Here is a 56,264-nt window from a genome sequence, read left to right on the forward strand (position 1 = left end):
CGGGCTTCATCCAGCAGCGACTGGCAGGCCAGTGCCGCCAGCTGGCTGGCCAGTTGCCCGGCCGGATCGGGTGCGAGGGCGCGCCGCATTACCAGCTCCGGAAGCGGGCCGGCGGCTGGTACAGCCCGTCCGACCAGCTCACCAGTTCGGCCATGCTCTTGGCGGCCAGCAGCGAACGGCTGGCCTCGCTGCGGCGGATGCCCAGGTCTTCTGGCAGGGCCACCAGTCCGGCCTGGCGCAGGGCGGCGGTGCTGGCCGGGTCGTGGCGCAGGCCGATGGGGGTGATGCCGGCCACGGCGGCGATCATCTGCCGGCGCTGTTCCAGTGATTCGGCCTTGTACAGATAGGCAATGCCTTCTTCGGTCAGCACATGGCTGACGTCGTCGCCGTAAATCATCACCGGGGCCAGCGGCATGCCGCTGTTGCGCGCCACTTCCACCGCGTCCAGGCTTTCCACGATGGTGGGCTGGCCGTTGCCCTGGAAGGTTTCCACCATTTGCACCACCAGCTTGCGGCCACGGGCCAGCAGGCTGTCGGTCTGGATCAGGTCCAGCCAGGCCGGGCTGGCATGGCGCCGGCCATGCGGGTCGTGGCCCATATTGGGTGCGCCGCCAAAGCCGGACAGCCGGCCATGGGTGACGGTGGAGGAGTGGCCGTCGCCATCCATTTGCAGGGTGGAGCCGATGAACATGTCCACCGCGTACTGTCCGGCCATCTGGCAGAAGGCGCGGTTGGAGCGCAGCGAGCCGTCCCGGCCGGTGAAGAACACATCGGAGCGGGCCGCCACATAGGCTTCCATGCCCAGTTCGCCGCCAAAGCAGTGCACGCTGTCCACCCAGCCGCTTTCGATGGCCGGGATCAGCGTCGGATGCGGGTTCAGCGTCCAGTGGCGGCAGATCTTGCCTTTCAGTCCCAGTTGCTCGCCGTAGGTGGGCAGCAGCAGTTCGATGGCGGCAGTATTGAAGCCCAGGCCGTGGTTGAGCGATTGCACCTGGTGCCGCTCGTAGATGCCGCGAATGGCCATCATGGCCATCAGCACGTGTACCGGCTTGATCAGGCGCGGGTCGCGCGTGAACAGCGGTTCGATAAAGAAGGGGCGGTCGGCCAGTACCACGAAATCCACCCAGTCGGCTGGAATGTCCACGCGGGTGAGTTCGGCCGGGTCGTCGACAATTTCATTGACCTGGGCAATGACGATGCCGTCGCGAAAGGCGGTGGCTTCCACCAGCGCCGGGGTGTCCTCGGTGCTGGGGCCGGTGTAGAGATTGCCGTGGCGGTCGGCCTGATAGGCGGCCACCAGCGCGACATTGGGGGTGAGGTCGACAAACAGCCGCGCATACAGCTCGACATAAGTATGGATGGCACCGATTTCCAGGCAGCCATCCTGTAGCAGCTGGCCGATACGCAGGCTTTGCGGGCCGGAGAAGGAAAAGTCCAGCTTGCGGGCAATGCCGCTTTCGAAAATGTCCAGATGCTCGGGCCGGCCCACACTGGGGATGATCATGTGCAGATCGTGCAGGCGGGCCGGATTGGTGCGGGCCAGGCTGCGCGACAGGAAGTCGGCCTGTTTCTGGTTATTGCCTTCCAGCACCACGCGGTCGCCGGGGGCGATCAGGATTTCCAGCGCAGCCGTCAGCTGGTCGGTGGGCAGGATGCGGCCGCTGGCCAGGTGGCTGGCCAGCTCGATGCGGCGGCGCTTTTCATTACGGCGGCGATTCCAGACCGGGGAGGGGGGTGAGGCTGCCAGCATGGGTGCTCCATATCGCAGATGAGAATGTCTGCAAGGTAGGCGCTGGCAGGCTGGCCATCAATCAAGCTGGCTGTCGAATTGTTAGCCTGAGGCTAATGGTTTGGCGGCAAGGCCACTGGCCGATATCTGCTGTCCCAGCATGCGCGCTTCGGCCAGCAAGGCCAGCAGGTTGGGGTCGCGCTCGCGGCATTCCTGCAGCAACAGGCCGATATGCTGGGTGCAGCGCCACTCCGGGGTCAGCGGGGTGAAGCGGATGCGCCCGGCAAACAGCGAGCTGACCCGGCCGGGCAGCAGGCTGAGGCCCACGCCGGCGGCCACCAGGTTCATCAGCGAGAAAATGTCATCCACCCGCATCACCACATCCGGCTGGTAACCGGCTTGCTCGAACAGGCGCTGGAAGTCGCGGCTGGTGGCGAAACCGTCGCTGAGGGCGACGAATTTTTCATGGCGGCAGGCGGCCAGATCGGCCATGGCGGCTGCCGGTGCCGGGCCGGCCAGCGAGGAGGCAAGAAACAGCTGGTCTTCGAACAGCGGTACCGCCAGCAAGCCCGGCAGGTTGCCATCGGCCGGCAGCGACATCAGCAAGGCGTCCACATCCTGGGCTTGCAGCTTGTCCAGCAACTGGGCGTTGGAGCCCAGCTGCAATTCGATGGCCAGCTCCGGCCGGCGCAGCTTGACCCCCATCACCAGCCGCGGAATCAGTTCCACCGTCAGCGAGTACATGGCGCCGATTTTCAGCTGGGCCGCGCCAAAACCGGCTTTTTCCCGCGCTTTGCGGATGCCGGCTTCCAGGGTCCGTCCGGCGTCCTCGGCTGCCTCGGCCAGTGCCAGCGCCGCGGGCAAGGCAATCAGCCGGCGGCCTTCGTTGCGGAACAGGGGGCAGCGCATGGCGTCTTCCAGCGAATGCAGGGCGCGGTGCACGCTGACGGTACTCATCTGCATGCGTTCGGCAGTGCGTGCCAGGCTGCCACTGGCCACAAAGGCGGCCAGGATCTGCAGTTTGCGCAGGGTGATTTCTTCACTGATCATCGCTTGACCTTGCCACTCAGGGGTGATGAGCGCCAGCTGCCACGGTGGCCGGTCTGGCGTTCAAGCTGGTTTTTGAAAAAAACAGCATAAATATCATGATGGCTGGAAAGCTGGAGGAATAGGCAAAAATCAGCATTTTCAGTTGTTTTCTTTAAATAAATCGAAATGGCTGAAATTTTTCAAAACATATGGAATGAACCGAGGTCACTGTTTATGCTGGCGGCAAAGCTGGAAAATCAAACGTTCCATCGATTTTCCACCACGCTCATGAAGGAGCCGACATGACTGATGCATTCCACAAAGACTGCCAGATTTTTACCGAAGCTGGTCACACATCGCAACTGACCGCCTACTACGAAAGCAGCCGCCGCATTGTCTGGCTGATGATGCATACCCACCCGCGCCCCAGTTTCAACCCGGCCTTGCTGGACGATGTGGAGGCGGTGTTCCGCGCGGTGCGCGACAGCAAGCTGCCGATTGATTTTTTCATTTCCGGCTCAACCGTGCCGCACATGTATAACACCGGCGGTGATCTGAGCCTGTTTTCCCAGGCAATACGCCAGCGCCAGCGCGCTGTGCTGTCCAGCTATGCCACCCGTTGCATTGATATCCTGTGCCATCTGGACGGCGGCTTTGGCCGCAATGTCATCACCCTGGCGCTGGTGGAGGGCAGTGCCCTGGGCGGTGGTTTCGAGGCGGCGCTGGCCCATCATTTCCTGCTGGCGCAGCGGGATGCCAAAATGGGATTTCCCGAGATTTCCTTCAATCTTTTCCCCGGCATGGGGGCTTATTCCTTTGTCGGGCGCAAGGCGGGGCAAAGGGTGGCCGAGCAGCTGATTGCCTCGGGCGAGGCGCCGCGAGCGCCCTGGCACCATGAAGTGGGGCTGGCCGACCAGCTGTTCGAGCCGGGCGAGGGGGTGATGGCTGCCAGAACCTTCATCGACACCCTGCAGCCCAGGCTGAACGGCATCCGTGCCATGCTGCGCGCCCGTCACCGGGTGTTTCCCATCCACCGCGAAGAGTTGATGGACATCACCCAGGACTGGGTGGATACCGCGCTGTCAGTGGAGGACAAGGATATTGCCTATATGGAAAGACTGGTTCAGCTGCAGAACAAGCGCGCTCGCGCCTGAGTAGCGGCAGCTGAGCCAGTGGCATGGCAGGCCCGCTTCAGGGTTTGCCATGCTGCTGCAGCCATTGCTCCAGCTGGTCGGCAGGCATGGGGCGGGCAAAATGATAGCCCTGGGCCAGGTCGACGCCTATCTCACTGATGAAGTCCAGCTGGCTGTCGGTTTCCACCCCCTCGGCCACGATCTGGAAATCGAGCTGCTGCGCCACCGCCACCATGGAGCGCAGCAGTGCCATGGAACGGGCATCAGCCGGAATGGCCCGGATAAAGCTTTGATCCATCTTGATGACTTGCAAGGGCAGCCGTGTCAGCTGCGACAGCGAGGAATAGCCGGTGCCGAAGTCGTCCAGGTGGATGTTGACACCCAGCGCACGCAGCGCGCTCATGATCTCGATGGTACGCCCCTCGTCCGAGGCGATGCAGGATTCGGTCAGCTCGATATCCAGCGGCGAGCGCTTAAAACCGTGCTGCTGCATGGCGGCCATGAAGTCGGACAGCAGCTCGGGGTCGCCCAGCTGGCGGGCCGACAGATTGACCGAAATGCGCAGCGGCTGCGGCAGGCTGCTCCAGCGCCTGGCCTGGGCCATGGCTTCGCGGATCACCCAGCGGCCAATCGGCTTGATCAGGCCGGAATCTTCGGCATAGCGGATGAAGCTCAGCGGCGGCACCATGCCGCGCTCGCTCGATTGCCAGCGGATCAGCGCCTCCACCGAGGTGGCGCGCCGGCTGCGCAGGCAGACCTGCGGCTGGTAGTGCAGGCTGAACTGGCCTTCCTGCAGCGCCTGGCGCAAGCCGCCATCCAGCCACATGCTTTCCTGCAGGTGGTTGTTCATCTCCCGCGAAAAATGCATCACGCCGCCCTTGTTGGCGGCCTTGGCGGCATACATGGCGGTATCGGCGTTGCGCACCAGCTCGCTCAGGCTCTCGCCGTCGGCCGGAAAGCTGGCCACGCCGATGGAGCAGCCGGAATACACCTGGATGTGTTGCAGGGTAAACGGCGTTTCCATCAGCGTGCGGATCTGGCGGCATACGCTGGCGGTTTTTTCCGGGGTGGCATCGTAGAGCAGCAGCAAGAATTCATCGCCGCCAAAACGTGCCAGCACGTCGCCAGGGCCGATCTGCTCGCGCAGCGCCTGGCCGACCCGGGCAATCAGCAGGTCACCGATGGCATGGCCATAGTGGTCGTTGATGTTCTTGAAGTTGTCCAGGTCGAGGAACAGCAGGTCGAAGGGTTTGACCGGCCTGGTGGCAACGGCCAGATTGATGATGCTCTGGATGGCATGGCGATTGGGCAGGCCGGTGGTGCTGTCGGTGCTGGCCTGTTCCTCCAGCCGTGCCTGTGCACGGCGCTGCTCGGTGATGTCGGTGCCGGAGCAGACCAGAAACCACTGGTCCACCGTGGCATTGCGCACCAGCCGGTTGCGCCACCAGATCAGGCGCGGACCGTCCTTGGTCAGGATGTGGCGCTCGGTTTCCCAGCTGTGCATGCTGCGGAAAAAGGTGGTGAGATTGGCGCGGATCTTTTCCGACTCTTCCGCCGAGAAAAACAGTTCCAGCGCGTTCTTGCCCATGACTTCGGCCTCGGTCTTGCCGGACAGCCGTTCGCATTCGCGGTTGAAGCGCTTGATATTGCCCTGGTCGTCCACGATCACGATCAGCGAGCTGACTTCGGAAATGACCTGTTCGGAGAAATTCAGCCCGCGCTCCATCTCGCGTCGCACGGCGGCGGTGTCATTGCACCAGGTGGCCACGCCGCGCCATTCGTCATGGTCGGTGCGGCGGCCAATCAGGATCAGGCCCAGCGGTATGCCTTCCAGCTGGGTTTCGATGGCCACGGTGGCGGTGGAGCCTTCCAGTTTGCGCACGTCTTCGGCCTGGGCATTGCTCAGGGCGATGGCGACGATCATCCGGTCGTCGGCATCGGAAAGATAAAGCGCGTTGGAGTCCGGCGGCAGTCTCCAGCGCGGGCTGTCCGTGCCAAAGCGCTGCGTCAACCAGGAGGAGGGCGTAAGGTCAATCACGTTGTTTCTTTCTGCATATGACGTCGTTTTAAATTAAAGCTATAAAAAGTGACATCAATTAAGCTGTTTTATGCAGTATATCGAGTCGTTGTTATTGCATAAATAAGCTTCTGTTCAAAAATTGCCGCAGTGCCGCGCTGCCCATCACCACCCACCAGCCCGCCGCACAGGCGCATGGTGGTCATGTCTTGGCAGATTACTCCAAATTTGTTTAAAGCTGTTATCAAGATGGTTTGTATGCGGGCAAGGCGGATTGCTGGCAGGGAGGCGTCAGCAGCTGTCTGACAGGACAGGTCGCGGGCATGCCGCCGCTGCGCGGAGGGGGCGGGCTGCTGTGGCAGCGAGTCAGGGCGGCGGGGGAATAAAAATCGCCCACCCGGCAAGGGGTGGGCGCAAGTTCCATAAGGATGGAGGAGGATTAACGCTGCCTAGTATCTGGTGGGCATTTCTTGCGGTCCAGTGCAACTTTCCCCTGGTTTGTGCCATATCAATACCGGCTGGTCGCCAGCGGCTTATCTGTGTGGCGAATAGCGATATCAGCAATGGGCATTTATCAATCCGCTGCTGTCGGGCTAGAGTGATGCCTGCAGTGCGCAAGTGCCTGTTGGCCTGCTATCGCGTGCGGGTGGCCGTTGCTGGCAGGAGCCAGGGCGGCGTTCTCTTTCATCTTTCATCCGGTATTGCCTGCAGATGGTCGGGCTTGTCATGAATGCATTGCTCACCCGTTTTTTACACACTGTCCATGCCGATTACTTCATGGAATTTCCGCTATGGAGCACGGCGGATGGGCAGGTGGTGGGTGAATTCATCAAGGTGCGCCTGTCCAGCCAGTTTGAGCCGGCCTGCGATGGCGCCGGCCAGTCGCTGGGTATGCTGGCGCGGCTGCAGGCTGTTGCGCCGGGTGGCGAGATCATGGCGGACGAGGCGCTGACACGGTTGACCCGCGTCAGTGAAACGCCGGTAGTGCTGGACCGCTTTATCCGCAGCCTGCATTTGCTCAACTACCTGCAAGCCGGCTATGGCGGGCAGGGGCTGATCCTGCCGGTATCCGCCTTGTTGCTGGAGGCGGTCAGCCAGGAGCATGGCCGGGTGTTTCGCCAGATTGTCGACCGGCTGGCCGGGCCGGCGCCGCGCATCGGCTTTCTGTTGCCGGCCACCTATGCGGCACAGCCAGCACGGCTGGCCGCGCTACGCGCCAATTACGCCCGCCATGGTTTTGCCACTTTCCTGCCCACCGGGCAGGGGGCTGCCGTATTGCAGCGGCTGGATGACGGCTGCTAGGCAGGCCCCGCGTTCAGCCCGCAAGCCGGCGGATCTTCCCGTGCCAGGGCTTATCCAGACAGAATGGGATGTGCAATGCAGTTGAATCGTTTGCTTGGCTATTTCCATCAATGGCCACCTGCCGTGGCCAGACAGCGGCCTACACTCAAGTTTTCCGATCACGGCACCTTTGCCCTGTATGGCGGGTTGCGGCTGGACAGTGTGTTCCAGCCCATCATGCAGCGCCAGGGCGGCGGCCTGCGGCCGGTGGCGCATGAAGCCTTGCTGCGGGTAAGCGACAAGACCGGCCAGCCGCTGGCGGTGGAGCATTTTTTTGCCCAGGCCAGTTGCGCCGAAGAGTTTGTCTATCTCGACCGCTTGAGCCGGGTGATCCATGCGCTGAATTTTGCCGCCCAGGCCGAGCCGGGCGAGTTGCTGTTTCTCAATGTGCATGGCCAGCATCTGCTGAGCATTGCCAGTGGCCGGCACGGTTCCACTTTCGAAACCCTGCTGGGCTATTGCGGCTTGCAAGCGCAACAGGTGGTGCTGGAAATCGTCGAATCGGAAATCGCCGATCTGCAACTGCTGGATGCGGCCATCCACAGTTACAAACGCAAAGGGTTTCGCATTGCCATCGACGATTTCGGTGCCGGACATTCCAATTTTGACCGGCTGTGGCAATTGACGCCCGATCTGGTCAAGCTGGATCGCAGCCTGCTGACGCAGTCGGCACTGAATGAGCGGGCGCGCATGGTGTTTCCCAAGCTGATCGACATCATTCACGACCTGGGCGGCCAGGTGGTGTGCGAAGGCATCGAGACCGAGGCCCAGCACCGCATGGCATGGCAGGGCGGGGCTGATCTGCTGCAGGGTTTTTACTACGCCCGACCCGCAGCCAGCCTGCATCACGCCGGGCTGACGCGCTGCGCGGCATGAGTCGCTTCACCCTCATTCGGCGGTTTGGCCCAGACAGGGTATAATGGCCGGCTGCATTCGCGTCATTTCGACATGGCAAGCTTAGGTAACGGGAAGTGAAGATGACTGAAGATCAAATCAAATGTTGCTGGTGCGACAAGGTATCCAGCCGGGCACAGCTGACAGGCCCCGCGGCCAATCTGTGCCCGCACTGCGAAGAACCGGTACTGCCATCGACGTTTGGTGAGCTGGAACTGGGACAGGATTTTGCCTGTAGCCTGGGTGGTTCCTGGAAGAAGATTTCCGACAGCAAGGCTGAAATGCATGATGCGGCACCGTCCGACAAGCCTTGCGAATTCAAGCCGGCAGAAGTGGTTTACCCCTTCTGAACGCACATCCGGCTTGTTGGTACAGCCAGCCTGACATGAAACTGCCGCCAGAGTATTCTGGCGGCAGTTTTTTTATACGGCGCAGTCCAGGTCGCTTTACAAGTGTTGCAGCAATTCCAGCGGATGATTGATGCTGATGTCGGCACCCCATTGCTCCGGCTGGTCCTGTTCCGAGATATAGCCCCAGTTGGCCAGCACGGTTTTCATGCCCACCACGCGGCCGGCCTGGATATCGCGCTCGGCATCGCCCACATACAGGCAATGTGCCGGGTCGATGCCAATCTGGCTGGCTGCATGCAGCATGGGCGCCGGGTCCGGCTTGGGCACGCCGACAGTGTCGCCACTGACGGTGACCGCCGGGCGGCTGCTGAAGGGCAGGGCCGGCACCAGCCGGTCGGTAAAACGCATCGGCTTGTTGGTGATGATGCCCCAGGTGAGACCCTTGGCGGTGATGCCGTCCAGCATGTGGTTGATGCCGTCAAACAGCACGGTTTCGTCGGCAAAGCTGTGCTCGTAGTGATCGAGAAAGCGCAGGCGGTATTCTTCGAAACGCGGATGTTGGCGATCAATGCCAAAACCCAGGCTCACCAGCCCGCGTGCGCCATGGCTGGCCAGTGGCCGGATGGCGGCATAGGGTTGTGGCGGCAGGCCTTCCTCGGCCAGCAAGCGGTTGAGGGCGGCGCCCAGGTCGCGCGCGGTATCGGCCAGGGTGCCGTCGAGGTCAAACAGTACTGCCTTGATCATGTGGGTTGCCTGTACGGGAAGTTCTGCGGCCAGCCGTGCTGGCTGGCCGGCAGAGTTTAGCGGATGGTCTTGCCCAGGAACAGCTTGTAGGCCGGATTATCCGTCTCTTCCACATAGGGATAGGCCAGGCCATCCAGAAAGTGCTGGAACTCGGCATTGTCGCTGGCGGGAACCTGGATGCCAACCAGCACGCGGCCATAATCGGCACCGTGGTTGCGGTAGTGGAACAGGCTGATGTTCCAGTGGGTACGCATGCCCTCCAGGAAGCGCATCAGCGCACCCGGACGTTCCGGGAATTCAAAGCGCAGCACGCGCTCGTCCTTCAGTTGCGGGGCGTGGCCGCCCACCAGGTGGCGGATGTGCAGCTTGGCCAGTTCGTTGTCGGTCAGGTCCAGACCGTCCAGATTATTGGCTTTCAGTTCGGCAATGATGCGTTCCGAATCCTGCTTGCCGCTGATCTGCACCCCGACAAACACATGGGCGGTGCCGGGGTCGGCAAAGCGGTAGTTGAATTCGGTGATGTTGCGGTTACCGATTACCGCACAGAACTGCTTGAAGCTGCCCGGTTTTTCCGGAATGGTGACGGCGATGATGGCTTCGCGGCGCTCGCCCAGTTCGGAGCGTTCCGAAACATGGCGCAGGCGGTCGAAGTTCATGTTGGCGCCGCAGTTGATGGCCACCAGGGTCTGGCCAGTACAGCCTTCGCGCTCGATATAGACCTTGGCGGCCGCCACGGCCAGTGCCCCGGCCGGCTCCACGATGGAGCGGGTGTCTTCGAAGATGTCCTTGATGGCGGCGCACATGGCGTCCGAATCCACCAGCATGATTTCGTCCAGCAGCTCGCGGCAGAGGCGGAAGGTTTCCTCGCCCACCAGCTTCACCGCCACGCCATCGGCAAACAGGCCCACGTCTTTCAGCTCGACACGCTCGCCTTTTTCGATGGACTGCTTCATCGCGTCCGAATCCACCGGCTGCACGCCGATGATCTTGATTTCCGGTTTCAGGCGCTTGATGAAGCTGGCCACGCCAGCTGCCAGACCGCCACCACCAATCGCCACGAACACGGCATCGATATGGCCGGGGTGCTGGCGCAGGATTTCCATGCCGATGGTGCCCTGGCCGGCGATCACGTCCGGGTCGTCAAACGGCGGGATATAGGTTTTGCCGGTTTCGGCCACCAGCTGCATGGCGTGCTGATAGGCGTCGCTGAACGATTCGCCATGCAGGACTACCTTGCCGCCACGGCTGGTCACGCCGTCAATCTTCACCTGCGGGGTGGTGACCGGCATCACGATAATGGCTTCACAGCCGATTTTCTTGGCCGACAGCGCCACGCCCTGGGCGTGGTTGCCGGCGCTGGCGGTAATCACGCCGTTGGCCAGCTGCGCGGGGGTCAGCTTGGCCATCTTGTTGTAAGCGCCGCGCAGCTTGAAGGAGAACACCGGCTGCAGGTCTTCGCGTTTCAGCAGAATGGTGTTGCCGGTGCGGCGGCTGAGATTGTTCGCCGTTTCCAGCGGGGTTTCCACCGCGACGTCATAGACGCGCGAAGTGAGGATGCGCTCCAGATAGTCTTGCTTGTCTTGCATGGTGATGCCGATGTCCTTGTCGTTCTTTCTTATTGAACTGTCAGAGTAGCAGGAACTCCAAGCCGGCGGGAAGCCGTGTCGCCATTTTCATGCTGCATTGCCGCAACCACATTGGCGACAGGCCATGCACTGCTGCAAAAACCGGCCATTTACGGTCAACGCAGCAGCGTGGGCGTGTATAATCAACGGCTATTGTTTGTAGCCCTCACCCAGTTGTCGATCTCAATGAAAACCACCATCTCCCGAATTCTGCTTGCTGCCACGCTTGCCTTGCCTGTTGCTGCCTCTGCCACTGCTGCCTTTGTACCGCCGGTGCCGGAAATTGCCGGCAAGGCCTATTATCTGGTCGATTTCAATAGCGGCCAGGTGCTGGCTGCTCAGGGCCCGGACGCACGTGTCGAGCCGGCCTCGCTGACCAAGCTGATGACCGCCTATCTCACTTTCAAGGCAGTCAAGGAAAAGCGCCTGACGCTGGACCAGATGCTGACCGTGTCCAGCCGTGGCTGGAAAACCGACGGTTCGCGCATGTTCCTCGACCCGAAAGTACCGGTGAAGGTGGATGACCTGATCAAGGGCATGATCGTGCAGTCCGGCAACGATGCCTGCGTCACCCTGGCTGAAGCCATTGCCGGCGGCGAAGACGTGTTCGCCCAGCTGATGACCCAGCAGGCGCAGAAACTGGGCATGAAGAACACCCAGTTCCGCAATGCCACCGGCCTGCCGCATGCCGATCACTACACCACGGTGCATGATCTGGCCATCCTGTCCGCCGCGCTGATTCGTGATTTCCCGGAGTTCTATCCCACGTACTCCATCAAGTCTTTCACCTATAACAACATCACCCAGCCCAACCGTAACCTGCTGCTGTACCGCGACCCCAACGTCGACGGCATGAAAACCGGCTACACCGATACCGCAGGCTACAATATGATCACCTCCAGCCATCGCGACGGCCGGCGGGTGATTTCGGTGGTGGTGGGGACCGCCAGCCCGGAAGCGCGTGCGGTGGAAAGCTCGAAGTTGCTTAACTACGGCTTGCAGTTTTTCGATACGCCCAAACTTTACTCGGCAGCCAAGCCGGTTTCCGATGTTCCGGTGTACAAGGGTGCGGCCAAGTCGGTGCCGGTTGGCTTCAGTCAGGATGTTTACGCCACCGTGGTCAAGGGCCAGGCCGCTCAGTTGAAGGCCGACCTGTCCACCATGCAGCCCTTGATCGCGCCGATCAAGGCCGGCCAGACCGTAGGCAAGCTGGTGGTGAGCCTGGATGGCAAGCCGCTGCTGGAGCGTCCGGTCGTTGCCTTGCAAACCGTGGAAGAGGGTGGCTTCTTCAGCCGCCTGTGGGACAGCATCAAGCTGATGCTGGGCTGGAAGTAATCCGGCTTTTGATTGACCGCCCCGTGTGACGGGGCCGGGCAATGGCCTGCATCGGGTGATGCGGGCCTTTTGCCTTTGCAGAATCGAGTTGAACATGGCTGAAAACAGCACTGAAAAGCAGGAAATCATTGAATTTCCCTGTCGCTTTCCCCTGAAGGTGATGGGCGAGCGTCACGATGAATTTGTCCTCACCATGACCGAAGTGGTGCGGGTGCATGCGCCGGATCTGGCCGAGCACGATGTCACGCTGCGGGAAAGCTCGGGTGGACGTTTCTATGCGCTGACCATTACCGTGAACGCCACCTCGCGCCAGCAGCTGGACAATATCTATCTGTCGCTCACTGGCCACCCCATGGTCAAGATGGTGCTTTAAACCCAACAGGAGCCTCGCGCGTGCAGCGTCTGATCAAGCATTTGGGTCTGGTGGATTACGAACCGACCTGGCGCACCATGCAGTCCTTTACCGATAGCCGTAGCGCCGAAACGCCGGACGAGCTGTGGGTGGTGGAGCACCATCCGGTGTATACCCAGGGCCTGGCCGGCAAGCCGGAGCATTTGCTGCGGCTGACTGATATTCCGGTGGTGAAGACCGATCGCGGTGGCCAGGTTACCTATCATGGCCCCGGCCAGCTGGTGGTGTATCTGCTGATCGATTTCAAGCGCATGCATATTGGCGTGCGCGAACTGGTGCGACGCATCGAGCAGTCGGTCATCGACATGCTGGCCGAACAGGGCATTAGCGCCAATGGCGATGTCAACGCCCCCGGCGTGTATGTGGATGGTGCCAAGATTGCCTCGCTGGGCTTGCGCATCAAGAACGGAGCGGTGTATCACGGCCTGTCACTGAATGTGGACATGGACCTGACCCCGTTCAGCTGGATCAATCCCTGCGGCTATGAAGGCCTGCGGGTGACGCAAATGAAGGATTTGGGGGTGGATAAAACCCTGGCGCAAGTAGCCGAGCTGCTGCTGCCCCAGCTGGAAAAACACCTGACCGTGGTGAAGGAGACAGCATGAAGTTGGACAACGAGGCAGGGGTCAAGCATAAAGGCGCCGCCAAAACCGCACGCATTCCCATCAAGATCGTGCCGCTGGATGAAAAGCTGAAAAAGCCGGAATGGATTCGCGCCAAGCTGCCCACCGGCCAGCGTTTTCACGAAATCAAACAGATTCTGCGTGATCAGAAGCTGCATACCGTGTGCGAAGAAGCCACCTGCCCGAATATCGGCGAGTGCTTCAGCAAGGGTACCGCCACCTTCATGATCATGGGTGACATCTGCACCCGTCGCTGCCCCTTCTGCGACGTGGGGCATGGCCGTCCCAATCCGCTGGACGAAAACGAGCCCAAGCACCTGGCCGAGAGCGTGGCCGCCATGCGCCTGAAGTACGTGGTGGTGACCTCGGTGGACCGTGACGACCTGCGCGACGGCGGTGCCCAGCATTTTGCCGACTGCATCAGTGCAGTGCGTGCGGCTTCGCCGGATACCCAGATCGAAACCCTGGTGCCGGACTTCCGCGGCCGGCTGGATATCGCGGTGGATATTCTCACCACCACGCCGCCGGATGTGATGAACCACAATCTGGAAACCGTGCCGCGCCTGTACAAGCAGGCCCGTCCCGGTGCCGATTACGCGCATTCCTTGCAGTTGCTCAAGGACTACAAGGCCAAGAACCCGCAAGTGCGTACCAAGTCCGGCCTGATGGTGGGTCTGGGCGAGACCGACGAGGAAATCCTCGAAGTGATGCGCGACCTGCGCGCCCACAATGTGGACATGCTGACCATCGGCCAGTATCTGCAGCCGTCCGATGGCCATCTGCCGGTCTTGCGTTACGTCCACCCCGACACCTTCAAGATGTTCGAGGAAAAAGCCTACGAAATGGGCTTTGCCCACGCCGCAGTCGGTGCCATGGTGCGCTCTAGCTATCACGCTGATGTGCAGGCGCACGAGGCAGGCGTCTGATTCTGCAGCACTGAGCGCGGCCAGTGCCGCAAAAGGCTGTAACGGGAAGTGTGGCTCACGCCGCCCGTTGCAGCCTTTTTTACGTGTGCATCAGTCTGATGGCAGTAGTGGCAGGGCCAGCAGGCGTGGCGGATGACCGGTCAGCTGCAAAAAGCGCAGCAGATCGTCCCTGTCCACGGCCAGTGTGCTGCTGTTGTGCAGCGGGTGGCATAGTATGGCCGGCTGTTGCAGCAGTATCGGGTCGATGATCACATCCACCATGCCGGCCTGGTCGTTAATGACGGCCAGCAGGCTGACCGCGCCCGGTGTCAGTCCCAGTGCCTGCTGTAGCCGCGCGGGCGAGGCAAAGCCCAGTCCCTTGATCTGCAGTTGCTCGGCACAGGCTTTGAGGTCGAGCCGCTGCGCGGCCGGCAGGCAGATCAGCAGATAGCGCCCGCTCTTGCCGGCCTTGAGAAACAGGTTCTTGGTTTCCGCACCCGGCAGGTCGGGGATGATGGCGCTGGCTTCGGCGCAGTTGAAGACCGGCGCATGGTCGAAGCGCTGGTAGTGAATGTGCTGTGCCGCCAGAAAGGCATACAGTGCTTGAGGCATGCGGCAGCCTAACATGGCCGCCCCCACTCGAAAAGCCAGTTGCCATGATGGTATTGTTGGGGTTTCGGGTGGCAGTTTGATGATGGCGGCTGTCGTGGCCGACCAGTGGGAGGCGGATGGGGCGAACAAGCAGGTGGTGCGGTGGGCTGCTGATGGTCATGGCGATGCTGCCCTTGCCAGCGCGGGCGGCTGTGGTGGCTTGTGGTGGCGACAATCAGTGGCCGCCTTCGTCCTATCGCCAGCCCGGCAGCGACGCAGTACAGGGCTATTCGCCGGATGTGCTGCGTGCAGCCCTGGCCGACCGGGTTGGGGTGGAGGTCAGATTGATGCCCTTTGCCCGCTGTCTTGCCGCTGCCGAGCAGGGGCGGCAGGTGCAGCTGGTGATGGCGGCCAGCTATTCGCCAGAGCGCGCGCAGCGGTTTTTGTTCACGCGTTCGTATTTGCAACTGCAGCCGGTGCAGCTGACCTTGCAGACCCCGCTGGCTGCTGCGGCCGGGCTGCCCTGGTGTGGCCTGAACGGTTTCAATTATCGTGCTTTTGGTTTGAGTCCGGCGCAGGTAGATGCCGGGTCGGCCAATTATCCCGATCTGCTACGCAAGCTGCAGGCTGGGCATTGTCGTGGCTTTGTCGAGTACCGCGAGGTGTGGCAGGGTTTGCAAAAGCTGGGGGTGGCTGCGGGTGCTGCACCGCTGGCGATGCGGCCGCTGCCTGGTGGCAGCCCGGTACGGGTGCATTTCATGATTTCCCGGCAAATGGCCGGTGCGGAAAGGCTGCGTGAGCAGCTGGATCGGGCGTTGCTCAGGCTGGAGGCCGGCGGTCAGTTGCAGGCCATGCTGGCGCGCCATCTGCATTGATGCTTTGCCGGCAGGGGCTAGTCCTTGCCGCCTTTCAGCTGGCGGTAGTCAGCCAGTACGCCGTCGATCTGCTGCAGTACGGCCAGCAGGGCGGGGCCATCCTGCAGGGCGCTGAAGCTGAGGGTGGCATCCAGCTGCTGCAGGCAGCGGCGGGTGGCGGTGCTGACTTCCACTGCGGCATTGAAGTCGGCCGCGCCCAGTACCTTGCCATTGCGGATCTTGCGATAGTGAATCCCCGCCATCACCGCGTATTTGCCGGCCAGTTCGTTGTCGGCAAAGCGCTCGCCTCGTTGCATGGCAAACAGCTGGTCCATGGCGTGGCGGCAGGCTTCCTCGGCGCGCAGCCATCTTTTTTGCTCGGGCGTGCGTGCCGCTGCCTTGCTGCGCGGTTTGTCGTGCTTGCTGTTTTTGCTGGCCATGGCTGCTTTTCCGGTGGTGTGAGCGCGGCTGGTGCGGACCCATGACAAAAGGCCCGAACACGGTGTCGGGCCTTTTGCATGAAAACTGGTGGAGGGAGAAGGATTCGAACCTTCGAAGGCTGAGCCGCCGGATTTACAGTCCGGACCCGTTGACCGCTGGGGTAACCCCTCCAAAAGAGAGCGGCATGATAGCCAAGGCGGATTTTTTCGTCAAGCCCCCGCCTTGCCGTTTTTGCGCTGCGCTGTTCAGGCAAAGTCGTAGGGGCCGCCCTGGCGCAGCGCGGCCTGATAGGCCGGACGGGCATGGATGGCCGACAGGAAAGCCTGGATATGCGGGTGACGGGCGCTCAGGATGCCGCTGTGGCTGGCGGCTTCCAGCGGAAAGCTCATCTGGATGTCGGCCGCGGAGAAGTCCTTGCCGGCAAACCAGCTGTTTTGCGCCAGCTGCTGTTCGATATGGTCGAAATGCAGCTGCAGCTGCGGATTCAGGTAATTGCTGCGCACCCCCCTGGCAATCAGCCGCGCCAGTGGGCGCAGCAGGGCGGGCATGGGGGGCTGGTCCAGCCGCGAAAACACCAGGTTCATCAGCAGCGGCGGCATGGCCGAGCCTTCGGCATAGTGCAGCCAGTAGCGATAGTCCAGCAGTGCCTTGCTGTCGGCCGCCGGTTTCAGACGGCCGACGCCATATTTTTCCACCAGGTACTCAATGATGGCGCCAGATTCGGCCACCACGATGTCGTCGTCGCTGATCACCGGCGATTTGCCCAGCGGGTGCACGGCCTTCAGGGCGGCCGGGGCCAGCATGCTGCGCGGGTCGCGCTGGTAGTGCTTGATCTGGTAGGGCAGCTGCAATTCTTCCAGCAGCCAGATGATGCGTTGCGAGCGGGAATTGTTGAGGTGGTGCAGGGTAATCATGATGGCGGCCATGCAGAAAGGATGGACGGATGATAGAGATCCGTCCGGCAAAACAAAAGCGCTTTTACGACAAGTTGCTCACCCGTGCCGCGACATCAGCAGCGCGGTGAGCAGCAGCATCAGCGCAAACAGTTGTTTCAGCCGGCTTTCCGGCAGCCGGTGCGCCCATGCCACGCCGTGCGACACCGTGCAGACGCCACCCAGGGCCATGGGCAGGCCGAGCTGCCAGTCGATATGGCCGGCCCGGCCGTAAGTCCACAGCGCCACCACCGCACCTGGCACCACCAGCGCCAGTGCCAGCCCCTGGGCGACGGCCTGCTTTTTGCCAAAGCCCTTGACCAGGATCGGTGCGGCGACGATGCCGGCGCCCACGCTGAACAGGCCGGCAAACAGCCCGCCGATCACGCCTACCAGCGGTAATAGCGCTTCAGGCCAGGCGGGGCGTCCGGCAGCCTGGCGCAAGCGGCTGTCGAGCAGGAAGTAAACCGCCAGCAAGAGCAAGAATCCCGCAAAGCACTGCTTGAGCAGGCCGCTGTCCATGCCGACGGCAAGCCGGGCCGCCGGATAGGTGCTGATCACCGCGCACAGGCCGATCAGTAGTGCGGTATGCAGGGGAAAGGGATTGCGCTGGCGGTAGCGCCAGAAGCCGATCAGCACATTGGGCGTCATCATCACCAGTGCCGTACCCTGCGCCAGAGCCTGGTTCATGCCATACAGCATGACCAGGACCGGTATGGCGAGGATGCCGCCGCCGATGCCCAGCAGGCCGCCGATGCCGCCAAGCAGGCCGCCAAGGGCCAGTGCTTCCAGTATTTGCCCCAGCATCACATGCTCCATCTTTGATTGTCGGTGTCACAGTTTACTAGGTGAATTGGCGGCTATAATTCAGTTTCAACTAAACCATTATTAAGCTGAGTGCAATAATGAATGCGGTGTCTGATCTGGAATTCTTCCTGCAGCTGAACCAGTGCGGCAGCATGGTGGCGACTGCCCGGCAGCTGGGTGTCACGCCGCCGGTGATCAGCCGCCGTCTGCAAGAGCTGGAGGCGCGTCTGGGTATCGTGCTGCTGCGGCGGACCACCCGCTCACTGCAATTGACCGAGGCCGGGCAGCTGTATCTGGCCGAGGCACGTCGCCTGCTGGCTGAAATTGCCGAGCTGGAAGGGCGGGTGCGCGGCGACCCCAATCAGCCGCATGGCCTGCTGCGCGTCAATGCCAGTTTCGGCTTTGGCCGCCGCCATATCGCGCCCTTGCTGGCCGACTTTGCCCGCCAATACCCGCGGCTGGAAGTCGAGCTGCAGCTGAGCGACAGTCCGCCGCGGCGACAGGAAGGCTTTGATGTGGCCATCCGCTTTGGCCAGCCGCCGGATGCGCGCCTGCATGCCAGCCTGCTGCTGCGTAACCGCCGGGTATTGTGTGCGGCGCCGGCTTATCTGGCCGGGCGTCCGCCGATCACCCAGCCGCGTGACTTGCTGCGGCATGATTGCATCGTGATCCGCGAAAATCACGACACGCACGGCAGCTGGGTGCTGCAGCAGGGGGAGCGGGAAGAAACGGTCAAGGTGCGCGGCCCCTTGTCCAGTAATGATGGCGAAACAGCAGTGCAGTGGGCCATGCAGGGGCTGGGCCTGGTATTGCGCTCGTGGTGGGATGTGGGCGAGCTGTTGCGCAGCGGGCAGTTGCAGCGCGTGCTGCCGGACTGGCAGTCGGAACCGGCCGACATTTATGCGCTGTATCCGCCGGCACAGCCGCAGCAGGCCAAGCTGCGGGCCTGGCTGGAATTCCTGCGGGCGGCATTGCAGTCGCAGCAGGCGCTGGCTGTGCGCTGTTGATCCGCACTGCCGCCTTGTTCATGAGCAATGCTTGTGCGGCTTGTTTGCCCATGCGGTTTTTATTCGGCACATCAATATTTTTGTCATGAATATGAATATGCCATGAGTCGGATAAAAATTATTTTGCTGATTTGACAGATATTGTTTGACCGCATGGAACAAGGTGCGTATAACGGTCCTGCAAGATTTCAAGTTTTGTGCCTATTTCGTTACAGTGTGCGTCCCTCCAAAAGAGTTGCCTAATTGTTCAAATGTCGATTGCTTGAATTTCTTGTTTCCGGGCTTTTGCCCAGTTTAAATTTTATTTTGTTAGGGATGTATTATGGAAACCGGCACCGTTAAATTCTTCAATGACGCTAAAGGCTTTGGTTTCATCACTCCGGACGCCGGCGGTGATGACCTGTTCGCTCACTTCTCCGAAATCAAGGTAGACGGCTTCAAGTCGCTGCATGATGGCCAGAAAGTTAGCTACACCAAGGCAATGGGTCAAAAAGGCCCGGCTGCCACCAACATTCAGCCGCTGTAATTGCTGATTGTCATGTCTGTAGCAGCGGCTTGTAAAAGCTGCTGACCGCCAGACAGGCAGACAACAACCCACCCGACTCAGGTCCGGTGGGTTGTTTGCATTTTACCGCCAGGCAAATACAGGCAGTGGGCGTCCTGCTATGCTGATGCATTATTTTTTTGCCAAATAGCCATGTCTGCCACCACCTTGCCGCCACTTCCCGCCAATACCGTATTGCTGCTGATCGACATGCAGCAGGCGGTGGACCACCCCAGCTGGGGCGAGCGCAATAATCCGCAAGCCGAAACCGTGGCCGCGCAGTTGCTGGCGCACTGGCGCAGCCAGCGACGCCCGCTCTGCCATGTCCGCCACGATTCACTGGCAGCTGATTCGACTTACCGCCCCGGTCAGCCCGGCCATGCCTTCAAGCCGGAAGTAGCCCCCTTGCCGGGTGAGTGGGTGCTGGCCAAACAGACCAATTCCGCCTTTATCGGCACGGACTTGCAAGCGCAACTGGCTGCCATGGGCTGTATCAGCCTGGTGGTAGTGGGCGTGGCCACCAGCAATTCGGTGGAAGCGACGGTGCGCATGGCCGGCAATCTGGGTTTTACCGTCTATCTGGTAGAGGATGCCTGCTTCACGTTTGGCCGTGCCGACTGGTCGGGCCGCTGGCGCACGGCGGGCGAGGTGCATGAGATGAGCCTGGCCAATCAGCATGGCGAGTACTGCCAGGTCGCTGATGCGGCGGCGATTCTGGCGGCCACGGCCGCCTAGCCGCCAGGACGGCGCATGCGTTCACCGGGCGCCGGGCTACTCAGCGCGCGTGGCATCGGGCAGTGCTGCTGCTTCCTGCCATAGTCTTTGCCATTGCTGCTCGTAGCGTGCCGCCAGCTCCGGCGCATTCCACACAACCAGTACGTTTTCGGCATTCTTGCTGGCTGCCGCGGCAGAGTAGTTGAAACTGCCGGTCTGTACATGGGTGGCGTCGATGATCATGAATTTATTGTGGAAGATGGCATAGCGCGCATTCAGCCGTACTGCCACGCCCTGATCGGCCAGAAATCGGGTGGCGCTGTAACGACCAGTGTTTTCCTTGCTGTCAGCCACCACCGCCACTTCGATGCCGGCACGCTGAGCCGCGAGCAGCGCCTGTGCCAGCGGCTTGCTGGTAAAGACATAGGCGGCCACATGAATCGAGTGGCGGGCGCTCTGCACTGCTTTCAACACCAGCTCCAGCGCAGCCGGGTCCGGTGCAAAGGCGGCTTCGGTCTGGCTGGCGACGGGCGTGGTGGCGGCCTGTGCCGGCAGGCAGGACAGCTGGACGGCGAGCAGGCTCGCCAGCAGATAGCGTGGCAGTGGTTTCATCCTGCCCATTTTACGCACTATCGCGCGGTTTGCCGCCCAGCCCGGACAGGCAGGGCTGCGCCGGGCTTGCTAGAATGCGCGCTACTTCTCTTGACGAGTGATGGCATGCGCATTCTTCATACTTCGGACTGGCATCTGGGCCAGCATTTCATGGGCCGTAGCCGGCAGGCGGAACATCAGGCCCTGATCGACTGGCTGCTATTGCAGGTGACGCAGCAGGCCATCGATGCGGTGCTGCTGGCCGGTGACATCTTCGATACCGGCGCACCACCCAGCTATGCGCGGGAACTGTACAACCAGCTGGTGGTGCGCCTGCACGAGGCAGGCTGCCAGCTGGTATTGCTGGGCGGCAATCACGACTCGGTGGCCACGCTGGAAGAAAGCCGGCCGCTGCTGGCCTACCTGGGCTGCACCGTGGTGCCGGCGGTGGCGGATGATATCTCGCGGCAGTTGCTGACATTGTGTGATCAGGACGGCCAGCCCGCAGCCTTGCTGTGTGCCGTACCCTTCATCCGCGCCCGCGATGTGCTGCAAAGCCAGGCCGGCCAGAGTGCCGAGGAAAAACAGCAGGACCTGCAGCAGGCCATTGCCGCGCATTATCAGGCGCTGTATCAGCTGGCCGTGCAAGAGCGCAGCCGCCTCGGTTTGCCACTGCCCATTCTCGCCACAGGCCACCTCACCACGGTGGGGGCCAGCAGCAGCGAATCGGTGCGCGAGATCTATGTCGGAGCGCTGGACGCCTTCCCCACCAATGCCTTTCCGCCGTTCGACTATATCGCGCTGGGCCATATTCACCGCCCGCAAATGGTGGCCGGCCAGGCGCATGTCCGCTATAGCGGCTCACCGCTGGCGCTGAGTTTTGATGAGCTGGGGCAAAGCAAGCAGATGCTGCTGCTGGAGCTGGCCGGCGCCGCCATTACCGGCATCAACCCGCTGGCCGTGCCGTGTTTTCAACCGCTGTGCAGCCTGCGTGGCACGCTGGCCCAGCTGCAGCGCAGCATTCCCGCCGCCATCGCGGCCATCGACCAGGGACAGGTGCTGTGGCTGGAAGTGGTGGTGGAAGGCGATGATTATCTGTCCGATCTGCAAACCCGCATCCAGGGCATGCTGGACGGGCAGCCGGCCGAGCTGCTGCGCCTGCGCCGCGCCCGCAGCCAGCAATCCGCCACGCTGCAGGCCGAACGCAGCACACTGGACGAACTGAGCCCGCAAGAGGTGTTCGAGCGCCGGCTGGAACTGGAAGAAATGGATGATGCACTGGCCGCGCAGCTGCGCCAGCGCTATCAGCAGGTGCTGATGGCCCTGCAGGAGGAGCAGGCATGAAAATCCTTACCCTGCGCCTGAAAAACCTCAATTCGCTCAAGGGCGAATGGAAGATCGACTTTACCCGGCCGCCGTTTCGCGACAACGGCCTGTTTGCCATTACCGGCCCTACCGGCGCCGGCAAATCCACGCTGCTGGACGCCATCTGTCTGGCGCTCTACCACGAAACCCCACGGCTGAAGACCATTTCCGCCAGCAGCAACGACATCATGACCCGCCACACTGCCGACTGCCTGGCCGAGGTGGAGTTCGAGGTCAAGGGCAAGGCTTATCGCGCCTTCTGGAGCCAGCGCCGCGCGCGCGACAAGGCGGACGGCACCCTGCAAGCGGCGCGGGTGGAGCTGGCCGAGGCCGATGGCACCATCATCACGACCCACAGCAGCGAGAAGCTGAAGCGCATTGCCGCCATCACCGGGCTGGATTTCGCCCGTTTTACCAAGTCCATGCTGCTGGCGCAGGGGGGCTTTGCGGCATTTCTCAATGCCAGCCCCAATGAACGCGCCGAACTGCTGGAAGAACTGACCGGCACCGAGCTGTACGGCCAGATTTCCCAGCGGGTGTTCGAGCAGGCGCGTGACAGCCGCCAGGCGCTGCAGCAATTGCAGGCACAGGCCGGTGGGGTGGAACTGCTGGACGAGGCGCAGCGCAGCGCCATGCAGCAAGAGCTGACCGCGCTGCAGCAACAACAGCACAGGCTGGCCGGTCAGCAGCAACAGCTTGGCCAGGCCCTGCAATGGCGGCAGCAACTGGCGCAGGCACAGCAGCAACAGCAGGCGGCCAGCCAGCAACTGGAACAGGCGCAAGCCGCCCTTGCCCAGGCTGCGCCGCAATTGCAGCAACTGGCCGCCAGCGAGCCGGCCCAGCGCATCGCGCCCATGCATCAGCACTGGCAAAACCAGCAGCAGCGGCTGGCTGCCGGTGAGGCCGCCTTGCAGGCATTGAATGCGCGCTATCAACACAGCTGGCAGCAATGGCAGCAGCTCAACGGGCAGGGGCTGGCGCTGGCCCGTCAGCAGCTGGCGGCACTGCTTGCGCAACAGCAGCAGATACGCCAGCAAGGGCAGCAGTGGCAGGCACGGCAACAGGCTCAGCGACAACTGGCGCGGCTGGGGGAATCTCTGCCGCTCTGGCGCAGCCAGTTTGCCCAGCATGCCCGCAGCCTGCAGGACAGTGCACAGGCCAGGCAACAATGCAGCCAGCTGGCTGCGGCAGTGGCCGACGGGCAGCAACGCCTGCAGGCGCAGGCCCTGCTCTGTCAGCAAGCCGAGGCCGCCTTCCTGCAGGCACAGCAGGCCGAGCAGACCGCCGCTGCCGCCAGCCAGCGGCTGGATGTCGCCAGCCTGCGCCAGCAATGGCAGGCCGGCCAGCAAGACAGCCAGCAGTGGCAGCAAGCCATCTTGCTGGCCGGGCAGCTGCAGCAAGGCTGGCAGGCCGCACAGCGCTTGCAGCAGCAACTGGCGCAGCAACAGGCGCTGCTGCCGCAGCGCACGGCGGCGCTGGCCACGCTGCGCAGTCAGTATCGTGAACTGCAGGAACAGCTGGCCGACAAGCAGCGCCTGCTGGAACTGGAGCTGCGCATTCAGGATCTGGAAGCCCAGCGCGCACTGTTGCAGCCGGGTCAGCCTTGCCCGCTGTGCGGTTCTGCCAGCCATCCGCTGGTACAGCACTATCAGGCGCTGGATGCCACGGCAGCACGCCAGGCGGTGCTGGACAAGCAACAGGCGCTGGACGCGCTGCAGGCACAGGGCCAGCAAGCCAGTGGCGAACTGGCTGCCCTGCAGCAGCAGCTGGACAGCCTGCAACAGCAATGGCAGGCACAACAGGACAGTCAGCAACAGCAATGGCAACAGTGGCAGCCGCTGGCCACCGCGCTGGCGCTGCAGCCAGAGGCATGGCAGCAGCCGGCGTCACTGGAACAGGCTGCCCAGGCCGCCTTGCAGCAGCAGGAACAGCTGCAGCAGCAACTGCTGCAGGCCGAAGCCGCCGCCCGTCACTGGCAGCAGGCCTTGCAAGCCAGCCAGCATGCCCGCCAGCAATGGCAGGCGGCGCAGGCCGAGCAAGCCTTGCTGCAACAGGCAGCGGCCAGCTTGCAGCAGCAATGCCGGCAGGCCGACGCGCAGCTGACGCAGCTGGTGGCCGAAGCACAGGCACAGTGGCAGAGCCTGCAGCAGTCGCTGGCCGCGGCAGGTCATGCCATGCCGGATGACCCCGCCCGCTGGCTGGCCGATTGCGAGCAGCAATGGCAGGACTGGCAGCAGCAACAGCAAGCCATGCAGCAGCTGGAGCAACAGCTGGCACGGCTGGAAGTGCAAGCCATGCAGGCGGAGGAACAATGCCAGCAATGGCAGCAATACTGGCAGCAGCTGGCACTGCCAGAGCCGTTGCCCGCCGTGACCGCGCCAGTCGTCGACCTGACCGGCCTGACGGCGCAGCTGGCCGCCTGTCAGCAACAGCGGGTGGCGCTGGCCGCCACGCTGGCACAGTTGCAAGGCCAGCAACAGCAAGTGGCGCACGATGTGCACCAGCAAGGGCTGCAACTGGCGGAGGCAGCGCAGCAATGGCAGCAAGCCTTGCAGCACAGCCCCTTTGCCGACGAGGCTGCCTTTGCCGCCGCCTGCCTGCCGGAGAGTCAGCGCGCCGCCCTGCAAGCCATGCAGCAAGCCCTGGACAAGTCGCTGCAACAGGCCGAAGCCTTGTTGCAGGCGGCCAATAACCGCCAGGCCGAGTTGCAAGCTGCGGCAATCAGCCCACTGAGCCTGGATGAGCTGCAGGCACAGCAGGCCGCGCTGGATGGTGAACGCCAGCAACTGAGCGCGCAGAGCGGCGCCTTGCAGGCCTTGCTGGATAGTGACGCGCAACGTCGCAGCGGCCTGCAGGCACTGCTGGCACAGATCGCCCGGCAGCAGGCCGATAGCGAGTTATGGCAGCGGCTGGACGGGCTGATCGGCTCGGCCAAGGGCGACAAGTTCCGCCGCTTTGCCCAGGGGCTGACACTGGATCACCTGGTGTATCTGGCCAATCGCCAGCTGGCGCGCCTGCATGGGCGCTACCAGCTACGGCGCAAGGCGGAAGGCGAGCTGGAACTGGAAATCGTCGACAGCTGGCAGGCCGATGTCTGCCGTGATACGCGCACCCTGTCGGGGGGCGAGAGTTTTCTGGTCAGCCTGGCGCTGGCCTTGGCACTATCCGATCTGGTCAGCCACAAGACTTCCATCGACTCGCTGTTCCTGGACGAGGGTTTTGGCACGCTGGATGCCGAAACGCTGGAAATTGCGCTGGATGCGCTGGACAGCCTCAATGCCAGCGGCAAGATGATAGGCGTCATCAGCCATGTGGAAGGCATGAAGGAAAGGATTGCGGTGCAGGTCAGGGTGGCGCGCGCCGGCGGCATCGGGCTGTCGGCGCTGTCGGTAAGCGGGGGCTGAGTTCAGTCCATGGCCGCCAGCCGGCCCAGCCAGGCCAGGATGCCGGGGATGGCCGCGGTGGGGGCCTCCAGATGGCTGCCCGGCGGAATCAGCAGCTGGCTGGCCGGATTGGCCGGCAGGGCGTCGAACATGCGCTGGCGCAGGCGCTGCAAGGCCGGGTAGTCACCCTCCGGCGAGATATACAGTACCGGCAGGCTGGCCGGCAGCTGCTGCACGGCCTTGTCCTGGTTCATCGCCCCATCCGGGTCGAACCAGTCCAGATAGATGCGCGGCGTGGTGCTGATCGGGTAGCGCCCCTTGCTGCCTTCAAAATCGGCCAGCCGGGTTGTTTCCTCGCCATGGCCGCCAGCGAGCAGGCTGCGGGCACTGGCCACGGAATCGGCCAGCCGGTCATGCAGCATGCCGGCTGCCACATTGCCACCCGGCGCAATGGCAATCACGCCATCCAGCGGCAGCCGGCCGGCCAGATACAGTGCAAACAGGCCGCCCTGGCTGTGGCCGGCCACCACCAGCTTGCGCGCGCCCTGTTGGCGTAGTGTCGCCAGTGCATCTTGCACCTGCGCTACTGCGCTGGCGACATCGGCATCGTATTCGCGTCGGCCAGACCATGGCATGTCCAGATTGGCCACCAGCACGCCTTGTTGCCGCAGGGCATTGGCCAGCCCGGCCACATGCTTGTCCGGGCTGCCACCCTTGCCGTGCATCAGCACCACGCCAAACACCGGTTTGGGGGTGTCGGCCAGGGCGGTGCAGGCGATCAGCCCCAGCAGGGGCAGCAGGAGCAGGCGCAATAGACGCAGCATGGCAGGGGCTCGGGCGGGTGGCAGATGGCTGAGTTATAGCAAGGTCTGATAGCCGTGCACGATGACCCCCAGCGCCAGATAGGCAAACAGGGCGGCCGAAGCGGCATTGCAATACAGCAGCAGGCGGTGGCCCACCAGCTTCTGGCCATGGCTGGCCAGCCAGGCCAGAAAGGACGACCAGGCGAGGCCGCCCAGGAAAAAGCCGCCCAGAAACACGCTGGCCGCCAGCGAGCTGCCATCGGTGGACTGGGCGATGATGCTGCCGCCTACCGCGGCAAACCACAGCAGCGAGGAGGGCGAGGCCAGTGCCATCAGCAGGCCGCGCCAGAACTCCGCCGCCGTGCTGCGGCGCTGGCCATCATCCCCTGCCTTGTCCGCAGGCTTGCCGGCAGCCGTGCTGGGGTGGTGAAACTCCTGCCAGGCGGAGCGGGCCATTTTCCAGGTCAGCCACAGCAGCACGCTGCCACCGCCCAGCCACATCACCCAGCGCACCGGGGTGAAGCTGAACAGCAGCGACATGCCCAGCAAGGACAGCAGGGCGTAGAACAGGTCGCCAAAACAGGAGCCCAGTCCCATCATCAGCGCCGGGCGCAAGCCCTTGCGCAGCCCGGTGTTGATCAGGGCGGCATTGACGATGCCGATATCCAGACACAGCGATACCGACAGCAGGAAACCCTTGGTGGCAATGGCCAGCATGACAGCAGATCCGCAATGAAAATGATGGGGGATGATACCGGCATGACGGCGGTGGCGTCTTGTCAAAAATTGATCTGGCGGTAGCGGCCGGGGGGCATGCCGCAAAAGCGGCTGAATGTCTTGCTGAAGTGCGCCTGGTCGGCAAAGCCGGTGGCCAGTGCCACCTCGATGATGCTGCGGCCGGCACGCAGCTGGCGGCGGGCTTCGGCCATGCGCTGCTGCATCTGCCAGGCCAGTGGCGGCAGGCCGCAGGCCTGGTGGAAGCGGCGTACCAGATGGGCCGGGGTGATGCCGGCTTGCTGCGCCAGTACCTCCAGGGTCAGCGGCTGTGACAGGTCATCCAGCAGTTGTTGCTGTACCCGCTGCAGCAGCAGGCTGCCGCGGCTGCTGGCCTTGTCCGGGGCGGAGGATGCTTGCCGTGGCAGGCGGGCGAGCAGGGCGATGATGGCTTCTTCACGCAGGCTGGCGTCCTGTGTGGCCAGCTGGCGCAGTGCCGCTGCGAGGTCGGGCCGCTGCAGCTGGCTTGGCAGATCAGGCGGCAGACAGTCGAAATAGGCGGGGAAAGCCGCCGGTGCTACGTAGAGCGACAGGCATTGCCAGTCTTCGCCGCTCAGGCTGCGGCTGGCCTGCACCGCTGCCGGCGGATAGATGGTGAGCATGTCCGGCTTTACTTCAAAGCTGCTGCCGTCCAGCCATACCTGTTCCAGCCCGCCCAGATTGACGCTGATGACGTACTCATCGTGGGTGTGCTTGGGAAAGCCGGCCGCCGTGGCCTGGATGCCGGCCAGTTCCAGCAGGGGGGTGCGCAGGAAAATCATCCAGCGACTATAGCCATGTCGGACTGTGGCCGCCAGCCCGGGGGCGGCTGCCACGGCATGGCTGCGGGCTTACTCGTGCAGCTGGGCGGCCAGTCTGGCGATGTCAGCCACATTGGCATTCAGCACCTTGCTGATGGCCTGGCCATAGCCGCTGTCCGCCTTGTAGAAGTAGGACAGCATGGTGTTGCGGGTGGCTTCGTTGCGCACCTGGCCCAGGTCGGCGGCGAGGTTGGCGATGAGGTTGGCCTGTTCCTGCTTGTTCAGGCTGCGGTAGAACTCGCCGGCCTGGCGGAAATTCAGCGTTTTGCTGATGCCGGCTTGCTGGGTGCTGCCGGACAGCGGCAGCTGGCTGTAGCGGGCGCTGGCATCCTGCTGCAGGCCGCCCTGGCGGCTGGGTTCGTAATTGACGCTGCCCTGGCGCTGGCCGCCATTCATTGCGCCATCCTGGTTGTTGTTGTCCACCACCGCTTGCGGACGGTTGACCGGCAATTGCAGGCCGTTGGTTCCCACGCGGTGCAGCTGGGTGTCGGCATAGGCGAAGATGCGTCCTTGCAGCAGGCGGTCTTCCGAGGGCTCGATACCCGGCACCAGGTTGGAGGGGGCAAAGGCGCTCTGCTCGGTTTCCTGGAAGATATTGCCCGGATTGCGGTTCAGGGTCATGGTGCCGATCCTGTGTTCCGGCACACCACTCCAGATCTTGGTCGCGTCCAGCGGGTTATAGTCCAGCCTGGCCATGTCCTCCGGCTGCATCACCTGGATGTACAGGTCCCATTGCGGATAGTGCTTGTGCTGGATTGCTGCCATCAGGGCACGGCTGGCATGGTTGAAGTCATGCGCCTGAATGGCGGCGGCTTCTTGCATGGTGAGGTTGTGCTGGCCCTGGCGGCTGGCCCAGTGGAATTTCACATAGACGTAACGGCCCTGGGCATTCACCAGTTTCCAGGCATGGACGCTATTGCCATCCATGTACTGATAACCCTTGGGGATGCCGTAGTCCGAGTACAGCCGGGTCAGCATGTGGGTGGCTTCCGGCTGGTAGGAGAAGAAGTCGAAGAAGCGGTTGGGGTCTTGCAGATTGGTATCCGGCGATGGTTTGAGCGAGTGCACCATGTCGGGGAACTTGATGGCGTCGCGGATAAAGAACACCGGCAGATTATTGCCAACCAGGTCCCAGTTGCCTTCGCTGGTATAGAACTTGGTGGCAAAGCCACGCGGGTCGCGCAGGGTTTCCGGCGAGTGCAGGCCGTGAATCACCGTGGAAAAGCGCACGAAAACCGGGGTTTTGCTGCCCTTGGCGAAAACCTTGGCCCGGGTCAGCGCCGAAATGTCGGCACTGGATTCAAACACGCCGTAAGCACCGGCGCCGCGGGCATGCACCACCCGCTCCGGAATGCGTTCGCGGTCGAAGCGTTGCAGCTTCTGGACCAGTTGTACGTCTTGCAGCAGCACCGGGCCGCTGGGGCCGGCGGTTTGCGAATTCTGGTTGTCGCCGACAGCGGCGGCATTATCGCGGGTGAGGGTGGCGGCATGTGCCGGGGCAAGCAGGGCAAGGCTGCACGCAATGGCGCACAGGCGCAGTGCCGGGCGGGTATGGGCCATGATGGTGGTCCTGAAGGGATAAGGGCCTTCAGTCTAGGGAGGGTGAGGCGACGGCAGAATTTTGAAATTTTTATCGCAGCTATCAGTGATATCTATTTAATAATCCGGTTTATTTGTTAGAAAAATGCCGTGTTATTTCAGCGGCTTAGCCGGCCATGCCGTGCGTCGGTTTGATGGCTAGCACAGCGGGCAAGAAGGCAACAACCGGTACTAAGTATGGCTGGCAGGCGCGGTGGATGGCGGGTGGCGGCTGCGCAATCTGGGGTCGAGCGGGGCGCTGATGATGTCGACGATCTTGCAGAAAGAAGCATCCGGATGGCGCGGGTTAAGCAGGTAGTTGCAGCCATCTACCACCAGCGCACTGGGGACGCTCAGTACTGCAGAAGGCGCGCTGGCCAGCCAGTCGTCGCCCATGGCCTGGCTTAGCTCGGCGTGCTGCCGCCAGTCGGCCTCCAGCACGGCTTCGTCCAGCTGCATCACGCAATGCTCGGGAATGGATACTTTCAGCAGCTGGAAGCCGGGCGGCAGGCTGGGCAGTTCGCTGTGTACCAGCATTTCCAGCATGGCGCTGGCGGCGTGGTCGGCCAGGTAGACCACCGGCTGACCGGCGCTATGCCAGCGCCCCCCCACCAGCAGGCCGCCCAGACCGTGCAGGTCGGCGTAATTGCTGATGCGCCAGGCGATCACGCCACATAGCCCTCATCGATCTGCAACAGCAAGGCTTCCACCAGTCGTGCGCCCTGTTCGGTACGGGCGGTGTCCAGTGGCGAGGCGCCAGCGAAGCGTTGCAGCGGCTGGCGCAGCCAGGCGGTGGCAATCTCCTGTTCGCCCAGTACCTGCTCGGCCAGCAACAGCAGATTGGCCAGGCGCACGCCGCGCTCGGATTCGTCGCGGCTGAGCTGCTCACCCTTGCGGATGCGGTGGCTGAGCGTGCGCTCGGGGATGACAAAGCTCAGCTCGCTGCGGCTGAGCCCGGCCTTGCCCAGATTGGTGATCAGCGAGGTGGAGAGCCCGTCGGCCACCGAGTTGGCCAGCTCCAGCTCGCTGTGCAGCGGTTGGCCCAGCAGTTTTGCCAGGCCGTCCAGCTGCAGGCCACCCTTGCGCCGCGGCGGCGGCGGGGTGGTCTTGCTCCGTGGGGTAAAGCGGCTGGCTTCCATGGCAGGCTCCATTGTCGGCAAATTGCCATTACAGTATCGGCATTTTGCCGGAGCAAGACAAGCTGCCGGCGTTCAGTCCGGCTGGCGCAGCACGGCAGGGTTGTCCGGCTTGTCGTGGGCGATGCCCAGCAGGCTGGCCATCAGCCCGCACAGCTCCACCTGGCGGACGCGGGCGGTACTGTCATGGCAAAAGCGCGAGCCCAGCAGATAGAGGGGCACCAGTCTTTCCTCGGGCAGCACACCACCGTGGCTGCGGTCGGCATTCATGCCGTGGTCGCTGGTGACCAGCACCTGGTAGTCCTCGGCTAGCCACTGCGGCAGATACTGCGACAACAGCTTGTCGTGGTAGCGGGCGGCATTGCGGTATTCCATGCTGTCACCACCAAAGCGGTGGCCGGCATCGTCCACGCCCATGGGGTGAATCAGCAGGAAATCCGGATCATGGCGGCGGCGCAGCAGTTCGCCATCGATATACAGGTGATCGTCCGGGTAGTGGTCCAGATGGTAGAACAGGCCATGCTGGATGGGCAGGCTTGCATCATCGGTCAGGCGGTCGCGCACGGCATCATAAGGCGCGCGGTTGTAAAGCTCGCTGATCCAGTGATAGGCCGCGGCAGCGGTGCGCAGCCCGGCGGCGCGGGCCAGGCTGAAAATGCTCTGCTCGGTGGACAGCCGCACCACATCGTTATGCACCACACCGCTGGCGATGGGGGGAACGCCGGTGAGTATGCATTCGTACAGCGGGCGCGACAGCGAGGGCAGTTCGCAGCGTAGCTGATGCAGGCTGGCCAGGCCGGCCTCGCACAGTCCCTGCAGATAACCCATGCCGTCATGGCCGGCCTGCCAGCCCAATCCGTCCACCACCACCAGAATCACCTTGTTGCGCATCTTGCCTCCGCTTGCCGCCGGCGCAGGCCGGATTGCTGCCAGCTGCGCCACAAAATCAGCAATAGTGCCATGTTTCGATGACAGCCTGGTTATATCTGCTGGCACCTGGCCTGATAGGCTAGCTGGTGCTTTCCGCGTAGCGGGACTGGATGGCTTCGACCTCCGGCACGATGCGCAGGAAGGTGCTGACCAGGTGGGGATCGAAATGCAGGCCGCTTTGCTGTTGCAGATAGTCGAGCGCTGCCTGTTGCGACCATGCCGGCTTGTAGGGGCGGGTGGAAACCAGGGCGTCGTACACATCGCAAATGGCGGCAATGCGGCCTTCCAGCGGAATTTCCTCCCCGCACAGCCCGGCAGGGTAGCCGCTGCCATCCCATTTTTCATGGTGGGTCAGGGCAATGCGGCGCGCCATGCGGATGACCAGGGCCGGATGCTCGGGAATGATGGTGCCGCCGATGCGCGGGTGCTCGCGCATGATCTGGCTTTCGTTGTCGTCCAGGCGGCCGGGCTTGAGCAGGATGCGATCCGGCACACCGATCTTGCCCACATCGTGCAAGGGACTGGCCATGCGCAGCGCATGGGCCCAGGTGGCGTCCTTGCCCAGTGCCAGCGCCATCTGCTCGCACATCTTGCTCATGCGGGTAATGTGCTTGCCGGTTTCGTTGTCACGGTATTCGCCGGCGCGGGCCAGGCTGAGGGTGACTTCCTGCGCCATGTCCTCCAGTGCATTCAGCAGGGTGTCGTAGTAGGCGTAGGTAGCCAGCCCCATGTCGAGAAACACCGCCCGGTTCACTGCCGTCAGATAGCGGCTGCGGCGGGCCTCATCCGGCACCAGCTGCCCCAGCAACACCACCAGCTGATTGAGTACCACCACGTAGGCGCCGGAGTAAAAGCGCAGGTCCACCCCCAGTTGCTGATGGGTGCGGCCGATGGCCAGGGTGGCTTCCAGATAGTCCTGGTTGAAATTGCCGGCAAAGACATGGTCCTGCCAGTGACGCAGCTGATGGGCACGGGCGCGCTGCATGGCGGCCGGAGCGCTGAAGGTGGCGCTGGCCGCCGCATTGGCATGGATGTAGGCATATACCCCATCCATCAGCAGATCCATATGGGGGCGGATCAGTCCGCCAAACTCGCGCAGGGTGTTGATGCTGTCTGCATCCATGTCGAGAAAGTCACGCCATTGTTCAAAGCGAAGCCGCACGCAGGGATTCCTTGCAATCGTGGTTGGCCGTCATGGCCGGAAGTAACCATGATAACAAAGAGGACAAATGACATGTCAAAGGAATGTTGTGGCCGGCCGCCTGCCGGCACCGTTCAGCCGTGGCGCTGGCGGCGTTGCAGACGGCTGCTGTCGATGATGTCGGCGGCGCGGGCGCGTAACTGGCCACAGCCGCCGTCGATGTCCTGGCCGGCCGAATCGCGGATCTTGGTCAGCACGCCATGCTGGTGCAGATAGTGTTTCATGTACTGGATGTGCGCAGCATCCGGGCGCTGGTAGTGATCGCCCTCCATGCTGTTGTAGGGAATCAGGTTCAGCACGCCATATTTGCCCTTGAGCAGGGCGATGGCGGCATCCATTTCCTGCTGGCTGTCGTTGACCCCGGCCAGCAGCGTCCACTGGTACTGAATGGGATAGCCCACCTGGCGGGCATAGCGTTCGCCCTGTGCCACCAGCTCGGCCGGACTGATGCGCGGTGCTCGCGGTAGCAAGCGGGCGCGCAGCCCGGCATCCGTGGTGTGCAAGGACAGCGCCAGTGCCGGCTTGACCCGCTGCTGTGGCAGGCGCTCGAACACGCGCGGGTCACCCACGGTGGAAAACACCAGATTCTTGTGGGCGATATTGCCCTCGCTGCCGAGAAAATCTATCGCTTCCAGCACATTGTCCAGATTGTGTGCCGGCTCGCCCATGCCCATGAACACCACTTTTTTCACCGGGCGGATACGCCGCGCCAGCACCACCTGCGCCACGATTTCCGCGCTGCCCAGCTGACGCAGCAGGCCGGATTTGCCGGTCATGCAGAAGGTGCAGCCCACGGCACAGCCCAGCTGGCTGGAAACGCAGAGCCCGTCGCGCGGCAGCAGCACGCTTTCCACCAGTTGGCCGTCGGCCAGTTCCACCAGCAGGCGTTGCGCGGCATCGGCGGCCTCATGCCGGGTGTGGATGCGCGCCAGTGCTTCCAGCTGCTGGCTGAGCACCGGCAAGCCCTGCCGTACGCTGAGCGGAAAATAGTGCTCGCTTTGCTGGTGGCGGGTGCCATGGTCCAGCGCCAGGCCTTGCAGCCAGGCGCGGCTGATGCGGCCGATGTGGCAGGGGCGGGCGCCAAGGGCGGCGAGGGCGTGGTGAAAATCCTGGATGCGCATGACAAAAGGCGGGTGCGGTAAGGGTGACTGGGGAAAGGCGGCTAGGGTAGCGCAATGCGCCATGGCTGGTCAGCATAAATGTTTAAAAACAGGCGCAGGGGTGACTGATCAATCAGCCGGCTTACTCGGCACGATCTCCAGAACAGAATGAGGACCGTTGCCCTGATTTTGTCTGGATGAAAAATGGCAGCGTAAACGGTTGAATTTTAATCATTCTGGAGCTTGTGCCATGAAAAAAACCATTCTGCTTGCCATGTTGTTGTCCGCACTGAGTTCAGTTTCATTTGCTGCCTGTTTTGTTGTCGGTCCGCAGCCGCCTTGTGGTGATTTTGTCGTGGGGCCGAGCGATCCCTGCTGCTAAGCCGCGTTAATCAGCATCCCGTCATCAGATGATGTCGGGATGCCTGATGATAAAAGCCGCCCCTGTGGCGGCTTTTGTTTGGGGTCCAATCTGGTGTGGGGCAGTCCTTGCCGCACATCCTTACCAAGTTGCTGCCAGTCGATCAGATCAGCTTGTGCTCGATGGCGTAGCGCACCATGTCGGCCACCGAGTGCGCCTGCAGCTTCTGCATCAGGCGCACCTTGTGGGTGCTTACCGTCTTGGAACTGATGTTGAGCTGCTGGGCGATTTCATTGACATTGGTGCCGTGCACCAGGCGTTCGAACACCTGGTATTCGCGTTCGGACAGCTGGGCATGGGCAGGGCGGGAGTCGGTCAGCCCCACTTCGAATACCATGCGGTCGGCCAGTTGCGGGTCGATGTAGCGGCCACCGCCGGCCACCTTGCGGATGGCAGTCAGCAGCAGGGCCGGATCGCTGTCCTTGGTGCTGTAACCGGCGGCACCGGCCTTGAGCGCGCGGGCGGCGATCTGCACTTCATCGTGCATGGACAGCATCAGGATGGCCGGCGGATTGTCCAGGGCGCGAATGCGCGGGATGGATTCCAGCCCATTGGTGCCGGGCATGGAAATGTCCAGCAACAGCACGTCGCAGGGAATCTGGCGCAGCTGTTCCAGCAGGTGGGTGCCATTGGTGGCTTCTCCCACCACGCTGATGTCCTCGGCCAGCGATACCAGCTGCTTGATGCCCTCGCGGACGATTTTGTGGTCTTCGGCAATGATGACGCGGATCACGCGTTTTCCTTTCCTGCTTCGGCGGGTAGCCGGATGGTGAGAGTGCAGCCTTGTTCCGGCTGGCTGTCGATGTCGAGCACGCCACCCAGCAGCAGCACGCGTTCGCGGATGCCGACCAGGCCAAAAGAGCGCAGCTGGCGGTGGGCATGCGGGTCGAAGCCCTTGCCGTCGTCGGCAATGCTCAGGGTGATCATGCCTTGCTGGCAGGTCAGGCCCACGCTCACCGTGCTGGCTTCGGCATGGCGCAGCACATTGGTCAGGGCTTCCTGCAGGATGCGGAACACGCCGATGGCGCGGGCATCGCTCAGCGGGATGGGGGTGTCGGGCACGGAGACCAGACAAGGAATGCCGCTGCGTTTTTCAAAGCGGCGCGCCTGCCATTCGATGGCCGAGCCGATGCCGGCATCCAGCACCGGCGGGCGCAGCGCCGTGGCGACGTCGCGCACGATCTGGAAGGTTTGCTCGATCAGCTTTTTCATCGCCTGCAGCCGTTCGGCCAGCTTGCTGTCGCTCTGGCCAAAGCTCAGTTCGCACATCGAGGTTTCCAGTCGCAGCACGGTCAGGATCTGTCCCAGTTCATCGTGGACTTCGCGGGCGATACGGGCTTTTTCTTCTTCACGTACCGATTCCAGGTGGGCCGACAGGCTGCGCAGCAGGCCACGCGATTCGGCCAGCTGCAATTCATTGTGCTTGTTCTCGGAGATATCCCAGACAATGCCGTCCCATACCACATGGCCATCGTCAAAGCAGCGCACCGTGGCCTTGATGTCCACCCAGCGCAATTGCCCGTCCTGATGCAGCATGCGGCCCTGCCAGGCCAGGTCGTGATTATGCTGGTCGGCCTGTTGCCAGGCCTGCTGGTAGCTGGCGCGGTCGCTGGCCGCCACCACATCCAGCCAGCCTGCCGGCAGGCTGATCATGTCCAGCGGGCTGTAGCCCAGCATGCTCTGGCTGGCATCGCTGACAAAGGCCAGCCGCACCGGCATTTGCGCTGCCGGGCGTTCCAGGCGGAATACCATGCCCGGCACATTGCTGGCCATGCCCTTGAAGCGGGCTTCGCTTTCTTCCAGGGCGGCGCGGGCTTTTTGCCGTTCGGTAATGTCGTTGAGATAGACCACCAGGTATTCGGTACGGCCGAATTTGAGAAAGCTGAGGGTGACGCCTACCGGCAGTGTCTGGCCATCGGCCTTGAGGCAGTGGGTTTCAAAGCTGCTGACGGCCTTGCGGCTGCGCAGCTGGTTCCACATTTCCAGCCAGCGGGCGTGGTCGAGCGAGGGTTGCAGTTCGGGCAGGGACAAGCGCAACAGCAGGGCTGGCGGATAGCCCAGCATGGTTTCCGCCGCCCGGTTGGCGTACTGGATGCGGCTGTCCCAGTTGACCCACAGGATGCCGACCGTGCTGTTGTCGATGGAAAACTGGGTCAGCCGCAAGGATTCTTCGGCCACATCGCGCGCCTCCAGCTCCATGCGCGCTGCCAGCAGGCGCTTTTCCGCCCAGCGCCGTTGCCGCCGCTGATGGTTCCACACCACCGCCAGCAGCAGGCTGCTCAGCAGCAGCGCCAGGCTCAGCCGGTGCCAGAAGGTCAGCGAATCGATCAGCCGCGGATAGCTGGGCAGCATCCAGCGGGCGTACAGCTGCTCCATGCGGCTGCCGGGGATGTCCTGCAGCTGGCGATCCAGTACGGCGGGCAGTTCCGGCCAGTCACGCCTTACCCCGATGCGCAGCAGATGGGTGTAGCCCAGATCGCCCACCACCGCCAGGCGGGAGAATTCCGGCTCCTTGAGCAAGGTGGCCAGCTGGGCCTCATCGACGATGGCGTATTCGGCATATTGCTGCTGTACGGTTTGCAGGGCCAGACGGTCGTTGGCCACTTCGACGCGGGGCAGTTCCGGGTAATTGCGCCGGACAAAGCGCAGGGCATCGCTATTGCCGTCCAGCGCCAGCCGCTCGCTGAGTGACAGCCGGTCCAGATCGACCGCATTGCCGCTGCCGTCGGGGAAGCCGACTATCTTGTGCGGCACCCGCAAATAGGGCTGGGAAAACAGCCAGTGATGCAGGCTGGCCGGTGTTTGCAACATGCCGGGCGAGACATCCACCGTGCCGGCCTCCACCGCCCGGTCCAGTGCCTGCTGGGTGGCAAAGGTACGCCAGCTCAGCTGCACGCCCATCTTGCTGGCCAGCAGCAGCATCACCTCGACGTCGGCTCCTTCCAGCAGATGGTTGCGCGGGTTGATCTGGGCATAGGGCGCTTGCAGTACCACGCCCACCCGCCAGTCGCGATGGGCGGCCAGCCAGTTGCCTGCAGCCGGCGCTGCCGCCATGGCCAGTGAGCAGAACAGGCTGAGCAGCAGGGCTGGCAGGGTCAAAGACAAATGTCGAAGGCGAGAAGCCGGTTGCATGTGAAGCCTGTATGCAATGGGGTAAGGGATGGCCATGGCCGTTGTGCAATAAGAAGCGGCTGGCATGAGTGCGGCATACTTTACCCTTTAGTGCCGGTTTTGCCAAAAATGCTGGCGGAAGTCGGCCTGGTCGGCTTCGGTAGTGCGTTTACCAGAATTAACATCAATTTACCGTGCATTAACCGCGACGCAGCCGCCAAAGCCGGATACTGCGCTATCAAAATAGCAAGCATCCTTATCCCTTCATGCCTCGTTTCATTGCATTGCACCGTCGCAGCCTGCTGCTCGTCATCGGTTTGCTGCTGGCGCTTGCCGCTTACCTGTTCTACCCCCGCCCGCCAGTCAATCACTACCTGACCGCCACCGTAAGCCAGCTGGATCTGGAAGACAGCGTGCTGGCCACCGGCACCATCAAGGCGCTACGCGAAGTCAGCGTGGGTGCCCAGGTGTCCGGCCAGGTGAAGTCACTCAAGGTGGTCCTGGGCCAAACTGTGAGAAAGGGTGATGTACTGGCCGAAATCGATCCGCGCACCCAGGAAAATGCGCTGGAAGATGCCCAGGCTTCGGTCAGCAGCTATCAGTCGCAGCTGAAGTCCAAACTGGCGGCCTTGCTCAAGGCGCGCCAGGATTTCTCCCGGCAACAGCAGATGCTGGGGCAGCAGGCTACCTCGCGTGAAAGCTACGACAGCGCCAAGGCGGCGCTGGATGGTGCCGAAGCGGATACCCAGCAACTGCAGGCGCAGCTGCAACAGGCGCGCATCAGCCTGAAAACCGCTCAGCTCAATCTGGGCTATACCCGCATTGCTGCGCCCATCGATGGCGTGGTGGTGGCCTTGCCGGTGGAGGAAGGGCAGACGGTGAATGCCAGCCAGTCCACCCCCACCATCGTCAAGCTGGCGCAGCTGGATACGGTGACGGTGAAGTCGGAAATTTCGGAAGGCGATGTGGTCAAGGTCAAGCCCGGCCTGCCGGTGTACTTCACCATACTGGGCGAGCCGGACCGGCGCTATCAGGCGCGCTTGCGCGCCATCGACCCGGCGCCGCAATCGTATAGCGATGCCAGTGACAGCAGCACCAGCTCCACCTCGACCGGCAGCAGTTCCAGCAGCTCCACCTCGTCCACTGCCATCTATTACTACGGCCTGTTTGATGTGCCCAATCCGCAGCACAAGCTGCGCATCAATATGACGGCACAGGTCACGGTGGTGCTCAGCCAGGTCAGGGCGGCACTGGCGATTCCGGCCAATGCGCTGGGTGTGCGTGGCAAGGATGGCCGCTATCAGGTGCGGGTATTGCAGCCGGACGGCAGCGTGCAGGCGCGGACGGTGCAAATTGGCCTGAACAATAATGTGCACGCCCAGGTGTTGAGCGGCCTGCGCGCCGGCGAGCAGGTGATTGTAGGGGAGGCCAGCGTCAGCAGCAGTGGCAGCGGTCATAACGGCCCGCCGCCGATGGGGATGTAAGCATGCGTACTCCCTTGCTGGAACTGTCAGGCGTGTGCCGCGATTTTGTCGCGGGCGAAGAGACGGTCACCGTGCTGGACGACATTCATTTGCAGATTCAGGCCGGGGAAATGGTGGCCATCATCGGCGCATCCGGCTCCGGCAAATCCACCCTGATGAATATCCTGGGCTGTCTGGATGCCGCCACGCGCGGCAGTTATCGGGTGGCCGGGCAGGCGGTGGCGGACATGTCGGCCGACCAGCTGGCCGAGCTGCGGCGCGAGCATTTCGGCTTTATCTTTCAGCGCTACCACCTGCTGGGCGAGCTCAATGCCTTGCAGAATGTCGAGTTACCGGCCGTCTACGCGGGCTGCCCGGCAGCAGAGCGCTCAGCGCGTGCCGCCAGCCTGCTGGCACGCCTTGGCCTTGCCGACCGTGCCGGCCACAAGCCGGGCCAGCTGTCTGGTGGCCAGCAGCAGCGGGTGAGCATTGCGCGGGCGCTGATGAATGGCGGCAAGGTGATTCTGGCCGATGAACCCACCGGCGCGCTGGACAGTGCCAGCGGCCAGCAGGTGATGGCCATCCTGCGTGAACTGCATGCCGAGGGCCACACCATTATCCTGGTCACCCACGACAGCAAGGTGGCCGAGCATGCCGACCGCATTATCGAGATTGGCGATGGCAAGCTGGTGGCGGAAACCCGCCGTACCCCCGCCGTCGCCGTTACCGCCGTGCCTGCAGCCCTGGCCAGTCCGCAGGCCACTGGCTGGCGCTTGCTGCGCGAACAATTTGCCGAAGCCTTCGGCATGGCCTGGCGCGCGCTGATGGCGCACCGCCTGCGCTCGGCGCTGACCATGCTGGGCATCATCATCGGCATTGCCTCGGTGGTGTCGGTAGTGGCACTGGGTACCGGCTCCAGCCAGCGCATTCTCAGCGACATCAGTTCACTTGGCACCAACACCATCAATATCTATCCCGGCAAGCATTTTGGCGACCGCAAGGCCGATGCCATCCACACCCTGACCCCGCGCGATGCCAGCGTGCTGGCCGAGCAGGGCTTTGTCGACAGCGTGACGCCGGAAGTCAGCGACAGTGTGACACTGCGCTACCGCAATGTGGCGGTGACGGCGCAGGTCAAGGGCGTGGGCGAGCAGTATTTCCGCGTGCGCGGCGTGTCCATGGCGCAGGGCAGGGCCTTTGATGCCGTGGCGGTCAGCCAGCAGGCGCAGCAGGTGGTGATCGACGAAAACACTCGCAAGGCGCTGTTTGCCGAGGGTGACGAGCCCATCGGCAAGGTGATCCTGCTGGGCAAGCTGCCCTGCCGCGTGGTGGGCGTGACCCAAACCCAGAAAAGCGCCTTCGGCACCGATGACAACCTTAATCTGTGGCTGCCCTACAGCACGGTGATGTACCGCATGCTGGGCCAGAACTACCTGAAAGCCGTCACGGTGCGGGTCAGTGACAATGTGTCCACCGCTGCTGCCGAGCAAAGCCTGGTGGCGCTGATGACCCGCCGTCACGGCATGCAGGACTTCTTTGTGATGAATACCGACAGCATCCGCCAGACCATTGCCAGCACCACCGCCACCATGACCTTGCTGGTGTCGCTGATCGCGGTGATCTCACTGGTGGTGGGCGGCATCGGCGTGATGAACATCATGCTGGTGTCGGTGAGCGAGCGTACCCGCGAGATCGGCGTGTGCATGGCGGTGGGCGCACGCCAGCGCGACATCATGCAGCAGTTTCTGATCGAGGCCGTGCTGGTTTGCCTGCTGGGTGGTGCGCTGGGCGTGGCCTTGTCGCTGGGCCTGGGCGTGCTGGTGGCCCGGCTGGCCAGCTTCACCATGGTGTACTCACCCACCTCCATTGTGGCGGCCTTTGCCTGCTCCACCCTGGTGGGAGTGCTGTTTGGCTATCTGCCGGCGCGTAATGCGGCGCGGCTGGACCCTGTCGTGGCCTTGTCACGAGAATGAGAATGCAATGAAAGTGCTTTACCCGCTCTTGCTGGCCAGCCTGCTGCTGGCCGGCTGCACCAGTCTGACCGCAACACCCTATCAGGTGCCGGCGGTCACGCTGCCCGCCCAGTGGCAGGGCGCGGCGGCGGCGGATGATGGCCCGATCAGTGGCGATAACTGGTGGCAGCAGTTTGGCGATGCCGAACTGAACCGGCTGGTGGCGCTGGTGCTGTCCCGCAATAATGATCTGGCCACCGCTGCCATCAAGGTACAGCAGGCCATGCTCAAGGCCGAGCTGGCCGCCACCGACCTGGCCCCCACGCCGGCCTTCGGCCTGTCCAGCTCCGCCAGCCAGCGGCTGGGTGGGGCTGCCGTCAACAGCCAGACCCATGCGGCCAGCCTGTCGGTCAGCTACGAGGCCGATCTGTGGGGCCAGCTGTCGCATCTGCGCGATGCCAAGGTCTGGGAGGCGCGCGCTACCGAGCAGGATCGTGCCGCCAGCCGGCTCAGCCTGATCGGCAGCACCATCAAGCTGTACTGGAAGCAGGCCTGGTTGCAGCAGCGCCTGCAACTGGGCGCAGCCAGCATCGACTACCAGCAGCAAGCCTTGCGCCTGGTGCTGGCCAAGCAGCAGGCCGGTGCGGCGGCGCAGCTGGATGTGCTGACCGTACGGCAAAGCCTGGCCAGCCAGCAGGCCAGTCTGTACGACTACCAGCAGCAACTGGCAGAAACCCGCAATGCGCTGGCCATCTTGCTGGACGGCCCGCCGCCGGGTGTGCTGACCACTGCCAGCAGCCTGCCGCAGCAGGATCTGCCCGATGTGCCGGCCGGTCTGCCGGTGCAGCTGCTGGCCCGGCGGCCCGATCTGCGCGCCGCCGAACTGCGTCTGCGTGAAACGCTGGCCAATGGCGACGCTACCCGCGCATCCTACTATCCCGATTTTTCCCTCACCGGCAGCCTGGGCAGCAGCAGTAGCCGGCTGGCGCAGGTGCTCAGCAATCCGCTGGCCACGCTGGGGGCCGGGCTGACCCTGCCATTTTTGCAAGTGCGGCAGATGAAGCTGAACAACAGCATCAGCGACGCCGATTACCAGTTGGCGGTGGTGAATTTCCGCCAGACGCTATACACGGCGCTGGCCGATGTGGAAAACGCGCTGGCTGCCCGCAGCCACTATCAGCAGCAAGGGCAGCGGCTGACGCTGTCGGCGCAACTGGCCGGACAGTCCGAGCAGCTATACCGGCTGCGCTACCAGGCCGGTGCGGCAGCGCTGAAAGACTGGCTGGACGCACAGGAAACCCGCCGTCAGGCGGAAGTGTCGCTACTGGAGAACCGCTACAACCGGCTGCTGAATCAGGTGACGCTGTATCAGGCACTGGGCGGGGATGCGCAGCCACACCAGCTGGCTGCGCATGACTCAGCGCCGGGCGGAGGCGGATAGTTTCTGTTCCAGCTGGTGCTGGAACAGCTCCAGCACGATGGACAGCAGCCAGTACAGAATGGCCGCCGTCAGCAACATTTCCATGTAGCGGTAAGCCGAACGGCCATAGCTTTGCGCCAGGAACATCAGCTCCCACAAGCCCATCACCGACACCAGCGAGGAATCCTTCAGCATGGAAATGAACATGCTGAAGGTGGGCGGGACTGCCACTTTCATTGCCTGCGGCAAGATGATGAAGCGCATGATGGCATGCGGTTTCAGCCCCAGTGCCTTGCCGGCATCCCACTGGCCGCGGTGGATGGACAGGATGGCCGAGCGGAACACCTCGCTCAGATAAGCGCCATAGCACAGCGCCAGCGCCGCCACGCCGGACGGAATGGCCGTGGGCACCACGCCCAGCTGCGGCAGGCCCAGGTAGATCAGCAGAATCTGCACCAGCAGCGGCGTGCCCTTGAAAAACGAGTTATAGAAGGTGGCCAGGCCGTACAGCAGCGGGTTGGTCGACAGCCGGCCCAGTGCCGACAGCATGCCGATGGCCACTGCCAGCACAGTGGAAAGCAGGCATAGCAGCAGGGTGAGCGGAATGCCCTGGATAAAGCCTTCCGGGCTTAACTCCAGCCCGGCCAGCAAGGGCAGCTTGCTCAGGGCAAACTGGTAGTCCAGCCCAAAGGCTTGCACAAACCAGACAAAGCCACCCAACAGACACAACATGACCAGGCCGACTTGCAGCCTGAATCGGTTTTCCAGTTTCATGATACGGACAGACAAAAACAGAAAGCCCCGGACGGCTGCATGCCGCCACGGGGCTGATTCTTAGTTGGTGATATCGCTGCCAATCCACTTCTTGGAAATGGCGCTGAGGGTGCCGTCTTTCTTCAGCTCGCTGATGACCTGTTTGACGCGGGCATTCCACTGCGCATCACCCTTGTCCACGGCCACCCAGTTCGGTTCCTGGTAGAGCGGGGCGCCGACGATGCGGAACTTGCCGGTCTTGCTGATGCGCTCGTTTGCCGTCACCAGGTTGGAAATCACCGCATCCACGCGCTTGCCCGCGCCCAGTGCCAGGTCCTGGAAGGCCAGTTCTTCATTGTCGTACGGGGCAATCACCACCTTGTTGAAGGGGTAGGCGGGTTGCACGGCGTTGGGGGCTTCAATGGTCAGCTTCTTCTGCAGATAGCTTTCATAGGACGAGCCTTGCTGTACGGCAATCTTCTTGCCTTCCAGGCTCTTGATGCTGCTGGTTTTCTTGTCGGCCACATTGGCGATCAGCACCGCCGGCGAATTGTAGTAAAACGCCGGGAAGTCCAGTACCTGGGCTCTTTCCTTGTTGGGCGTCATCGAGCAGATGCAGATGTCCCAGCGAGCGCCCCATTTGCCGGCGGCAATCACTTCCCAGGACGGGGTGTCCAGTTTCAGCTTGACGCCCAGTTTTTTCGCCACGGCCTTGGCCACATCCACATCAAAGCCATCCAGCTGGTTTTTGCTGTTGAGGAAGGAGAAGGGCGGGTAGCTTTCCAGCAATACACCACGCAGCACGCCGCTTTTCTGAACGTGGTCAAGGGTGGCACCGGCATGGCTGTGGCCGGCAAGCAGCAGGGCCAGGGCGGCGATGGTGTTGGTGATCTTGGTTTGTCGTTGGAACATTTTTATAGTCTTGATGCTGTTTGGGTGTTAATCTATATACCAAACTATTATAATAAATACCAACTTGTTTCTTTATAAGAATATAACATTTTCTCATCATCACTCCGGAGTTTTCCGGTATAGGTGGGGAATGCATGGATAACATCATGAGCCAAATCCTTATTCTCGATGGCGGCATGGGCCGCGAACTCAAACGCATTGGCGCACCGTTCCAGCAACCGGAATGGTCGGCACTGGCACTGCTGGAAGGCCCGCATTTTGTCGAGCAGGCACACGATGCCTTTGTGAATGCCGGTGCCCGCGTCATTACCACCAATAGCTATGCGGTGGTGCCCTTTCACATTGGCCAACAGCGTTTCGAACAGCATGGCGAGCGACTGGCTGCGCTGGCCGGTGAACTGGCCCGCCGCAGCGCCGACAAGGCAAGCCACGCGGTGACCGTGGCCGGCTCCTTGCCGCCGGCACTGGGTTCCTACCGGCCGGACCTGTTCAACGAGGCCGACTCGCTGGCCATTCACCGTGTGCTGATTGCCGGTCTGGCACCCTATGTGGATGTGTGGCTGGCCGAGACGCAAAGCTCGCTGGCCGAGGTGCGTGCGGTGCGCCAGGCGCTGGGCGAGCAGGACAAGCCGCTGTGGCTGTCCTTCACCTTGCAGGATGAAGATACTGATGCGGTGGCGCGGCTGCGCTCTGGCGAAACCGTCAGCGAAGCCGTGGCCGAAGCCATCCGCCTGGGTGCGGCGGCAGTGCTGTTCAACTGCAGCCAGCCGGAGGTGATGGAAGCGGCGCTGGATGCCGCCAATGCGGTGCTGCAGCAGCAAGGCGGCCAGTTGCAACTGGGTGTGTACGCCAATGCCTTTCCCCCGACTCCGAAGGATGCCAAGGCCAATGCCACGCTGGATGAAATCCGCGCCGACCTGACCCCGCAAAACTATCTGGGCTGGGCCGAGCGCTGGGTGGGCAAGGGCGCGGGCATTGTCGGCGGTTGCTGCGGCATCACGCCGGAGCACATTACCGCATTGTCCAACAGCCTGAGCTGATACTCTTCAGCCCGAATCGTCAGCCAGACGGTGTGCCGGGAGGCATCAGCCTCCCAGCACTTTTCCGATCATGGCCGGGGTGTCGACAGCGGCTTCCCGCATGGCTCGGCCGGTGCCGCGGGCAGCTGAGCGCCCTTAGTCCCGCATGAAGCAGGCATCAGCATCACCGCTTTGTCGGTAGTTTGCCTGCAAGTTTGAAAAGTCCATCTCGCCAAAGCTGTCAGTCAGGAAATCCAGCAAGCTGCGCACGGAGGGCAACAAGCCCTGCCGGGATGGAAACAGCGCATACACAACCGCCTCCGGTGGTTTCCAGTCGGGCAGTACCGGGACCAGCAGTTGCTGGTTCAGGTCTTTGAAACACACCAGCAGTGGCAATTGTGCAATCCCGCCATGATCAAGCGCCAGCCGGCGGATGGTGATGATGTCATCGCTAACCAGCCTTGGCGTGTGGGGGATGTGCAGCGATTGCTGAGCGGGCCCCTGCAGCTGCCAGGCATAGTTGCGACGTTGCAGCCCCCAGTGCAGGCTGGGCAGCTGGCTGAGTTCCTGCACTGAGCCCGGGTAGCCATGCTGCTGCAGAAACTGCGGGCTGGCCACCAGCTCTTGCGGGCTGCGCGAAAGTCTCTTCATCACCAAGCCGCTATCTTCAAATGGTGGCGTTTTGGCATGCAAGGCTAAATCCAGCCCTTCCCTTAATACATCCACTTCGCGATTGGTGCTTTCTATCTGCACCTTCACCAGCGGGAAGCGTGTCATGAAGCGCGAAATCATCCCGGCTACGACAAAGTTCAACAAGGCCGTGGGGCAGCTGATCCGCACCGTGCCTTGCGGCACGACCTGCTTTTTCTCGACGGATGCCCGGGCCGCCTCGCTGGCAGTCAGCACCTGCTGGCAGTGCACGTAAAATTCCTGTCCCAGATCAGTCACCGCAAAATGGCGGGTGGAACGGTTGATCAGGCGCGCAGCAAGATAGGTTTCCAGCTCCTGGATGCTGCGGCTGAGCCTGGATTTGGAAACGCCAGTGGCGCGGCTGGCCGCTCCAAACCCGCCATGGTCAACAATCTGGGCAAAGTAATACAGTGCATTCAGGTCATACATTGCGCGGGCACACCCTGTTGATGGATGGGATCAACATACCGGAAACCTCCTCTTGATGTCTGCCGCAAGCGCTGTCTTGCCGGTGAAACACTCTGTTGCATTTATCAAGCAATCAATATAACAGTAGAAACTGTATATTGATGGCGCAGCTGCCACTGCCGGCATTCACGGCCTGCCCGGCACGGTGCTTGCACATCTATCACAGGAGAGCCTCATGACCGATCAAACCGCTGAATTAAGCAAAGCACCCACGCCAGATCCTGCCGAGGACAATGCCTTTTTCCCTTCGCCATACTCCTTGAGCCAATACACCTCATCCAGAACGGACTTTGATGGTACGGACTACCCGCAGCCCTACAGCGGCGGCAAGTGGAAGGTTTTGATGGTGGCAAGCGACGAGCGCTATGTGCTGATGCAAAACGGCACCATGTTCTCCACGGGCAACCACCCGGTTGAAACGCTGCTCCCCATGTATCACATGGACCGTGCCGGCTTTGAGATCGATGTGGCCACCCTGTCGGGCAATCCGGTCAAGTTGGAAATGTGGGCGATGCCGGGCGAAGATGACACCGTGAAAGGGGTCTACGCCAAGTATCGTGACCAATTCAAATCGCCACTGAAGCTTGCGGACGTGATGGCGCAAAGCGTGAATGACGACTCTCCCTATATTGCCGTCTTTGTTCCGGGTGGTCATGGCGCCTTGGTGGGCATTCCACATAGCAAGGAAGTGAAAGACTTGCTGCTGTGGGCGATGGCCAAGGATAAGTATGTGATTACCTTGTGCCATGGCCCGGCCTGTCTCCTGGCCCCGGCCGTGGATGAAGCGCCGGAAGACTATATTTACAAGGGTTACAAGATCTGTGTTTTTCCTGATGCCCTGGATCAAGGCGCCAATATCCAGATCGGCTACATGCCCGGCCCCTTGCCTTGGCCTTTGGCGGAAAGCCTGGCCAAGCTGGGCGTCGAGATACTGAATAGCGGGATTAGCGGCCAGTGTTATCAGGATAGAAAGCTGATCACTGGTGATAGCCCACTGGCCGCCAACAATATCGGCAAATTGGCCGCCAATGCCTTGTTGCAAGAAGCCCGGTCGATTTAGCCGGATCTGTGTGTACACCATGAGGCCGGAGTGGCGCTAGCAGATAAACAGCACGGCTCCGGCTGCATCGGCCAGATGGCTGCTTTCCATGTGGAAGCAGCCATTTTTTATTTTCCTGGGGAAGGGCGGGATGGGCTGAAGCACGGCTTGCCGACTGGCGCGCATGGCCTGCTTGCGCAACAGGCTGCGCGGCGGTGGCGGATAGTGAAGCCATGGGATTGCTGCCTGTTACCCGGCTGCTGTCTTGTGCGCAGTCAATGCGAGCCAATGCAGAATGCAAAACCCCCGCAGGGCGGGGGTTTGGGGGATACTTTACAAATAACTCTCAGGTGTAAGTCAGAAGGGGATGTCGTCGTCCATGTCGTCCAGCTTGGGTGCCGGCTTGGCTTCCATGCGGCGCGGTGCCGCCGGCGGTGCGGCCGGGCGGGACTGGGCTGCCGGCTCGCCGTAGGCGTAGTTGTCGTCCATGGACGAGCCGCCTTCGCGCTTGCCGCCTTGCAGGCTCAGTTCGTTTACGCGCACATCAGGCGACAGTTGTTTCTGGCCTTCCTTGTTCTGCCATTCGCGCAGGGTGAGCTGGCCGTATACGGTCACTTGCTGGCCCTTGCTGAGGAAGTTTTTCAGCGATTCGCCGCGCTTGCCCCATACCTGGCAGCTAAACCAGTTGGTGGTCTTGCGCTCGCCAAAGCCGATGTCGCTGGCCACGCGGAAGCTCAGCACCGGTTCGCCACTGGGGGTGTAGCGCAGTTCGGCGTCTGCCGCCAGGCGTCCGTCAAAAGTGATGCTGTTCATGTGGGGTCTCCGATTCGATTCATTGATGCTGCGCCGGACGCGGCCGACGCGTGATTGTAGGGCCAGACACGCTGTGGCAATAGCCGCGCTGGCATTAATAAGTAGCCTGGATCAGCTGTTTGACTGCGGCTTCGTCCCAGCTTTGCTGCGATACCTTCAGGTAGGCGACACGGTCCTCCAGCACCACCACCGCTTCGCTGACACCGGCCAGTGCCGACAGCTGCTGCGATAGCTGCTGCGGGCTGCCGCGCCAGTCTTCGCCGATGTGGAACATCACCGAACGCACGGCCTGCGGGGCCTGCATGCTGAAGGAGGCCAGCAGCCAGCTGGCCATCAGCACGCTGGTAAAGCCGAATACGCCGGCAGCGCCATAGTGGCCGTACAGCCAGCCGCCAGCAGCAGCGCCCATGAACAGGCCAAAGGACTGCGCCGTATTATACACACCGATGGCAGTGCCCTTGGCATCGGCCGGGGCAATTTTCGAAATCAGCGAGGGCAGGGTGGCTTCCAGGATATTGAAGGCGATGAAATACAGGCCCAGCCACACCACGATCTGCCAGAAGCTGTCCAGCGCCAGCGCCATGCCCAGCTGGGCGACGGTCATGATGGCGATGGCGGCAATGAATACCTGCTTCAGCTTGGATTTCTTCTCGCCGTAAATGATGGCCGGCACCATCAGCAGAAAACCGATGACGGTGACCGGCAGGTACACCTCCCAGTGGTGGGCCTTGTCGAGACCGGCGGTCTTGATCAGGGCAAAGGGAATGGTGACGAACATGGCCATCTGCGCCGCATGCAGCGCAAAAATACCGTAATTGAGGCGCAGCAGTTGCGGGTTTTTCAGTACCGCTGGCAGGCGCTTGGTATTGGCTTCGGTATCCGAGTGGAAGCGCGAGATGGCCGGATTGGGGATGATCAGCCATACGCCCACCAAGGCTGCCAGCGACAGCACGCCGGTGAGGGCAAAGATGCCGTTGACGCCGATGTACTGCGCCAGCAGCGGGCCGGCAACCAGGCTGACAGCAAAGGTGGTGCCGATGCTCATGCCTATCATGGCCATGGCGCGGGTGCGGTTCTCTTCGCGAGTGAGGTCGGCCAAGAGGGCGGTAATGGCGGCGGAGATGGCACCGGAACCCTGGATCACGCGGCCGATGGTGAGGGTGACAATATCGTGCGCGCCGGCGGCCACGAAGCTGCCGATGGCAAACAGCAGCAGCCCGCCGTAAATCACCTTCTTGCGGCCGATGCGGTCGGACAGCATGCCCAGCGGCAGTTGCAGCAGGGCCTGGGTGAGGCCGTAGCTGCCCAGTGCCAGGCCAATCAGGGTGTGGTTGTCGGCCCCGTGCAGGGTTTGCGCGTAAATGGCAAACACCGGCAGGATCAGGAACATGCCCAGCATGCGCAGGGCGTAAATACCAGCCAGCCCCAGGCTGGCGCGCAGTTCAAGCGAATTCATGTGTGTTGTCGTTATCGATTCAGGAGTAAGGCTTTTAACGCGGTCCATGGCGGGCGGTTTACCGCCACACCGGCTTCCGGCTGAGCCGGTTTTTTGCTGCAGCGCATACTTAGCTGGAGCGGCAGTCGCCAAGTCGGGTATATTATCAGGTTCCCCGACCGACTGAGTAACGCTCTCACACATGGACACCATCCGCATTCGTGGCGCTCGGACGCACAATCTGAAAAACGTCAATCTGGACTTGCCGCGCAACCAGTTGATCGTCATCACCGGCCTGTCCGGTTCCGGCAAGTCCTCGCTGGCTTTCGACACCCTGTATGCCGAGGGGCAGCGCCGCTATGTGGAGAGCCTGTCGGCCTATGCCCGCCAGTTTCTGCAATTGATGGAAAAGCCGGATGTCGACCTGATCGAGGGGCTGTCGCCGGCCATTTCCATCGAACAAAAAGCCACCAGTCACAACCCGCGCTCCACCGTGGGCACGGTGACGGAAATCCACGACTACCTGCGCCTGCTGTTTGCCCGCGTAGGCGAGCCGCATTGCCCGGAACACGGCGTGCCGCTGGCCTCGCAAACCGTCAGCCAGATGGTGGATCATGTGCTGGCGCTGCCGGAAGAAACGCGGGTGATGATCCTGGCGCCGGTGATTGTCGGCCGCAAGGGTGAAAACCTCGATCTGTTCGACGACCTGCGCGCCCAGGGCTTCATCCGCGTACGGGTGGATGGCGAAGTCTACGAAATCGACAGCCTGCCCAAGCTGGACAAGAACAAGAAGCACACCATCGAGGTGGTGATCGACCGCCTGAAAGTGCGCGAGGACATGAAGCAGCGGCTGGCGGAAAGCTTTGAAACCGCCCTGCGCCATGCCGAAGGCCGTGCCATTGCGGTGGAGATGGATAGCGGTGAGGAACACTGGTTCTCGGCCAAGTTTGCCTGCCCGGTGTGCAGCTACAGCCTGCCGGAGCTGGAGCCGCGCCTGTTCTCCTTCAACAACCCGATGGGGGCCTGCCCCAAGTGCGATGGCCTGGGCGAAATCACCTTTTTCGACCCCAAACGCGTGGTGGCCCACCCGGAACTGACGCTGGCCGCTGGCGCCATCAAGGGCTGGGACAAGCGCAACCAGTTTTACTTCCAGATGCTGCTGGCGCTGGGTGAGCATTACGGTTTCTCGCCTACCGAGCTGGCCTTTGAAGACCTGCCGGAAAAAGTGCGCCATGTGGTGCTGCACGGTTCCGGGCGCGACAGCATCGAATTTGTCTATATGTCGGAGAAGGGCACGCGCTTTACCCGCGCCCATCCGTTTGAGGGCATCATTCCCAATCTGGAACGCCGCTACCGAGAAACCGATTCCAGCGCGGTGCGCGAAGAACTGGCCAAGTACCAGAACAACCAGCCCTGCCCGCACTGCCAGGGCTCGCGGCTGCGGCTGGAAGCCCGTCACGTTTTCATTGGCGGGCGGACCCTGCACGAGCTGAACCAGCTGCCGCTGAAAGAAACCGCGGCCTTTTTTGCCCAGCTGAGCATCAGCGGCCACAAACATGCGGTGGCCGAGAAAATCGTCAAGGAAATCAGCGAGCGGGTGTCCTTCCTCAATAATGTCGGGCTGGATTACCTCAATCTGTCACGTTCCGCCGATACCCTGTCCGGTGGCGAGGCACAGCGTATCCGTCTGGCCAGCCAGATCGGTTCCGGCCTGACCGGGGTGATGTATGTGCTGGACGAACCGTCCATCGGCCTGCACCAGCGCGATAACGACCGCCTGCTGGCCACGCTGATGCGCCTGCGCGACATCGGCAACAGCGTGATTGTGGTAGAACACGACGAAGACGCCATCCGTGCCGCGGATTACCTGGTGGACATGGGCCCCGGCGCTGGCGAACACGGTGGCGAAGTGCTGGTGGCCGGTACCCCGGCTGACGTCGCCGCCAGTGAAAATTCGGTGACCGGTGCCTTCCTGTCCGGCCGCCGTCGTATCAACTGGCCGGGCGAGCGCCGCGCGGTCAACCCGGAGCGGGTGCTGAAGCTGCATGGCGCCACCGGCAACAACCTGAAAAATGTCTCGCTGGAATTGCCGCTGGGCATGCTGGTCTGCATTACCGGGGTATCCGGTTCCGGCAAGTCCACGCTGATCAACGACACCCTGTACAAGATTGCCGCGCGCGATCTGAATGGTGCCAGTGAAGAACCGGCACCATACGACAGCATCGAGGGCCTGGGCCTGCTGGACAAGGTGATCAATGTCGATCAAAGCCCGATTGGCCGCACCCCGCGCTCCAACCCGGCCACCTATACCGGCCTGTTCACGCCCATCCGCGAACTGTTTGCCGGGGTGCCGCTGTCACGCGAGCGTGGCTATGGTCCGGGCCGCTTCAGCTTCAACGTCAAGGGCGGTCGCTGCGAAGCCTGCCAGGGCGATGGGGTGATCAAGGTGGAAATGCACTTTTTGCCGGACATCTACGTGCCCTGCGATGTGTGCCATGGCAAGCGCTACAACCGCGAAACGCTGGAAGTGCAGTACAAGGGCAAGAATGTTTACGAAGTGCTGGACATGACGGTGGAACAGGCGCTGGACTTCTTCAGCGTGGTACCGGCGGTGGCCCGCAAGCTCAAGACCCTGATGGATGTGGGCCTGGGCTATATCCGCCTGGGGCAGAGCGCCACCACGCTGTCCGGTGGCGAGGCACAACGGGTGAAGCTGGGGCTGGAACTGTCCAAGCGTGACACCGGCCGTACTTTGTATATTCTGGATGAACCGACCACCGGCCTGCATTTCCACGATATCGACCTGTTGCTGCAGGTGCTGCATCGTCTGCGTGAAAACGGCAATACCGTGGTGGTGATCGAACACAATCTGGACGTGATCAAGACCGCTGACTGGCTGATCGACCTTGGCCCGGAAGGCGGCGCGGGTGGCGGCCAGATCATTGCCACCGGCACGCCGGAGCAGGTGGCGGACAATCCGGTCAGCCATACCGGCCGTTATCTCAAGCCGCTGCTGCAAGCGCGCTCTTGAGCGCGGCACAGGCAGCGCAGTACCAAGCCACAGCCGGCAGCAGCGAGCCGCATTGTTGCCGGCTGCGGCAAACACCGTAGAATGAGCGCGCGCCACCTGGTGGCCGCGTCACCCACACCCGATGAGGATGCAATGCTATCGCTTGGCAAGATTGACCATATCCATGTCCGTGTCACCGATCTGGCAAAGGCGCAGAACTGGTACCAGCGCGTGTTGAACCTGGCGCCGGACAGCCGCTACAAGCACATGCAGAGCGGCCCGCATGGTGTCGTGATGCTGATGAACAGCAATGGCTCGGTGCGGCTGGCCATTTCGCAGGAAGACAAGCCGGTATGCGAACCCGGCTCGGTGGCTTTTCTGGTCAATGGCCAGGACTTCCTCGAGTGGATAGACCAGCTGGCCGGTGAGCGGGTGATTGACCGTGCCGGCCAGACCGTGGCGCGCGATTCGGTGGTGGATCACCAGTTTTTCTGTTCCATCAGCTTTGTCGACCCGTTTGGCAACCCCTTCGAGATTGTCAGCTACGACCACACCTGGCTGGCCGGCAAACTCAAGCTGGGTAACAAACCAGCCTGACCAGCCCTTCCGTTTCACCTGCCAACCCGCTGCGGCGGGTTTTTTCATGCCTGCCGTGCTGGAAAATACTGTCAAATCAGCAGTCTGCTGCGGCTGGGGCAGGGCTGTCGCCATCTGGCGACGGAAATAATGCTGCCATTTCAATGGCTTGCGTCACGGTATGCTGCTGGTGTCGCTCATTGCCGACAAAGGGCAGGGCCTGGTCGGTTGCTTATGCCGGCAAGCTGTTGTTTTACAAGAAAAATGTACAACTGGCATGGTGCTTGCAATGGCAGGCTGGTCTTCCAACCATACAGAAAGAAGCCGATGCAAAAGACCATGCTTGTTGTTGCCATGCTCTCCCTGCCCCTGGCCAGCCTGGGCTTGATCAATCTGGCCCTGGCCGCCACCCCTGCAGTGCAGACCCAGTCCGAGCAGCCGCCGGCAGCGGCAGCGCAAGGCGAGCAGCCGGATGCCGCGCCGGAGCAGGGCAGCAGCATGCCGCAGCCAGCGGAACAGCAGCAATAAACGCTGTTTTCCGGCAATAAGCCGGTAATGCAACAAGGCCCGCCATTGGCGGGCCTTGTGCATGGTCATTCCAGCCTGCTACAGCCCGTGCAGGCTGGCCATGCCATCCAGCAACTGGCGCTGCAACTGCAGCATGGCCGTGCAGGGCTGTTGCTGCTTGATGAAGTCCAGCAGCGGGTCGACCACTTCGCTGCGCAGGCCGGACAGCGCCTCGATGGTGGCCAGGCCGCAGAACGGCACATAGGCTTCGGAGTAGCCGCCTTCGTGCATCAGCACCAGTTTCCCCTCACAGTGTTGTTCGGCGAAGCTGCGCAGCAGGCTGGTCATCTGGCGGAAAGTGTCGCTGTGCGCCTGCATGCGCGCCAGCGGATCCACCGCATTGGCATCATAGCCGCAGGCGACAATGATCAGCTGCGGCTGATAGCGCGCCAGCGCCGGCAGCACGATGCGCTGCATGGCGTACAGATAGGCATCGTGGCCGCTGCCCGGCAGTAGCGGGATATTGATATTGGCGCCCAGCCCGGCCCCTGCGCCCCGGTCCTCGCTGCCGTTGTAGCCCGGCGGGAAGCAGCCATCCTGATGAATCGACATGGTGAGGACGTCCGGGCGCTGGTAGTAGATGGCCTGGGTGCCGTTGCCGTGGTGTACGTCCCAGTCCAGCACGGCGACGCGTTCGATGCCGTAGCGCGCCTTGGCCGCCTCGATGGCGATGGCGATATTGGACAGGAAACAAAAGCCCATGGCGGCATCCGGCAGGCAGTGGTGACCCGGTGGCCGCGTCAGCACATAGGCGTTGGCCACCTCGCCGCGCCATACCGCCTCCACGGCGGCCATGGCCAGCCCAGCCGAGCGGCAGGCAATGTCGTAGCTGCCGGGGCCGATGGCGGCTTGCGGGCCGATTTCACCGCCGCCGGCATCGCTGACCAGCTTGAAATGATCCAGATAAGCGGCGTCATGCACGCGTAGCAGGTCGCTGCGGCTGGCCGGTTCGGCCGAGCGTTGCTGCAGCTGGCGACTGATGCCGGCCACATCCAGCAGGTTTTTCAGGCGGCGCTTGGTTTCCGGTGATTCGGCATGGCCGGCAGCCGCGGGGGGTTGCACCCAGCCGCCCACCGGCAGCGTCAGTGCATGCAGGCCGGTGCTGTGCCACATGCAGATTTCATCAAAATAAAAGGCGGTAGCGGAAGTCATGGTTTCTCCTCGGCTTCAGGCGTGGGCAGGGGTGGGGCGGTGTGCTTGGAGCGATAGCAACAAGGCCAGCGAGATGGCTGCCACCAGGGTGGCCAGCAGTAACAGCAGATGCAGGCTGCCGCCATTGGCGGCAATCAGTTGGCCGGCCAGCGCCGGGCCGATGGCCAGGCCGCCACCGATCACCAGATTGGTGGCATTCATCAGCTTGCCGCTGTGATCGATGTCGGCCAGCGTGGCCAGGATGAAAGGCAGGATGAAGGTCCAGCTGAATTTGAACAGCAGCGCCGCCGTGGCAAAGCGCGCCAGCGCCGGGGCATTCAGCAATAGCAGCATGGCGGCCATCATCATGGCAAAACCGGCCAGCAGCAGTTGGGCGCGCGGCAGGCGGCGGCCAATCAGTGAGGCAGTGCCGGCACCGGCCACGCCCAGCAGGGTGGCGATGGCGAAGATATTGCCGCTTTGCTGCGGATCAATGCCGGATTGCCGGGCGATCTGGCCGATGAAGGTCCATACCCCGCTCAGGCTGATGTAAAACGCCAGCGTGGCGAGGATGCCCAGGGTGGCGCGGCCACGGCGGTGCTGCGTGCTGGATCGTACGGCTTGTTGCGCGCTTGCTTGCTGGCCCTGGGGAAAGCAGCGTACCAACGGGGCACACAAGGCCATCAGCAAGGCCAGGCCAACATAGCAGGCGGCAATGCCGAAGCGGGCGAACAAGGATGGCATCGCCACCAGCCCGGCGGCACCCAGCGCCAGCTGGCCCATTACCCACAGGCCATAGGCCCGGTCCGGGTTGCGCAGGGTGGCAGCAGCGGACAGGCACAGAATCATCAGTGATCCGCCAGCCAGCGCACTGACAAAACGCAGGCCCAGCAGCAGCGGATAGCTGACGGTGGTGGCCGACAGCAGATTGGCGGCGATGAAGACCGCCACCGCCAGCCAGGCGGCGCTGCGCCAGTTGACGCGCGGCAGCCAGAACCATGCCGGCAGCGTGGCCAGGCTCATGGCGCCCAGTTCGGCCGAAAACAGCTTGCCGATGTCGATCGGCCCCAGTTGCAGCTGGCTGGCCAACTGGCTGGCCACCGCTGGGGCCATCATCAGCACGGCGGGGACGATGGCGGCAAAGCCGACAATGGCGGCCATGGCCGAGCGTTCAGTGGGCTGGGCCTCGGCAGGACTGGCCTGGGAGAGTGTGTTCATGGTTTTTCCTCGGTAGTGGGTGATCCGTCGGGCGGATGTTCTTGTCGGCTTGCTCAACTCAGAAAACATGTACCAGACGCAACATGGCCTGGCTGCTGTCATAGCTGTTGGTGGTGTGGACATTGCGCGCCAGCATCAGCAGCAGCTGGTCTTGCTTGTCCAGCCAGTGGCCCAGTTCGACGCCCAGCTGGGTACTGTTCTGCCGCGTGTCGGACAGGTCCTGTCCATTCAGGCGCAAGGCACCGCCACGGGTGTGGTACAGCCGTAGCGCGCCGTAGGTAGCTGGCGTGAAGTCGTAGGAGGCAAAAGCCTGCAAGCGGTACAGCGGCTGCTGTTTCAGGCTGCTGCCGAGATAGTTGTCGTTGTTGCCGTAAAACTGGGCTTCCAGCGAGGCTTCCAGCACCCAGTTCTTGCCTAGGCCGCGGGTGTAGTTGTAGAGAAAGGTGGCGCCCCAGCGGTTTGCCCCGGCGGAAACATCCGGGTGCTGCGCGTCATAACTGCCCACCGGCAGGGTGATCAGCGTCAGCAGCCCGCTGTATTCGCGCTGGTCCGGCTGGTTGATGAAGAACAGCGTGCCG

The 56,264-nt window shown here is 62.4% G+C and carries 52 protein-coding genes and 1 tRNA gene (1 of these 53 running past the window's edge); 23 read left to right on the forward strand and 30 right to left on the reverse strand.

The features are described 5' to 3' along the window. Window positions 1-88 precede the first annotated feature (88 nt). Both mdcA and JHD64_RS00010 read right to left on the reverse strand, forming a co-directional pair. On the reverse strand, window positions 89-1,750 hold the full coding sequence (mdcA, locus tag JHD64_RS00005; protein ID WP_199051850.1) for a malonate decarboxylase subunit alpha: 1,662 nt from the start codon (window positions 1,748-1,750) through the stop codon (window positions 89-91). Between the two features lie 81 nt (window positions 1,751-1,831). Further along, on the reverse strand, window positions 1,832-2,779 hold the full coding sequence (locus JHD64_RS00010) for a LysR family transcriptional regulator (protein WP_059286396.1): 948 nt from the start codon (window positions 2,777-2,779) through the stop codon (window positions 1,832-1,834). A gap of 281 nt (window positions 2,780-3,060) precedes the next feature. On the opposite strand from JHD64_RS00010, the gene JHD64_RS00015 reads away from it, so the two are divergent. Beyond that, entirely contained in the window at window positions 3,061-3,912 is an 852-nt protein-coding gene (locus JHD64_RS00015; RefSeq protein WP_199051851.1) for a crotonase/enoyl-CoA hydratase family protein, read from the forward strand. 37 nt (window positions 3,913-3,949) lie between these two features. On the opposite strand, the gene pdeR is transcribed toward JHD64_RS00015, so the two are convergent. Further along, window positions 3,950-5,929 (reverse strand): cyclic di-GMP phosphodiesterase, encoded by a 1,980-nt coding sequence (gene pdeR, locus JHD64_RS00020; protein WP_059286394.1) that lies wholly within the window; start codon window positions 5,927-5,929, stop codon window positions 3,950-3,952. Window positions 5,930-6,634: 705 nt separating this feature from the next. Between pdeR and JHD64_RS00025 the strand changes: the two genes are divergently transcribed. From JHD64_RS00025 to JHD64_RS00035, 3 genes are all read left to right on the forward strand, one after another. After that, window positions 6,635-7,210: a hypothetical protein gene (locus tag JHD64_RS00025; protein ID WP_059286393.1), complete on the forward strand. Its 576-nt coding sequence runs from the start codon at window positions 6,635-6,637 to the stop codon at window positions 7,208-7,210. A 75-nt stretch (window positions 7,211-7,285) separates the two neighbouring features. Continuing rightward, on the forward strand, window positions 7,286-8,125 hold the full coding sequence (locus JHD64_RS00030; protein WP_199051852.1) for an EAL domain-containing protein: 840 nt from the start codon (window positions 7,286-7,288) through the stop codon (window positions 8,123-8,125). 101 nt (window positions 8,126-8,226) lie between these two features. Further along, window positions 8,227-8,493: a hypothetical protein gene (locus JHD64_RS00035; RefSeq protein WP_059286391.1), complete on the forward strand. Its 267-nt coding sequence runs from the start codon at window positions 8,227-8,229 to the stop codon at window positions 8,491-8,493. Between the two features lie 96 nt (window positions 8,494-8,589). On the opposite strand, the gene JHD64_RS00040 is transcribed toward JHD64_RS00035, so the two are convergent. Both JHD64_RS00040 and ilvA read right to left on the reverse strand, forming a co-directional pair. Next, window positions 8,590-9,237 carry an HAD family hydrolase gene (locus JHD64_RS00040; protein ID WP_110312825.1) on the reverse strand — a complete coding sequence of 216 codons (648 nt, stop codon included), beginning with the start codon at window positions 9,235-9,237 and terminating at the stop codon, window positions 8,590-8,592. A gap of 56 nt (window positions 9,238-9,293) precedes the next feature. Next, a complete protein-coding gene (ilvA, locus tag JHD64_RS00045) occupies window positions 9,294-10,823 on the reverse strand; it encodes a threonine ammonia-lyase, biosynthetic (RefSeq protein WP_199051853.1) in 1,530 nt (509 codons plus the stop codon). Between the two features lie 225 nt (window positions 10,824-11,048). Between ilvA and JHD64_RS00050 the strand changes: the two genes are divergently transcribed. From JHD64_RS00050 to lipA, 4 genes are all read left to right on the forward strand, one after another. Next, window positions 11,049-12,197 carry a D-alanyl-D-alanine carboxypeptidase family protein gene (locus JHD64_RS00050; RefSeq protein WP_199051967.1) on the forward strand — a complete coding sequence of 383 codons (1,149 nt, stop codon included), beginning with the start codon at window positions 11,049-11,051 and terminating at the stop codon, window positions 12,195-12,197. A gap of 94 nt (window positions 12,198-12,291) precedes the next feature. Further along, window positions 12,292-12,570, forward strand: a complete 279-nt coding sequence (locus JHD64_RS00055; protein WP_059286389.1) for a YbeD family protein — start codon at window positions 12,292-12,294, stop codon at window positions 12,568-12,570. Window positions 12,571-12,590: 20 nt separating this feature from the next. Further along, a complete protein-coding gene (gene lipB / locus JHD64_RS00060; RefSeq protein WP_059286388.1) occupies window positions 12,591-13,214 on the forward strand; it encodes a lipoyl(octanoyl) transferase LipB in 624 nt (207 codons plus the stop codon). Then, window positions 13,211-14,158, forward strand: a complete 948-nt coding sequence (lipA, locus tag JHD64_RS00065) for a lipoyl synthase (protein ID WP_199051854.1) — start codon at window positions 13,211-13,213, stop codon at window positions 14,156-14,158. The genes lipB and lipA overlap by 4 nt, the downstream gene beginning before the upstream one ends. 90 nt (window positions 14,159-14,248) lie before the next feature. Here the strand turns inward: lipA and JHD64_RS00070 are convergent, their stop codons facing one another. Continuing rightward, window positions 14,249-14,749 carry a prolyl-tRNA synthetase associated domain-containing protein gene (locus tag JHD64_RS00070; protein ID WP_199051855.1) on the reverse strand — a complete coding sequence of 167 codons (501 nt, stop codon included), beginning with the start codon at window positions 14,747-14,749 and terminating at the stop codon, window positions 14,249-14,251. Between the two features lie 152 nt (window positions 14,750-14,901). Between JHD64_RS00070 and JHD64_RS00075 the strand changes: the two genes are divergently transcribed. Next, window positions 14,902-15,603: an ABC transporter substrate-binding protein gene (locus JHD64_RS00075; RefSeq protein ID WP_199051856.1), complete on the forward strand. Its 702-nt coding sequence runs from the start codon at window positions 14,902-14,904 to the stop codon at window positions 15,601-15,603. A 17-nt stretch (window positions 15,604-15,620) separates the two neighbouring features. On the opposite strand, the gene JHD64_RS00080 is transcribed toward JHD64_RS00075, so the two are convergent. The 4 genes from JHD64_RS00080 to JHD64_RS00095 form a co-directional block, all read right to left on the reverse strand. Continuing rightward, entirely contained in the window at window positions 15,621-16,022 is a 402-nt protein-coding gene (locus JHD64_RS00080) for a hypothetical protein (protein WP_199051857.1), read from the reverse strand. Window positions 16,023-16,108: 86 nt separating this feature from the next. Beyond that, window positions 16,109-16,194: transfer RNA gene (locus JHD64_RS00085), tRNA-Tyr, on the reverse strand. A 74-nt stretch (window positions 16,195-16,268) separates the two neighbouring features. Then, window positions 16,269-16,937, reverse strand: a complete 669-nt coding sequence (locus tag JHD64_RS00090; protein WP_199051858.1) for a glutathione S-transferase family protein — start codon at window positions 16,935-16,937, stop codon at window positions 16,269-16,271. A gap of 78 nt (window positions 16,938-17,015) precedes the next feature. Continuing rightward, window positions 17,016-17,762, reverse strand: a complete 747-nt coding sequence (locus JHD64_RS00095; protein WP_233170262.1) for a sulfite exporter TauE/SafE family protein — start codon at window positions 17,760-17,762, stop codon at window positions 17,016-17,018. Window positions 17,763-17,860: 98 nt separating this feature from the next. Here JHD64_RS00095 and JHD64_RS00100 point away from each other — a divergent pair, with 98 nt between their 5' ends. From JHD64_RS00100 to JHD64_RS00110, 3 genes are all read left to right on the forward strand, one after another. Further along, window positions 17,861-18,769, forward strand: a complete 909-nt coding sequence (locus JHD64_RS00100) for a LysR family transcriptional regulator (protein ID WP_199051859.1) — start codon at window positions 17,861-17,863, stop codon at window positions 18,767-18,769. A gap of 322 nt (window positions 18,770-19,091) precedes the next feature. Beyond that, on the forward strand, window positions 19,092-19,295 hold the full coding sequence (locus tag JHD64_RS00105) for a cold-shock protein (protein ID WP_059287215.1): 204 nt from the start codon (window positions 19,092-19,094) through the stop codon (window positions 19,293-19,295). A 171-nt stretch (window positions 19,296-19,466) separates the two neighbouring features. Beyond that, complete coding sequence (locus JHD64_RS00110) at window positions 19,467-20,048, forward strand: cysteine hydrolase family protein (RefSeq protein WP_199051860.1); 582 nt, start codon at window positions 19,467-19,469, stop codon at window positions 20,046-20,048. Window positions 20,049-20,084: 36 nt separating this feature from the next. On the opposite strand, the gene JHD64_RS00115 is transcribed toward JHD64_RS00110, so the two are convergent. Next, window positions 20,085-20,639: a phospholipase D family protein gene (locus JHD64_RS00115; RefSeq protein ID WP_199051861.1), complete on the reverse strand. Its 555-nt coding sequence runs from the start codon at window positions 20,637-20,639 to the stop codon at window positions 20,085-20,087. Between the two features lie 105 nt (window positions 20,640-20,744). Between JHD64_RS00115 and sbcD the strand changes: the two genes are divergently transcribed. Then, a complete protein-coding gene (gene sbcD / locus JHD64_RS00120) occupies window positions 20,745-21,962 on the forward strand; it encodes an exonuclease subunit SbcD (protein ID WP_199051862.1) in 1,218 nt (405 codons plus the stop codon). Then, a complete protein-coding gene (locus JHD64_RS00125; RefSeq protein ID WP_199051863.1) occupies window positions 21,959-25,387 on the forward strand; it encodes an AAA family ATPase in 3,429 nt (1,142 codons plus the stop codon). The genes sbcD and JHD64_RS00125 overlap by 4 nt, the downstream gene beginning before the upstream one ends. Before the next feature lie 2 nt (window positions 25,388-25,389). On the opposite strand, the gene JHD64_RS00130 is transcribed toward JHD64_RS00125, so the two are convergent. The 9 genes from JHD64_RS00130 to JHD64_RS00170 form a co-directional block, all read right to left on the reverse strand. Further along, a complete protein-coding gene (locus tag JHD64_RS00130; RefSeq protein ID WP_199051864.1) occupies window positions 25,390-26,190 on the reverse strand; it encodes an alpha/beta fold hydrolase in 801 nt (266 codons plus the stop codon). A 33-nt stretch (window positions 26,191-26,223) separates the two neighbouring features. Continuing rightward, on the reverse strand, window positions 26,224-26,886 hold the full coding sequence (locus JHD64_RS00135; RefSeq protein ID WP_199051865.1) for a LysE family translocator: 663 nt from the start codon (window positions 26,884-26,886) through the stop codon (window positions 26,224-26,226). 62 nt (window positions 26,887-26,948) lie between these two features. Beyond that, window positions 26,949-27,758, reverse strand: coding sequence for an AraC family transcriptional regulator (locus tag JHD64_RS00140; protein WP_199051866.1), 810 nt, complete (start codon window positions 27,756-27,758; stop codon window positions 26,949-26,951). A gap of 15 nt (window positions 27,759-27,773) precedes the next feature. Next, the gene (locus tag JHD64_RS00145; protein ID WP_059286670.1) at window positions 27,774-29,303 is read right to left on the reverse strand and encodes a catalase; all 1,530 of its coding nucleotides are present in this window, start codon (window positions 29,301-29,303) and stop codon (window positions 27,774-27,776) included. 210 nt (window positions 29,304-29,513) lie between these two features. Continuing rightward, complete coding sequence (locus JHD64_RS00150) at window positions 29,514-29,990, reverse strand: RES family NAD+ phosphorylase (protein ID WP_199051867.1); 477 nt, start codon at window positions 29,988-29,990, stop codon at window positions 29,514-29,516. After that, a complete protein-coding gene (locus tag JHD64_RS00155) occupies window positions 29,987-30,460 on the reverse strand; it encodes an antitoxin Xre/MbcA/ParS toxin-binding domain-containing protein (protein ID WP_158527665.1) in 474 nt (157 codons plus the stop codon). The genes JHD64_RS00150 and JHD64_RS00155 overlap by 4 nt, the downstream gene beginning before the upstream one ends. 72 nt (window positions 30,461-30,532) lie before the next feature. After that, window positions 30,533-31,348, reverse strand: coding sequence for an alkaline phosphatase family protein (locus JHD64_RS00160; RefSeq protein ID WP_059286667.1), 816 nt, complete (start codon window positions 31,346-31,348; stop codon window positions 30,533-30,535). 118 nt (window positions 31,349-31,466) lie between these two features. Next, a complete protein-coding gene (locus JHD64_RS22430; RefSeq protein WP_199051868.1) occupies window positions 31,467-32,549 on the reverse strand; it encodes an HD domain-containing phosphohydrolase in 1,083 nt (360 codons plus the stop codon). 113 nt (window positions 32,550-32,662) lie between these two features. Next, a complete protein-coding gene (locus tag JHD64_RS00170; RefSeq protein ID WP_199051869.1) occupies window positions 32,663-33,709 on the reverse strand; it encodes an RNA methyltransferase in 1,047 nt (348 codons plus the stop codon). Window positions 33,710-33,938: 229 nt separating this feature from the next. Here JHD64_RS00170 and JHD64_RS22155 point away from each other — a divergent pair, with 229 nt between their 5' ends. Continuing rightward, complete coding sequence (locus JHD64_RS22155) at window positions 33,939-34,070, forward strand: hypothetical protein (protein WP_255524278.1); 132 nt, start codon at window positions 33,939-33,941, stop codon at window positions 34,068-34,070. A gap of 142 nt (window positions 34,071-34,212) precedes the next feature. On the opposite strand, the gene JHD64_RS00175 is transcribed toward JHD64_RS22155, so the two are convergent. Next, complete coding sequence (locus JHD64_RS00175) at window positions 34,213-34,842, reverse strand: response regulator transcription factor (RefSeq protein WP_059286663.1); 630 nt, start codon at window positions 34,840-34,842, stop codon at window positions 34,213-34,215. Beyond that, complete coding sequence (locus tag JHD64_RS00180) at window positions 34,839-37,208, reverse strand: transporter substrate-binding domain-containing protein (protein ID WP_199051870.1); 2,370 nt, start codon at window positions 37,206-37,208, stop codon at window positions 34,839-34,841. Before JHD64_RS00180 ends, JHD64_RS00175 begins: the two co-directional genes overlap by 4 nt. Before the next feature lie 278 nt (window positions 37,209-37,486). Between JHD64_RS00180 and JHD64_RS00185 the strand changes: the two genes are divergently transcribed. The 3 genes from JHD64_RS00185 to JHD64_RS00195 are packed head-to-tail and all read left to right on the forward strand — an operon-like array spanning window position 37,487 to window position 42,076. Continuing rightward, window positions 37,487-38,704: an efflux RND transporter periplasmic adaptor subunit gene (locus JHD64_RS00185; RefSeq protein ID WP_199051871.1), complete on the forward strand. Its 1,218-nt coding sequence runs from the start codon at window positions 37,487-37,489 to the stop codon at window positions 38,702-38,704. Between the two features lie 2 nt (window positions 38,705-38,706). Next, window positions 38,707-40,656, forward strand: a complete 1,950-nt coding sequence (locus JHD64_RS00190; RefSeq protein ID WP_199051872.1) for a MacB family efflux pump subunit — start codon at window positions 38,707-38,709, stop codon at window positions 40,654-40,656. A 7-nt stretch (window positions 40,657-40,663) separates the two neighbouring features. After that, the gene (locus JHD64_RS00195; protein WP_199051873.1) at window positions 40,664-42,076 is read left to right on the forward strand and encodes an efflux transporter outer membrane subunit; all 1,413 of its coding nucleotides are present in this window, start codon (window positions 40,664-40,666) and stop codon (window positions 42,074-42,076) included. On the opposite strand, the gene JHD64_RS00200 is transcribed toward JHD64_RS00195, so the two are convergent. Next, window positions 42,053-42,787 (reverse strand): amino acid ABC transporter permease, encoded by a 735-nt coding sequence (locus JHD64_RS00200; RefSeq protein ID WP_199051874.1) that lies wholly within the window; start codon window positions 42,785-42,787, stop codon window positions 42,053-42,055. The genes JHD64_RS00195 and JHD64_RS00200 overlap by 24 nt on opposite strands. A gap of 102 nt (window positions 42,788-42,889) precedes the next feature. Continuing rightward, window positions 42,890-43,720: a transporter substrate-binding domain-containing protein gene (locus JHD64_RS00205; RefSeq protein WP_199051875.1), complete on the reverse strand. Its 831-nt coding sequence runs from the start codon at window positions 43,718-43,720 to the stop codon at window positions 42,890-42,892. 146 nt (window positions 43,721-43,866) lie between these two features. Between JHD64_RS00205 and JHD64_RS00210 the strand changes: the two genes are divergently transcribed. Further along, window positions 43,867-44,760: a homocysteine S-methyltransferase family protein gene (locus JHD64_RS00210; RefSeq protein WP_233170263.1), complete on the forward strand. Its 894-nt coding sequence runs from the start codon at window positions 43,867-43,869 to the stop codon at window positions 44,758-44,760. Between the two features lie 135 nt (window positions 44,761-44,895). Here JHD64_RS00210 and JHD64_RS00215 read toward each other — a convergent pair whose 3' ends face one another. After that, complete coding sequence (locus tag JHD64_RS00215; RefSeq protein WP_199051877.1) at window positions 44,896-45,858, reverse strand: LysR substrate-binding domain-containing protein; 963 nt, start codon at window positions 45,856-45,858, stop codon at window positions 44,896-44,898. Window positions 45,859-46,072: 214 nt separating this feature from the next. On the opposite strand from JHD64_RS00215, the gene hchA reads away from it, so the two are divergent. Further along, window positions 46,073-46,957: a glyoxalase III HchA gene (gene hchA / locus JHD64_RS00220; RefSeq protein ID WP_199051878.1), complete on the forward strand. Its 885-nt coding sequence runs from the start codon at window positions 46,073-46,075 to the stop codon at window positions 46,955-46,957. A 336-nt stretch (window positions 46,958-47,293) separates the two neighbouring features. Here the strand turns inward: hchA and JHD64_RS00225 are convergent, their stop codons facing one another. Both JHD64_RS00225 and JHD64_RS00230 read right to left on the reverse strand, forming a co-directional pair. Then, window positions 47,294-47,749 (reverse strand): single-stranded DNA-binding protein, encoded by a 456-nt coding sequence (locus tag JHD64_RS00225; protein WP_110312840.1) that lies wholly within the window; start codon window positions 47,747-47,749, stop codon window positions 47,294-47,296. 94 nt (window positions 47,750-47,843) lie between these two features. Next, window positions 47,844-49,205, reverse strand: coding sequence for an MFS transporter (locus tag JHD64_RS00230; protein ID WP_059286707.1), 1,362 nt, complete (start codon window positions 49,203-49,205; stop codon window positions 47,844-47,846). Window positions 49,206-49,386: 181 nt separating this feature from the next. Here JHD64_RS00230 and uvrA point away from each other — a divergent pair, with 181 nt between their 5' ends. The 3 genes from uvrA to JHD64_RS00245 all read left to right on the forward strand — a co-directional run bounded on the left by uvrA (window position 49,387) and on the right by JHD64_RS00245 (window position 53,298). After that, window positions 49,387-52,215, forward strand: coding sequence for an excinuclease ABC subunit UvrA (gene uvrA / locus JHD64_RS00235; protein ID WP_059286706.1), 2,829 nt, complete (start codon window positions 49,387-49,389; stop codon window positions 52,213-52,215). Between the two features lie 132 nt (window positions 52,216-52,347). Continuing rightward, a complete protein-coding gene (locus tag JHD64_RS00240; RefSeq protein WP_059286705.1) occupies window positions 52,348-52,791 on the forward strand; it encodes a VOC family protein in 444 nt (147 codons plus the stop codon). 306 nt (window positions 52,792-53,097) lie between these two features. Continuing rightward, the gene (locus JHD64_RS00245; protein ID WP_199051879.1) at window positions 53,098-53,298 is read left to right on the forward strand and encodes a hypothetical protein; all 201 of its coding nucleotides are present in this window, start codon (window positions 53,098-53,100) and stop codon (window positions 53,296-53,298) included. 78 nt (window positions 53,299-53,376) lie between these two features. Here the strand turns inward: JHD64_RS00245 and JHD64_RS00250 are convergent, their stop codons facing one another. The 3 genes in view from JHD64_RS00250 to JHD64_RS00260 are tightly spaced (at most 58 nt apart) and all read right to left on the reverse strand, a layout consistent with a single transcriptional unit that may run on beyond the window. Then, on the reverse strand, window positions 53,377-54,489 hold the full coding sequence (locus JHD64_RS00250; protein WP_199051880.1) for a class II histone deacetylase: 1,113 nt from the start codon (window positions 54,487-54,489) through the stop codon (window positions 53,377-53,379). Window positions 54,490-54,504: 15 nt separating this feature from the next. Beyond that, entirely contained in the window at window positions 54,505-55,686 is a 1,182-nt protein-coding gene (locus tag JHD64_RS00255) for an MFS transporter (protein ID WP_199051881.1), read from the reverse strand. Between the two features lie 58 nt (window positions 55,687-55,744). Beyond that, window positions 55,745-56,264, reverse strand: the 3' portion of a protein-coding gene (locus tag JHD64_RS00260) for a transporter (protein ID WP_199051882.1). 356 nt of this gene lie beyond the right edge of the window; 520 of the gene's 876 nt are visible here — the last part of the coding sequence; its start codon lies beyond the right edge, outside the window; the stop codon is at window positions 55,745-55,747.

This window comes from Aquitalea sp. ASV15 (assembly GCF_016429115.1).
GTDB lineage: Bacteria > Pseudomonadota > Gammaproteobacteria > Burkholderiales > Chromobacteriaceae > Aquitalea > Aquitalea magnusonii.

Coding starts and splice junctions, on each gene's coding strand:
- JHD64_RS00075 (WP_199051856.1), top strand. CDS start 14,902: ATGGTCATGGCGATGCTGCCCTTGCCAGCGCGGGCGGCTGTGGTGGCT.
- JHD64_RS00225 (WP_110312840.1), bottom strand. CDS start 47,749: ATGAACAGCATCACTTTTGACGGACGCCTGGCGGCAGACGCCGAACTG.
- JHD64_RS00105 (WP_059287215.1), top strand. CDS start 19,092: ATGGAAACCGGCACCGTTAAATTCTTCAATGACGCTAAAGGCTTTGGT.
- JHD64_RS00160 (WP_059286667.1), bottom strand. CDS start 31,348: ATGCGCAACAAGGTGATTCTGGTGGTGGTGGACGGATTGGGCTGGCAG.
- mdcA (WP_199051850.1), bottom strand. CDS start 1,750: ATGCTGGCAGCCTCACCCCCCTCCCCGGTCTGGAATCGCCGCCGTAAT.
- JHD64_RS00025 (WP_059286393.1), top strand. CDS start 6,635: ATGAATGCATTGCTCACCCGTTTTTTACACACTGTCCATGCCGATTAC.
- JHD64_RS00015 (WP_199051851.1), top strand. CDS start 3,061: ATGACTGATGCATTCCACAAAGACTGCCAGATTTTTACCGAAGCTGGT.
- JHD64_RS00090 (WP_199051858.1), bottom strand. CDS start 16,937: ATGATTACCCTGCACCACCTCAACAATTCCCGCTCGCAACGCATCATC.
- lipA (WP_199051854.1), top strand. CDS start 13,211: ATGAAGTTGGACAACGAGGCAGGGGTCAAGCATAAAGGCGCCGCCAAA.
- JHD64_RS00055 (WP_059286389.1), top strand. CDS start 12,292: ATGGCTGAAAACAGCACTGAAAAGCAGGAAATCATTGAATTTCCCTGT.
- JHD64_RS00215 (WP_199051877.1), bottom strand. CDS start 45,858: ATGTATGACCTGAATGCACTGTATTACTTTGCCCAGATTGTTGACCAT.
- JHD64_RS22155 (WP_255524278.1), top strand. CDS start 33,939: ATGAAAAAAACCATTCTGCTTGCCATGTTGTTGTCCGCACTGAGTTCA.
- JHD64_RS00155 (WP_158527665.1), bottom strand. CDS start 30,460: ATGGAAGCCAGCCGCTTTACCCCACGGAGCAAGACCACCCCGCCGCCG.
- JHD64_RS00245 (WP_199051879.1), top strand. CDS start 53,098: ATGCAAAAGACCATGCTTGTTGTTGCCATGCTCTCCCTGCCCCTGGCC.
- JHD64_RS00255 (WP_199051881.1), bottom strand. CDS start 55,686: ATGAACACACTCTCCCAGGCCAGTCCTGCCGAGGCCCAGCCCACTGAA.
- JHD64_RS00125 (WP_199051863.1), top strand. CDS start 21,959: ATGAAAATCCTTACCCTGCGCCTGAAAAACCTCAATTCGCTCAAGGGC.
- JHD64_RS00110 (WP_199051860.1), top strand. CDS start 19,467: ATGTCTGCCACCACCTTGCCGCCACTTCCCGCCAATACCGTATTGCTG.
- JHD64_RS00250 (WP_199051880.1), bottom strand. CDS start 54,489: ATGACTTCCGCTACCGCCTTTTATTTTGATGAAATCTGCATGTGGCAC.
- JHD64_RS00070 (WP_199051855.1), bottom strand. CDS start 14,749: ATGCCTCAAGCACTGTATGCCTTTCTGGCGGCACAGCACATTCACTAC.
- JHD64_RS00130 (WP_199051864.1), bottom strand. CDS start 26,190: ATGCTGCGTCTATTGCGCCTGCTCCTGCTGCCCCTGCTGGGGCTGATC.
- uvrA (WP_059286706.1), top strand. CDS start 49,387: ATGGACACCATCCGCATTCGTGGCGCTCGGACGCACAATCTGAAAAAC.
- JHD64_RS00230 (WP_059286707.1), bottom strand. CDS start 49,205: ATGAATTCGCTTGAACTGCGCGCCAGCCTGGGGCTGGCTGGTATTTAC.
- JHD64_RS00010 (WP_059286396.1), bottom strand. CDS start 2,779: ATGATCAGTGAAGAAATCACCCTGCGCAAACTGCAGATCCTGGCCGCC.
- JHD64_RS00035 (WP_059286391.1), top strand. CDS start 8,227: ATGACTGAAGATCAAATCAAATGTTGCTGGTGCGACAAGGTATCCAGC.
- JHD64_RS00185 (WP_199051871.1), top strand. CDS start 37,487: ATGCCTCGTTTCATTGCATTGCACCGTCGCAGCCTGCTGCTCGTCATC.
- JHD64_RS00170 (WP_199051869.1), bottom strand. CDS start 33,709: ATGCGCATCCAGGATTTTCACCACGCCCTCGCCGCCCTTGGCGCCCGC.
- JHD64_RS00190 (WP_199051872.1), top strand. CDS start 38,707: ATGCGTACTCCCTTGCTGGAACTGTCAGGCGTGTGCCGCGATTTTGTC.
- JHD64_RS00135 (WP_199051865.1), bottom strand. CDS start 26,886: ATGCTGGCCATTGCCACCAAGGGTTTCCTGCTGTCGGTATCGCTGTGT.
- JHD64_RS00200 (WP_199051874.1), bottom strand. CDS start 42,787: ATGTTGTGTCTGTTGGGTGGCTTTGTCTGGTTTGTGCAAGCCTTTGGG.
- JHD64_RS00115 (WP_199051861.1), bottom strand. CDS start 20,639: ATGAAACCACTGCCACGCTATCTGCTGGCGAGCCTGCTCGCCGTCCAG.
- JHD64_RS00080 (WP_199051857.1), bottom strand. CDS start 16,022: ATGGCCAGCAAAAACAGCAAGCACGACAAACCGCGCAGCAAGGCAGCG.
- ilvA (WP_199051853.1), bottom strand. CDS start 10,823: ATGCAAGACAAGCAAGACTATCTGGAGCGCATCCTCACTTCGCGCGTC.
- JHD64_RS00095 (WP_233170262.1), bottom strand. CDS start 17,762: ATGCTGGGGCAAATACTGGAAGCACTGGCCCTTGGCGGCCTGCTTGGC.
- JHD64_RS00210 (WP_233170263.1), top strand. CDS start 43,867: ATGAGCCAAATCCTTATTCTCGATGGCGGCATGGGCCGCGAACTCAAA.
- JHD64_RS00205 (WP_199051875.1), bottom strand. CDS start 43,720: ATGTTCCAACGACAAACCAAGATCACCAACACCATCGCCGCCCTGGCC.
- JHD64_RS00240 (WP_059286705.1), top strand. CDS start 52,348: ATGCTATCGCTTGGCAAGATTGACCATATCCATGTCCGTGTCACCGAT.
- JHD64_RS00145 (WP_059286670.1), bottom strand. CDS start 29,303: ATGGCCCATACCCGCCCGGCACTGCGCCTGTGCGCCATTGCGTGCAGC.
- JHD64_RS00050 (WP_199051967.1), top strand. CDS start 11,049: ATGAAAACCACCATCTCCCGAATTCTGCTTGCTGCCACGCTTGCCTTG.
- JHD64_RS00195 (WP_199051873.1), top strand. CDS start 40,664: ATGAAAGTGCTTTACCCGCTCTTGCTGGCCAGCCTGCTGCTGGCCGGC.
- JHD64_RS00040 (WP_110312825.1), bottom strand. CDS start 9,237: ATGATCAAGGCAGTACTGTTTGACCTCGACGGCACCCTGGCCGATACC.
- JHD64_RS00100 (WP_199051859.1), top strand. CDS start 17,861: ATGAATGCGGTGTCTGATCTGGAATTCTTCCTGCAGCTGAACCAGTGC.
- hchA (WP_199051878.1), top strand. CDS start 46,073: ATGACCGATCAAACCGCTGAATTAAGCAAAGCACCCACGCCAGATCCT.
- sbcD (WP_199051862.1), top strand. CDS start 20,745: ATGCGCATTCTTCATACTTCGGACTGGCATCTGGGCCAGCATTTCATG.
- JHD64_RS00030 (WP_199051852.1), top strand. CDS start 7,286: ATGCAGTTGAATCGTTTGCTTGGCTATTTCCATCAATGGCCACCTGCC.